Here is a 55,787-nt window from a genome sequence, read left to right as displayed (position 1 = left end):
CCAGCATGCCCTCGTCGAAGGGAACCACCAGCGGCGCCAGCACCGACGGCCCGGCGGCCAGCCGCGCCACCGGCAGGCTGTCGGCGGTCAGCACCCCATCAGGACCTAGGGCGAAGGCGTCGTCCGGCTCCGCCTCGAAGGCGCGCAGCCGCTTGGCCAGTTCGTCGCGCAGCGCCCGGCGGGCGGCGGTCAGCAGCGACTTCGCCTCGTCGGACCGGTCGGGCGCGTCGGGCACGAAGCGGAAGCCCTCCAACCGGCCGACGACATGCCCCTCCACCACCACCTCGCCGTCGGCGCGCACGCCGCCCAGCAGCGACCGTCCGTCCTTCAGCGTCCGCGCCAGCGTGGCGGAGCGGCGGTCGATGAAGCGCTGGGTCAGCCGTTCATGCAGGGCGTCGGACAGCCGGTCCTCGATGGCGCGGGTGCGCTCCTGCCAGTGCAGCGGGTCCTTCAGCCAGGTCGGCCGGTTGGAGATGTAGGTCCAGGTGCGGATATGGGCGATGCGGGCGACCAGCGCGTCGATGTCGCCTTCCGTCCGGTCGAGCCGGGCGATCTGTTTCGCCACCCAATCGTCGTCCAGCCGGCGCAGCGGTCCGCGCAGGCTGCGGAAGACCTGGGCCAGCAGCTTGGTGTGGGCATCCGACAGCACCTTGCGGAAGTCGGGGACCTGACAGACCTCCCACAGCAGCTTCACGGCGTCCCGGCCGCGCGCGAGGTCCATGATGTCGGGATCGCGCACCAGCGCCTGCAGGGCCAGATGGTCGTCGGCCTCGCGCACGCGGGACAGTTCCGGGATCGGCGCCCGTTCCTCCAGCGATTTCAGCAGGAAGCCCGGCGTGTCGAAGCGCAGCGCGCTGTTGCGCCAGGACAGCGCCTTGACCGTTTCGAACTCGTGGTTCTCGACGCGGGTGACGAGGTCGGCGTCCAGTTCCCCCACCTCGTCGGTGGTGCCGAAGGTGCCGTCGCGCATGTGGCGGCCGGCGCGGCCGGCGATCTGCGCCACCTCGGCGGGGCGCAGGCGACGCGGGGCGAAGCCGTCGAACTTGACGATGCGGGCGAAGGCGACATGGTCGACGTCCATGTTCAGCCCCATGCCGATGGCGTCGGTCGCCACCAGATAGTCCACCTCCCCCGCCTGATAGAGCCCGACCTGCGCGTTGCGGGTGCGCGGGCTGAGCGCCCCCAGCACCACGGCGGTGCCGCCGCGCTGGCGCCGGATCATCTCGGCGATGGCATAGACGTCGGTGGCGGAGAAGGCGACGACGGCCGAGCGCGGCGGCAGCCGCGTCAGCTTCTTGTAGCCGGCATAGGTCAGCTGCGAGAAGCGCGGCCGGCTGACGAACTCCGCCTTCGGCACCAGCCTGCGGATCATCGGCTGCATCGAGTCGGAGCCCAGGAACATCGTCTCGACCATGCCGCGGGCGTTCAGCAGCCGGTCGGTGAAGATGTGGCCGCGCTCGGGATCGGCGCAGAGCTGGATTTCGTCCACCGCCAGGAAATCGACGGCGCGGTCCAGCGGCATCGATTCGACGGTGCAGACCCAATAGGACGGGTTGGGGGGCAGGATCTTCTCCTCCCCCGTGACCAGCGCGACCGCGTTCTTTCCCTTGATCGAGACGATGCGGTCGTAATTCTCCCGCGCCAGCAGGCGCAGGGGAAAGCCGATCATTCCGGACCGGTGACCGAGCATGCGCTCGATCGCCAGATAGGTCTTGCCGGTGTTGGTCGGCCCCAGCACGGCGACCACACGGCCCCCCCGCCCGAGACCGCCGCCCGCCGAAGCGTGAGAGGCCGAAGCCATAGAGGAGATCATGGGGTTAAGCTTTGGGGTGCGGACGCCCGCAATGCAAGCGGCGGCTTGGCCGGGTTGCCGTTTGGGGGCATCGGCACCGCACATCCGGGCAGGAGCTTGCGGATCGCGCGTGTATAACGGCCAGCCGGAGCAGCGGAACCTGCCGCTTCACAGGGCGACCAAGCCGGATTGCCGATCAACTCACGCGAACGTATGATGGCTATGGAGAAGATCGAACGGGCGTGACCAATTGGCGGAAAAAGACCGCAGGTTGTTTTCTGCGAAGCTGCTCTGCCAATTGCCGGTCGATCCGATCAATCGCGCGCTGGGGACCGAGCTGGAGGTGGGCTTTGCATGGCTCAGTTCCATTGCGCACCGGCATATCGCAACCGACCACAGCGGCGACTACGACATCTGCATCGCCAATCTGGAACTCGTGATAAGCAGGCCGATGTATGTGCGGCAAAGCGACCGGCACGCCCGGACCTTCGAACTGATCCGCCGGATCGAGGTGGATGGAAGGCCGCTGATGCTGGTGGCGGTTTCCTTGGAGCGGAACGAGCAAGGAAACTACAATGTGCGATCTTCCTACCTGATCAAGGAAAAGGACCTTGAGAAGAAGAGACGATCCGGCAGCCTGAAGCTGATCATCTGGAGCTGACCAAAGAAAAGCCCCCTGCTGGAGGGGGCTGTGCCTTAGCCGGACGCTATCCCGGATCTCTTGACCTCCCCACCGGCCCCGCATAAGCGAGCCCGACGTGAAGGCTAATAACCTGTTTCCAGGCGTGTGAGGCAGCTTGTTCTCACCTCTAAGGCCTTCGGGAATTCTGGTCGTTCACAGGCTGAAAGTCAACGGGCCGCCGGAGTCGGTCCAAACGACGAGGGCCGCCGAACGGGAATTCGGCGGCCCTCAGTCTCACGGCGGCTGCGTTGGGGGGCTTGGGGTTGCCGCCGGGAGCCTGTCTGTTACGTCAGCCCTTGGGCTGCTCCTGCGGTGCCGGCGCCGGACCCTTGCCCGGGCCGTTTCCCGGACCCATCCCACCAGGCCCCATCCCACCGGGCCCCATGCCGTGATGGCGCGGGCCGTCATGGTCGCCCCAGCCGCCATGGTGGCCGCCCATGTGCTTGCCCATATGGCCGCCCATGCCGCCAGGCCCCTGGTTCAGCATGCGGTCGGCCTGCTTCTGCTGGTCGGGCGTCAGCTGGGCGTAGAGGTCGGTCAGGGCCGGGCGAACGGTCTGGACCTGCTGCAGGTGGGCCTGCATCATCTGCTCGGCGCGCTCAAGGCGCTGCGGCAGGGCCGCCGGGCGCGGGGCGTCCTTGAACTTCACGCACAGGTCCTGCGTCGGCTTCAGGCTGGCGCGGGCGGCGTCGGCGAACTTGGTCCAGGCGGCGCGCTGCTGCTCGGTGATGTTCAGCTTCTTCTCCGCATAGGCCAGCTTGCCGGCGAGACGGGCCTCCTGGTCCTCGCACATGCGGGCGAAGTGACGGTCGGGACCGCCGGCCGGGCCGGGACCGCCGGGCTGCGGACCACCTTGGGCGAAGACCGGAACGGCCACGCCGAGACCGGCGACCAGCAGGGCGGACGTCAGAAGGGCGCGTTTCATGGTGACGACTCCTCAGTGTTTGGCCCGTGGATCACGATGCGGATCACGGTGCTGTCTAAACCCCGGATGAAGGGGGCTTATTCCGTTGGGACGTTGGCGGCTGCGTCGCCGCCGTTGTCCCGATGACCAGACAATGGGCGCCGAACGTTGCGGTCGAATGTCCGCAAACCGGTCATTTGGTAACAGAGTGTAACCGCCGGCCCTCCCGTAACCGGGCGTTACACATTTCCCCTTCACGCCCGCGGCACCTCGCCCGATCATGGGGCCATGGACCGCACGCCCCACCTCCTCGTCGTCGACGACGACCGCGAAATCCGCTCCCTCGTCGCCCAGTTCCTGACCAAGCACGGCTTCCGGGTCACCGGCGTGCGGGACGGGGCGGAGATGATGCGCACGCTCGACGGCGCACGCGTCGACCTGATCGTGCTGGACCTGATGCTGCCGGGGGAGGACGGGCTGTCGCTGTGCCGCCGGCTGCGCGCGGCGCCGCAGACGGCGCAGACCCCCGTCATCATGCTGACCGCCATGGGGGAGGAGACCGACCGCATCGTCGGGCTGGAGATGGGCGCCGACGATTACCTGGCGAAGCCCTTCAGCCCGCGCGAGCTGCTGGCCCGCATCAAGGCGGTGCTGCGCCGCGTCTCCGCCCCGCCGGTGGCGGGCGCCCCGGCGTCGGCCGGCACGGTGCTGCGCTTCGAGGGCTGGTCGCTCGACCTCACCAAGCGGGAGCTGCGCTCGCCCGACGGGGTGCTGGTCCAGCTGTCGGCCGGCGAATACGACCTGCTGGTCGCCTTCGCCGAGCATCCGCAGCGGGTGCTGACCCGCGACCAGCTGCTGGATCTGGCGCGCGGCCGCTCGGCCGTGCCCTTCGACCGCTCCATCGACGTGCAGGTCAGCCGGCTGCGCCGCAAGATCGAACCCGACCCGGCCGAACCGGCCCTGATCAAGACGGTGCGCGGCGGCGGCTATCTGTTCACCCCGTCGGTGACCAGCGGCGGCGTGGCGCCATGACGGCCCGGCCGGACGACATCGCCGGCAAGCCCGAGACGTCGCGGCGCCCGTCGGTCCGCCGCAGCGCCTTCCGCCGCCTGGGCCTCCGCTTTCCCGACAGCCTCGCCGCGCGCATCGCGCTGACGGTGGTGTTGGCGCTGCTGCTGACCCAGGCGATCAGCGCGCTGGTCTATCTGACCGACCGCAGCGAGGGGCCGCCGATCCACGGGCCCAACGTGCTGGTCCAGCGCATCACCGCCATCGTCCAGCTGGTGGAAAGCACGCCGCCGCCGGGCCGCGGGCGGGTGGTGCGCGCCATCGACGATCCGGTCCTGCGGGTGGAATGGCGCCCCGACCGCCCGCCGCCGCTGCCGGGGAGTCCTATTCCGGCGGCCGGTTCGACGGGCTGAAGCGCCGGCTGCGCGAGTCGCTGGACAGCCCCGACCGCAACATCCTGGTGGAGGTCCAGCGCCCGCCACGCGATGACGACCACCATCACCCGCCCTTCGCGGGGGCCGAGGAGAACCGGCGCTGGGGGCCGCATGTCCGGCTGTCGGTGCGGCTCGACGACGGGTCCTGGCTGAGCTTCACCGGCGGCGACCCGCTGGCCGGCCCCTTCGGCATCGTCCGCTTCCTGCTGTGGATGGGGGCGGTGGTGGCGGTCATCCTGCTGGTCTCGCTGCTGGCCGCCCGCCGGGTGACGGCGCCGCTCGCCGGCTTCGCCGCCGCCGCCGAACGGCTGAGCGTCGACGGCGAGGCCCAGCCCCTGCCCGAGGAAGGCCCGCGCGAGCTGCGCGCCGCCACCCGCGCCTTCAACCGCATGCAGGCGCGGCTGGCCCGCTTCGTCGCCGACCGCACCCAGATGCTGGCGGCGATCAGCCACGACCTGCGCACGCCGATCACCCGCCTGCGCCTGCGCGCCGAGCTGGTCGACGATCCGGAGATGCAGCGGCGGATGCTGGCCGACCTGGACGAGATGGAGGCGATGATCTCCGCCACGCTGGCCTTCGCCCGCGACGACGCCCAGCGCGAGCCGCGCGTCCGCTTCGACCTTGCCGACCTGCTGCAGAGCCTGTGCGACGACCGCGTCGATGCCGGCCACCGCGCCGCCTATGACGGCCCCGCCCATGTGGTGGCGGAAGGCCGGCCGGTGGCCCTGCGCCGGGCCTTCGCCAACCTGATGGACAACGCGATCAAGTATGGCGGCGGCTTCACCGTCGGTCTGGAGACCGGCGCGGACGGATCGGGCGCCGGCCGACAGGCGCGCATCCACATCGACGACGACGGTCCCGGCATCCCGGAGGCGGAGTTCGAGAAGGTCTTCGCCCCCTTCTACCGGCTGGAGCGCTCCCGCTCACGCGATACCGGCGGCGTCGGGCTGGGCCTGTCCACCGCCCGCAGCATCATCCGCGGCCATGGCGGCGACGTGACCCTGTCCAACCGGGAGCGAAGCGGGGACGGGAGCGGAGGAGGATTGCGGGCAACCGTGACCCTGCCGCTGTGAAGCCGGCCGCCTCACATCACATAGAAGCGCGCGTTTACCGTCACCCCGTCCGCCCCGTGCAGGACGGTGCGGTTGCGGCCGCTGCGCTTGGCGAAATAGAGCGCCTCGTCGGCCTGGATCATCAGGTCGCCGACCGAGCCGGTGTCCTGCACCAGGCTCATGCCGATGCTGACGGTGAAGGCGAAGCTGCTGCCGGTGCCGGTCTCCACCCGGATCTCGGCGGTGGAGCGGCGGATCGCCTCCACCTGCGCCAGCGCCGCCTCCAGGTCGCCGGCAGGCAGGCACAGGCAGAACTCCTCCCCGCCCAGCCGGCCGAGGAAGCCGCCGTCCGGCACCTGGGCGGCGCAATGGTCGGCGAACCGCTTCAGCGCGAGGTCGCCGTTGCTGTGGCCGTGGGTGTCGTTGATCGCCTTGAAATGGTCGATGTCGAACATGGCAACCGCCATCGCGGAGCCGGTCTCCTTCGCGGCGCGGTAGGCCTGCTCCAGCCGTTCCATGAAATGGCGGCGGTTCGCCACCCCGGTCAGGTAGTCGGTGTTCAGCATCTCCACCATCACCCGGTGCATGCGGGTGATGCGTTCGCCGGCCCGCACGCGGGCGCGCAGCATCGGCAGGTCGATGGGCTTGGCCAGGAACTCGTCGGCGCCGGACTCGAAGGCCTCGACCCGCCGGGCAGTCTCGCTGTCGCCGGTCATCAGGATGGTGAAGGTGCGGTGCTGGTCGTCCGCCGCCCGGATATGCCAGCACAGCTCCAGCCCCGTCATCACCGGCATTTCCAGGTCGGTGACGACGATGTGGATGTCGTGGCTGCGGTAGAGCGCCAGCGCCTGCCCGCCATCCTTGGCAAGGAGAACCCGGTAACCGCTGCTTTCCAGCTCTTCCCGGATCAGTTCACGAAAGAAATTGGAATCGTCGGCGACAAGAATAGTCGTTTCCACCGCAACACCCATGCCGTCCGCGAAGAGTCCGTGTGCACGGACCGTAGCAGATTCCACGCCGCGATGGGATAGCGGCATGGTAAAACAGCGAGACTGCAGATTCGAACGATCGTCAGCTTTCGAGCATGCGCCGCAGCAGTTCCACATCCTCGGCGAAGGACGGGTCGGTGGCGCGCAGTTCGTCCACCTTCTTGACCGCATGCATGACCGTGGTGTGGTCGCGGCCGCCAAACTTGCGGCCGATCTCCGGCAGGGAGCGGGCGGTCAGCTGCTTGGCCAGATACATGGCGATCTGGCGCGGGCGGGCCACCGCGCGGGCACGGCGGGCGGAATGCATGTCGGCGACGCGGATGTTGTAGTGCTCCGCCACCCGCTTCTGGATCTCGTCGATGGTGACGCGGCGGTCGTTGGCGCGCAGCAGGTCGTGCAGCACCTCCTGCGTCGTCTCCAGCGAGATGGAACGGCCGACCAGCTCGGCATGGGCGACGATGCGGTTCAGCGCCCCTTCCAGCTCGCGCACGTTGGACGTGATCTTGTGGGCCAGGAATTCCAGCACCTTCAGCGGGATGCTGGCCTGGAGCGCGTCGGCCTTGGCCTGGAGGATGCCCAGCCGCAGTTCGTAGGTGGTCGGGTGGATGTCGGCGACCAACCCCCAGCCCAGGCGGGAGCGCAGACGCTCCTCCATGCCTTCCAGGTCGGACGGGCTCTTGTCGGCGGAGATGATGACCTGCCGGTTCTGGTCGACCAGCGCGTTGAAGGTGTGGAAGAACTCCTCCTGCGTGGAATCCTTGCCGCTGATGAACTGAACGTCGTCGATCATCAGCACGTCGACCGAGCGGAACTGCTGCTTGAAGGCCATCGTGTCCTTGAAGCGCAGTGCCCGGATGAACTGGTACATGAACTTCTCGGCCGACAGGTACAGCACCTTGCGGTTCGGGTCGTTCTTGCGGATCTGCCAAGCCAGCGCGTGCATCAGGTGGGTCTTGCCCAGCCCCACCCCGCCATAGAGGAACAGCGGGTTGAAGGTCACGGTGGTGGCGTCGGCGACGCGGCGGGCGGCGGCATGGGCCAGCTCGTTCGGCTTGCCGACGACGAAATTCTCGAAGGTGAAGCGTGGGTCGAGCGCTGCCGACAGGTCCGACCGGTCCTCCAGGATCGCCGGGACGGCGTTCGGCGACTCGTCCGACGCCCCGCCGTAGGAGGCGGAGGTGTAGACGGTCGAGGGCATCGGATCGGCGGAGAAGCCGGCATCGGACGGGCGCGGGGGCGGAGGGGCCGGACGGGGCGCCGGGCGCGACTCGGCGGTACGGGACTCGGCAACGCGCGGCGCCGGAGCGGCGCGGTCGTCGTCGATGTCGTCATTGTCGGCGACCAGCGCCGCCGGCGGGTTGGTGGAGGCGACGATGACGTCGATCGACTGGACTTCCGGATTCTCGCCGGACCAGAGGGCGCGGATACGGTCGGCGTAATGGGTCAGCACCCAGTCGCGCATGAAGCGCGTGGGCACGACGATGCACACCTCGCCGCCGACAAGGCTGGCGACGGACAGCGGCTGAAGCCAGCTCCGGTAGGCGATCTCGCCCACCTCTTCCTTCAGGCGTCCGCGAATGCGCGCCCACTGCTGATCCAACGACACGCCGACCGACATGCTCCCTTACTCCCGCTCCTTCCCCCGGCCAGCCCCCACCGCCGAGGCGGCGCGGGTTCGACCCCGCGACCGGAACCGCCGCGCACCGGGGCCGGCAAACCGAATGGTATGCCGACGGACCGGTGCCCTGGCCGCCCGTGTGGTCCCGCCCGGAAGTATCCGGACAAGTTCGACCCCGAACGGAACATTATACCCAAAACGCACACGCATGAGTCGACGGGATTGTAAATCCCGCCCCAAGCGTGACAGCTTGTAAGTAAAAGAAGATCGTGCGATCGACCGGGACTCAACAAGCCCTGATCCGGCGTAAGACCTTCAGTATTTCACTGCTGTGTTCGGCCGGACACAGAGTGTTGCATCACCCCATTTTGCCCCGCCGAATGGAGCAAAAGTCTAACCATACCAACAAAATCTGGCAATGGGACAGATGGCGAACGGCCCAAAAAGATAAAAACTGCCGCTCTGACCACAAGGCCGATCCCGAATCTCATAAGCACGCCTAACAACAATCTAAGACAATTGTCGAGTACCCATACATTTACTTTAAACGCAAAAAGCCGCGCCCCGAATCACGGGCGCGGCTTTTTGAAACCAGCGGATGAAAGCTCTATCAGAGAGCCTTGATCGCAGCCGACAGACGCGACAGCTTGCGCGACACGGTGTTCTTGTGCAGCACGCCCTTGGACACGCCGCGCATCAGCTCCGGCTGAGCGGACTTGAACGCCTCGGCGGCGGCGGACTTGTCGCCGCTCTGGATCGCGCCCTCGACCTTCTTCACGAAGGAACGGATGCGGCTGATGCGGGCACGGTTGACTTCCGTGCGACGCTCGGTCTGACGAATGCGCTTTTCAGCGGACTTATGATTGGCCATGGAAACCCTACTCCGAACGACACGGCTGTCGTGATGCGAGCGCGCCTTATACGCGGCAGCGCACCCCGAGTCAAGGCGTGGACGCCCGTTGATTTTGACTAATCGTACTCAGACGACATCTTGATGGGATCTGGTCCGTCCCCCGCAAGATGCAGGGGACGACCCAGGTGGCAGAGTCAACGCAGGTGCAGCGACTCAGCGGTTCTTCCAGCCGGGCTGGCGCTTCTCGGCGAAGGCGGCCATGCCTTCCTTCTGGTCTTCGGTGGCGAAGGTCGAATGGAACAGGCGGCGCTCGAAGCGGATGCCCTCGGCCAGGGTCGATTCATAGGCGACGTTGACCGCCTCTTTCGCCATGGCGATGACCGGCTGCGACAGCGAGGCGATCTTGGTGGCGACCTTCACCGCCTCCTCCACCAGCTCGGCCGCCGGGACGACGCGGGAGACGAGGCCGCAGCGCTCGGCCTCGGCGGCGTCGATCATGCGGCCGGTCAGGACCATCTCCATCGCCTTGGACTTGCCGACGAAGCGGGTCAGGCGCTGGGTGCCGCCGGCGCCCGGGATGGTGCCGATGGTGACTTCCGGCTGGCCGAACTTGGCGGTGTCGGCGGCCAGGATGAAGTCGGCCATCATCGCCAACTCGCAGCCGCCGCCCAGCGCGAAGCCGGCGACCGCGGCGATGGTCGGCTTGCGGCACTTGGCCAGCCGCTCCCACTTCGCGGTGATGAAGTTGGAATTGTAGACATCCATATAGGAGAAGCCGGCCATCTCCTTGATGTCGGCGCCGGCGGCGAAGGCACGCTCCGACCCGGTGACGACGATGGCGCCGATGGCGGCGTCGGCCTCGAAATCGTCGAGCGCCTGACCCAGCTCGGTCACCAACTGGTCGCACAGCGCATTGAGCGCCTTCGGCCGGTTGAGCGTGATCAGGCCGACCGGGCCGCGGGTCTCGACGAGGATGGTTTCATACGACATGGCTGCAGCACTCTCCCGATGGGGCGAGCCCGGTTGCTTCCGGGACTCGTGGTTGTTGAGGGGGTTCAGCTTCAGGCTGCGCGAGTATGGCGGGTGTTCCCGCGATCAGCGCGGCGTCAAAGTGAAGCGGACGGCGGTCGCCGCCTTGGACTTGGCCTGTTGCGGGAATTCCAGCCGCAGCTCCTCGCCCTCGCGGACGAAGAGGCGGTCGCCGGCCCGGCGCCAGCCCAGCTGCGGCAGGGTCTGGTCGTAAAAGGCCAGCACCGCCTGGCGCGGCACCTCCCCCGACAGCACGGCCTGGACGATCCGCCCGCCCGGCTTGTCGAAGACCAGCGGTTCCGATTCGGCGGTCGCCAGACCGGGCATCACCGGAACGTCGGCGGTGCCGGGGACGAATGGTCCGGAATCGGCGATCAGCTGGGCGGCGAATGCCGGAGGAATGGGAATGAGGAAGCTCCCCAGGCCCGCGACCGCGGGGCCGGCAAGGAGGAAAGCGGCGGACGCCGCCCGGAGCATGGCCGGTAGAGCCGTCATGCCCCAGCTATATCACCGTTGGCGCGCCGCACAAAAGAAAGTCGAGCGGCCTGACTGTACAATCCGCTGAACGCCCCCGTCCGCGCAGGATCGCAGTCGCAATCGGGGCAGCCCTCCCCCTCCCGGTCGTAGACGGCGAACTGGTGCTGGAAATAGCCAAGCTCCCCCGACGCCTGCCGGTAGTCGCGCAGCGACGAGCCGCCGGCGGCGATGGCACGCTCCAGCACCTCGCGCACCGCGGCGGCGAGGCGGTCGACCTCCTCCGCCGTCAGGCTGGCGGCGGTCCGGGTCGGCAGGATGCCGGACTGGAACAGCGCCTCCGACACATAGATGTTGCCGAGGCCGGCGACGACGCTCTGGTCGAGCAGGGCCGCCTTGATCGGGGTGATCTTCCCGGCCAGCCGGCGGGCAAGCTCGGGACCGGAGAACTCGTTGCCCAGCGGCTCCGGTCCCAGGTTGCGCAGCATCGGGTGGTCGCCCAGCGCATCCGCCACCGTCAGGTCCATCAGTCCGAAGCGGCGGGCGTCGTTGAAGGTGACGACGGTGCCGGCGTCGGTCTCGAACACCACATGGTCGTGCTTGTCGAAGGCTTCGGGGCGTTCCGGCGCGATGATCATGCGGCCGGACATGCCGAGATGGGCGATCAGCACGCCGCCGTCGTCCAGATGCATCAGGATGTATTTGGCCCGCCGCCGCACCGACTCGACCCGTCGGCCGGTCAGCCGCTCGCAGAAGCGCGGCGGAAAGGGGGTGCGCAGGTTCGGCCGCCGCTGTTCCACACGGACCAGCCGCCGGCCTTCGAGATGCGGGGCAAGGCCCCGGCACACCGTCTCGACTTCGGGAAGTTCAGGCATCGGCAGAGTGTGGGGTGGGTGGGGGACGGGTGCAAGGGTGGTTGTCGCGAACGGGGAACGCGGGAGCGGCGGGCAAGATGAACACGGATGTCACGGATTGAAGCACGGATTTCACGGATGTGGCGCTCCGAAGCGGTCGCTGTCGGCACAGTCCGGAGCCCCGCCAAGCACAGAAAAATCCGTGTAATCCGTGTCTAAATCTGTGACATCCGTGTCAGTCTTGTCCCCCTGCTCAGCGACTCCCCGAAGCGCCGGTTACCGATACTCCTTGAAACGCTCCGTCGCCTGGATCAGGGCGGCACGGATGCCGGGTTCCATGGCGGAATGGCCGGCGTCGGGGACGATGCGGTAGTCGGCCTCAGGCCAGGCCCGGTGCAGTGCGTCGGCGGAGATCACCGGGCAGACGATGTCGTAGCGGCCCTGGACGATCACCCCCGGCAGATGGCGGATGCGGTGGACGTCGCGCAGCAGCTTGTCCTCCGGCGTGAAGCGGTTGGAGCGGAAGTAATGCGCCTCGATCCGCGCCAGACCGAGGGCGTGGCGGTCCTCGCCGCTGGCGGCGATCAGGTCGGGCGACGGCAGCAGGGACGAACAGCTGCCCTCATAGACGCTCCACACCCGCGCCGCGGCCATGCGCACCATCGGGTCGGGCGAGTCGAGCCGCTTCCAGTAGGCCTCCAGCAGGTCGCCGCGCTCGTCCTCCGGGATGTGGGCGGCGAAGGCGGCCCAGGCTTCGGGGAACAGCACGCGCATGGAATAGAGGAACCAGTCGATCTCGCTCTTCCGCATCAGGAAGATGCCGCGCAGGATCAGGCCCAGGCAGCGCTCCGGATGGGTCTGCGCATAGGCGAGCGCCAGCGTCGAACCCCAGGAGCCGCCGAACAGGTGCCAGCGCTCGATGCCCAGATGCCGGCGCAGGGTCTCGATGTCCTCGACCAGCCGTTCGGTGGTGTTCTCCCGCGTTTCGCCGAGCGGCGTGGAGCGGCCGGCGCCGCGCTGGTCCATCACGACGATGCGGTAATGGGCGGGATCGAAGAAGCGGCGGTGGGTGGGCGAGGCGCCTGCCCCCGGCCCGCCATGCAGGAACATCACCGGCACGCCGCGCGGGTTGCCCGCCTGTTCCCAATAGACCGTATGGATCCCGTCGACGGCGAGCGTGCCGGTCTGGAACGGGTCGATGGGCGGATAGAAGTCGCTGCGGGGCATGGCCATGCATCCAGTGGTGCGGGCCACAAGTGTAGAGGAGCCACCGGGGCTTGCGCCAGAGCGACGAATTCCTGAAACGACAAAGGCCGCCCGGAGGCGGCCTTGCATGTCGATGCTTTCTTGGAGGATGGCGCGCCCGAAGAGATTCGAACTCCTGACCCTCAGATTCGTAGTCTGATGCTCTATCCAGCTGAGCTACGGGCGCCTTGTCCACCAAACGTCTCGCCGTCGAAGTATCCCCCCGGCGTCGAGGCGCGCAACCTACTCAAATCCGTCATCGAAGGCAAGCGCTTTTCGCGAAGAAAAACACGAGGCTCGCTGTGCGGATTCCGACGGCATCCCAGACGACAAAGGCCACCGCGGAGGTGGCCTGTTCTGTCGAACGGGAAGGATGGCGCGCCCGAAGAGATTCGAACTCCTGACCCTCAGATTCGTAGTCTGATGCTCTATCCAGCTGAGCTACGGGCGCATTATCCACCGTCTGTCCCGGCGTCGGCGGCAGGCCGTCGGCGTCGAGGCGCGCAACATACTCAAACACCCCCTGCCCCGCAAGCGCTTTTTTCACGAAATTTGAGCGGCCCTGCCGCGGATGGGAAAGTCACCAAATCGGGAGACAAGGCTGCCACGGATTTCACGGATTCGGACACGGATTACACGGATTTTTTTGAGCTTGACGACGCCCCCCGATTTTCGCGAAGGCCGCAGCTTCCGAATGCCACATCCGTGAAATCCGTGCTTCAATCCGTGAAATCCGTGGAGATCTTGCCTGCCACTCCCGAACCTCCCGCCTTGGAAAGGAGAGTTCGGATGCATCACCCGCTCCATACGAATCGCCCCCGATTGCCGGACGGCGGCGGCTGGGTTATACAGTCCCCTTGCTGTTTTTGGAGAGTCAGTACCGTGGCCGAAGCCCCCTTCAACAAGCATTTCCCGGTGTCCTGGGAAGAGCTGCACCGCAATGCCAAGGCGCTGGCCTGGCGCCTGATCGACCGTGGCCCGTGGAAGGGCATCATCGCGATCACGCGCGGCGGCATGGTTCCTGCGGCGATCATCGCGCGCGAGCTTGAGATCCGCATGATCGACACCGTCTGCGTCTCCAGCTACGACCACCAGCAGCAGCGCAACGCGACGGTGCTGAAGGGTGTCGAGGGCGCCAATGCCGGCGACGGCGAGGGCTGGCTGATCATCGACGACCTGGTCGACACCGGCAAGACGGCGGAAGTCGTGCGCAAGATGCTGCCGAAGGCGCATTTCGCCACCGTCTACGCCAAGCCGGCCGGCCGGCCGCTGGTCGACACCTTCATCACCGAAGTCAGCCAGGACACCTGGATCCACTTCCCCTGGGACATCGAGCTGCAGTTCTCGCAGCCGATCGCCAAGCTGCGGCAGAGCTGACGGCCGTTCACCGGCGCGGCCGCCCGCCATATGCGGGGGCCGCGCCGGTGCGCCTGATCCGGTTCATTACATAAAAATTTACCGTTTGCGTCCTAAATGGCGCGCGGCGGAGCCTTTGCGCCCGCCGACGCCTTACAACATCGCGTGGCGGCCCGCGCATGACCGACGACATGACAGGCGATACACGCCCGGACGATCTGCACCAGGAAGAGCTGCGGCAGAAGATCGACGCGCTGGTCGCGCGGCTGCCGGCAAGCCTCGTCTACAGCCTGCTGAGCGAGATCGAGGGCATGGACAGCGAGCCGACCGACCGGGTCCAGCTGGTCCGCCAATATGTCATCGAGTATCTGAACCGCCAGCGCACCAACCGCGCCCGGCGCCTGTTCACCAACCTGTTCGAAGCCTTCCTGATCGACGACGACGTGCTGTACCACGCCGGCCTGTCGATCCCCGGCATGCTGCAGCGGGTCGACGTCGGCGCCCTGTGGGAGGCGCTGAGCCGTGACGCCTTCCCGCTGCTGGCGGTGGAGGCGCAGGAGACGCTGGACGAGATGGCGCGCGGCGACGTGATCGACCGCGTCCTGCGCTCCCCCGTCGCCATGGTGATGAAGGAGCGGATGCGCGTCGCCTCGGTGAAGCATCTGGACGCCGTGCTGGCGAACAAGAAGGCCACGGACGAGCTGCTGGCCGGCCTGTCGCGCAACCGGCCGCGCCGCACCCGCCTGATGTCGGGGTTCCTGGAAAAGACGCCGGCCATCGACATCGGCACGCTGCGGCTGATGCATCTGGTGCTGGCGAACGCCGAAGGGCCGGTGAAGCCGGTCGCCGACCGGCTGGAGGATTTCCCGGCCTCCTGCAGCGGCGAGGCGGAGGCGAACCGGCTGGCCGACCTGCTGCTGGACGCGACGGAGCAGCTGCGCGACCGCTGCGGCGACGATCTGGCGAACCTGCTGCCGCTTTCGGTCCTGACGGTGAAGCGCAACTATCCGGTCGCGGCGCTGCATATCCGGCAGAGCGGCGTCGATCCCGGCCGTGGCGACGCCATGACGGCGGCGCTGACCGGCCATTTCGTCGGCGTCACCCGCGCGCTGACCGCGGCGCTGACCGTCGTCCTCAAGCTGAACGACCGGGTTCCCGGCTCCGCCATCCGGCCCAGCGCCAAGGAGAAGGCGCGGCTGGAGGCGCTGGTGCAGCGGCTCGACCAGCTGGTCCATGCCGCCACCTCCGCCGGGCTGATGGAGGACCGGCGCAGCGAGCCGGCCTTCCGCAACGCCTGGACCCAGGCGGCCAAGATCATCGGGTCGCGCGTGGCCGCGGTGGCGATGGAACGCTCCGCCCAGGCCGCCGCCGCCCGGCGCCAGCCGGTGATCGACCATGCCGACGTCGTCTGGCTCGACCGGCTGCTGTGGCGCTGGCAGGCGATGTCGCGCGATTTCGGGTTCGAGACCTACGATCTGGTGAAGTGGCGCGAGAACCTGCTGGAGGAGCTGCGCGCCAATGTCGAGAAGGCGATGAAGTTCGAGGATGCCGACCCGCTGGACGAGCGGATGGAGCATCTGCTGCGCATCAACGCCATCGCCGGCGTGTTCGGCCAGCGCGTCAGCGCCTGGATCCCCACCTTCAGCCACAACATGACCCGCCTGCTGTCGCACCGGCTGGAGCGCGGCGGCGCGCTTGGCGCCGACGAGCAGGCGATCATCGACGACCTCGTCGCCACGGCGCGCACGGAAGTGGGCAAGTCGCGCTATTGGAAGAGCAACGAGCTGATGGACCTGATCGAACTGTCGGAGCGGACGCGGACGGTGGGGTGAAACGTCGCCGCTCCTTGCGGAGCCAGCTCCCCCACCCCCAACGAAAAAGCCCCGCCGCGGCGACCGCGGGCGGGGCTTTTCCTTACCTGAATCTATCGGACCGCTTACAGCGCCGAGTCGACCCACTGGAACAGCGCACCCTTGGGCAGGGCGCCGATCTTGGTGGCGGCGACGCTGCCGTCCTTGAACAGCATCAGCGTCGGGATGCCACGCACGCCGTACTTGCCCGGGGTGCCCGGGTTCTCGTCGATGTTCAGCTTGGCGACGGTGACCTTGCCCTCATAGTCGCGGGCCAGCTCGTCGAGCGCCGGGGCGATCATCTTGCAGGGGCCGCACCATTCCGCCCAGAAATCGACCAGGACCGGGCCGGTGGCCTTCAGGACGTCCTGCTCGAAGCTGTCGTCGGTAACCTTGATGGTGGTGCTCATGTGACCTCTAGCCTGGATTCGGAAGCGCCGCGGACCGGTTGTGGAAGGCCGGCGGCCATCGCCCCGTCAGTGGAATTGAGCAAAATGTAGGGCGGAGGCGCCCGGCCGGTCAAGTCACCCCATCTTTCGGGGGACCCGCCGGCCGCCTCTCACCCCGCCCTTGGGCCCAGTCCGGCCGCCGCCGCGTCCAACACCGAGGGCGGCAGCTCCATGGTGTAGGGGCCGTCGGTCCACAGCAGCACGCAGCGCACCCGCCGCCCCGGATAAACGGCGCGCAACGCCTCGCGGTAGGCCGCCATCTGGCGCCGGTAAACCATTGGCACGTCTTCCAGATCCCGCGGCGGCGGCCGGTTGGTCTTGTAGTCGGCGATCCACACCGTATCGCCCGTCAGCGCCAGCCGGTCGATGCGGCCGGCCAGCGCGCGGCTGCCGTCGCCGAGCGCCACCACGCCGACCAAGGGCACCTCCGCCCGCGAATCCGGGCCGAACAGATGCGCGAACTCCGCATGGCTCAGCACCGCCAGCGTCTCCCGCGCGATGGCGTCCTGCTGCTCCGGCGTCAGCTTGTGCGCCGGCCGGCCCAGGAAGCGGCGGCAGGCGGCCTCCCGCGCCCCCTCGGCCAGATTGGGCAGGGTCTGCAGCAGCCGGTGGACCAGCAGGCCGCGGCGGAAGCGCTGGCCGTCGTCGTTGCCGAGCGGAGAGCGCACCGCCGGCTCCTCGCCGTCCGGCCGCGAGGGGGTGAGGGGGCGCGACGGCTCCGGCTCGCCCGGCGGCGGCTCTCCCACCCAGGGCGGCGGTGGCTCGGCCGACGCGCTCTCCTCCGTCTCGACATGGCGCGGCACCGCGGCGGTCTGGGCGCCGACCAGCCGCCAGCCCTCGCCCGCCCATCCGTCGGGACACAGGCCGGTGAAGTCGAAGCCGTGCGGCACGCCGTTCTCGCGCATCGCCTCTTCCACCAGCCGGTACCAGCAATCGTCGGACGGCTCGCGCTTGCCCTGGTGGCCGCAGATGTAGAGCCGGTCCTCCGCCCGCGTCAGCGCCACATACAGCAGCCGGCGATATTCCTGGTCGCGCCGCCGGTTGGCCCGTGCCCGCGCCTCGGCGCACAGCGCGTCCTCCTGGGACCGCCGGGCGGCGAACAGCGGCACCGGGCAATCCTCGTCCGGCCACAGGATCGGCGGGCTCTGGGTCGGGCTGCCCAGCGTGTCGGGCAGGAAGACGATGGGGGCCTGCAACCCTTTGGAGCCGTGGACCGTCATGATCCGTACGGTGCCGCCGCCCTGTTCCAGTTCGCGCTTGATCTCCGCATCGCTGGCCGCCAGCCAGGCGAGGAAATTCTGCAGCGACGGCGGCTCCGTCTTCTCGAAAGCCAGGCAGACGGCCAGGAATTCCTCCAGCGGGTCCTGGGCGTCGGGGCCGAGCCGCTTCAGGATCGCGCGCCGCCCCGACCGCCCGTCGGCCGGGCATGGCCGGTTCAGCAGCCCGGCGAACAGCTCGTAGGGTGCCGAGAAGTCGGTGCGCGCCAGCAGGTCGCCCAGATAGCGCCGGGCCGGGCGGAACTCCGGCTCCGTCTCCGCCAGTGCCACCAGGGAGCGCCACAGCGTGCCGCGCCGGCCATGGGCGACGCGGAACAGGTCATCCTCGGTCAGCCCGATCAGCGGCCCCTTCAGCACAGTGGCGAGCGTCAGGTCGTCGTCGGGCAGCAGCAGGAAATCGGCCAGCGCCACCAGATCCATCACCGCCAGCTGTTCCGTCAGCACCATGCGGTCGACGCCGGCCACCGGCACGCCGCGGTCCTTCAGCGCGCGGACCAGTTCGGTGACAAAGGCGGTGCGGCGGCGGACCAGGACCATCACGTCGCCGGGCTGCACCGGCCGGCCCTTGGCCTCCAGCCTCTCGCCGCCGTCGATCCAGCGATGCACCGTCGCAGCAATGACCGCGGCGAGGCGGGCCGACGGCGAATCGGCGGATTCGCGTGCCACCGGCGGCGCCCAGGCCGGCGTCTCGACGGCTTCGGCCGGCTTCACCGGTGGCCACAGCTCGACCAGACCGGCCTGTCCGCGGCGGAAGGCGCGGTGGCGGATGACCGGGCTGGCATCGGACGCGACACCGTCGCGGGCGCGGTCGATGGCGAAGACGGCGTCCACCGTCTCCAGCACCGCCGATGTCGAGCGGAAGGAGATGTCGAGGTCCACCCCGGCCCAGAGCCGTTCGGCCGACTCCGCCTTTTCCTGGAAATGGCGGCGCATGCGGGCGAATTCGGCGGGATCGGCGCGCTGGAAGCTGAAGATCGACTGCTTCTCGTCGCCCACCGCGAAGACGGTGCGGATCTTGCCGTCCGGGGCGGCGGCCTCCAGCTCGGCGAAGAACTCGCCGGCCAGCGAGGCGACGATGGCCCACTGGTCGGGGTTGGTGTCCTGCGCCTCGTCGATCAGGATATGGTCCAGGCCGCCGTCCAGCTTGTACAGCACCCAGGGCACACGCGGCGTGCCGTCCTTGCCGCTCAGCAGCCGGTTAGCCGCCAGGATCAGATCGTCGTAATCCAGCAGAGCGCGCGCCGCCTTGCGCTCGCGGTAAGCGTCCAGCATCGCCTGCGCCAGCGTCAGCAGCGCGGTGGTGGAGGCGGCGACGCCGGCGGCCTTCACCCGCTCCGCAATCTCCACCAGCCGCTCCGCCTCCTTCTGCAGGGACAGCAGCGCCTGCGGATAGGCGGTGGCTGGCTTCTTGGTCATCAGCGTCTTGCGCGGGCTGCCCTCCGCGGTCAGGAACAGGCGCTTGTAAGCCTCGAAGGCGCGCACCCGGCGGTCGGCGGCATCCAGCCAATGCTGGATGGCGATGCCGCGCTCCTGGTCGCTGGCGCTGCCGCCCGACAACGCCCGGCAGGCCTCGCGCAGGGAAGGCGGGTCGCAATGGTCGTCGTGGCAGGCGTGGGTGAGGATCGACTCCTCGGTCACGCCCGGCGGCACCTTGAGGGTGTCGTGGATGGCGTCGATCAGCCCGTCCAGCCCGTGGAAACGCTCGAACAGCTTCTCCACCTGCCCGCGCTGGCTGGCCAGCTCCGCCAGCAGGTCCGCGAAGTCTTCGGCGTTCAGGTCGCCGGTCAGCCGGCCCATGGCGCGGCCGAGCGGGCTGTCCGGCTCGGTCCGGCCAGCATGCAGCACGGCGTCGCGCGCCTCGGTCAGCAGCCCGTCGGCGGTGCGGTCGTCCATCACGTCGAAATGCGGCGCGAGTTCCGCCTCCAGCGGGAAGCGGCGCAGCAGCGACTGGCAGAAGGCGTGGATGGTCTGGATCTTCATGCCGCCGGGGCAATCCACCACCTGGGCGAACAGCCGCCGGGCATTCAGCCGCGCCTCCATCGACGGCCGCTCGCCGCACAGATCGGCCAGCCGGTCTTCCAGCGCGTCGTCGGGCAGGGTGGCCCACAGGCCGAGCGTCCGGTTGATGCGGATCGCCATCTCCGCCGCGGCGGCCTTGGTGAAGGTCAGGCACAGGATGCGCGCCGGCGGCGTGCCGGACAGCATCAGCCGCAGCACCCGGTCGGTCAGCACCTTGGTCTTGCCCGAGCCGGCGGACGCGCCGACCCAAACCGACGCGGTCGGATCGGACGCCCGCCGCTGCGCCACATTGGGATCGAGCGGCAAGCTGCGGGGAGACAGGTCGGTCATGGTCATGAACAGGGCTTCCGGTGCCGGGGCAGGGCCGGATGCTCGTCCAGATGCCGGGGGCGGGGCAAGAGCGAAAGATCAGGTGGCCGGGTCGGGTGCCGAAAGGGCAGGGTTGCCGCCTTTCATCACGGTGCCGCGAGCAAACATCTCGTCAGTGACTTCTGGGATTTCGTCGTATTCAGCAGGCTGGATGACATGCTTATCGATTTTTTCCAAATCACTTCCCAGAATAGGCTTACTCTCGGTCATTGGGCTTCCTCATCAGAGTAACGCGATACCTGCCAAGATCGAATCACCTGTCGGAAATGTCGATGATCCAGTTGGCGAACAAGGGGCCAGCGTTTCCCACTCCCTCTCCCGCCCCGGGAGAGGGAAGGGGCCCATGGCATCGCCATGGGAAGGGTGAGGGGTAGTGCAAGGAACCAAGCGCTTCTAGACCCTTGGATCACCCCTCACCCTCCCCGCGCCTGCGGCGCGGGTCCCCTCGCTCTCCCGGGGCGAGAGAGGGCGATTTCATGGCGGTTCCTATTAACATCACTCTCCCTCTCCGCCGCCCGACGACCATTCCTGGACGCGGGCCAGATGGGCATAGTCGGTGTAGCGCGGCGCCATCGCCGGGCGTGGGCGGGAGCGGTAGGGGGTGTTCGGGTCGTCGAACTGCGCGATCAGCGCCTCCAGCCCGGCCCGTGCCTCCTCGCCCAACGCCGCCGGGTCGCCCTTTACCGGCTTCTCCTCGCCGGCCGGGTCGCCGCCGGACAGGCGCCAGAAGGTCAGCTCGGCCACCGCGCCCTTGTCCACCCCGCTGAACCCGCCGGCTGCGGCGATGGCGGCCTCCAGCGGCAGCTGCGGGGCGAAGCCAAGCTCGATCTCGCGCGGGCTCGGGGGGTGCCGGTCTTGTAGTCGATCACCACCAGCCCGTCGGGGCCGCGGTCGATGCGGTCGGCCTTGGCGGTCAGGGCGAAGGGGCCGCCGGGGCCGGACAGCTCCAGCCGGCCCGGCACCTCGGTCGCCAGCGGGCGGATGCGGGAGCGGCGCTCGCGCTCCAGATCGACGAACCAGCCGGCCACCCGCTCGAACCGCGGCCACCAGAAGGCCCAGACGTCGGGATGGCTGCGCAGCAGCGGGCCGAAGCGCTCCCGCCCCAGCGCGATCAGCCGGTCGAGCGCATAATGGGGCAGCGGTCCGGGATACTCGCGAACGAAGGCGTCGAGCGTGTCGTGGATGATCTGGCCGCGGTCGGACGCTCCCGGATCGGCGGCGATGGGGTCGAGCGCGCGCAGCCGCAGGGCGTGGCGGGCATAGATGGCGTAGGGATCGCGCATCCAGGTCTCGATCTCCGTCACCGACAGCTTGCGTGGTCGGGCGGTCAGCGGCGGGCGGGGTTCGGGGGCGCTCACCGGCTGCACCCGGTCGGGCTCGTCCAGCCCGCGCGCCCAGCCGAGCCAGCAGGCCCCGCGCTCCTCGATCAGGCCGTCCAGATCCAGTGCCTTCAGCACGGTTTCCAGCCGCAGGAGCCAGCGCGACGGCACGGTCGGCGTGCCTTCCACCCGGGCGGCGCGGGTCAGCACCACCTCCGGCGCGCCGCAGGCGTGGGCAAAGTCGTGGGCCGACATGCCCACCAGCCGTTCCGGGCTGGGCAGGCCGAAATCCCGCCGCATCGGCCGCGACATCCAGGGATCGGCGGATGCCGCCGGCGGCCATGTTCCCTCGTTCAGCCCGCCCAGGATGGTCAGGTCGAGATGCTGGAGACGCGCCTCCATCGGACCCAGGATGAACAGGCGTGGGTGCAGGCCATAGCGGGGACGCACCGCCCGCGCGCTCATCAGCGCGTCGAGCAGCGCCGGGTAATCCTTGGCCGGAATCGCCGGGAAGCCTTCCGCCGCGTCCAGCAGGTCATGGACGAAGCGCGCCGCCTCTTCGCCGTCGTCCTGGCGCCACAGCCGCTCCGCCCCGGTCAGCGCGTCGTCGGCGGCCAGCGATTCGCAGAAGGCGACATGGGCGCGCACGAGGTCGGCCAGCGGAGTCTCGTTGTTCAGCGCCTCCAGGAAGGGTGCTGCGCGCTGGCCGATGTCGACCAGCCAATCGCGCAGGAACGCCTGCTGCTCCTCATGGTCGAAGCGGTCGGTCTGCTCCAGCGCCGCCAGCACGCCGTCGAACCCTTCCGCCGGGCGGGGGCCGCGCAGCACGACGCGCTCCAAGGCACGGGCGGCGGCGCGGAAATCCGCCGAGTCGCGGCCGCCCGCCGCCATCGGGTGCTTGGCGAGCGCCAGCAGGGCCAGCGGATGGACGCGGCTCGCCGCCAGTTCCGCCGTCAGCCGCAGATAGGTGCCGACCGCGGTGTGGGCGAGCGGCTGGCCGCCGGAGTCGTTGACCAGGATGCCCCAGCGCGCCAGCGCCATGGCGACCCGGCGGCCCAGGTTGCGGTCGGGGGTGATGAGGGCCGCGGTCCTGGTCGGCGTTTCCAGCGCATGGCGCATCAGCAGCGCGATGACCTGCGCCTCCTCCTCCGACGTGGCGGCGTCGATGCGGGTCAGCCCGTCCAGCGCCGAGGCATCCAGCCCCGACAGCTCGCGCCAGCCCTCGGTGGTCGCCGCCGGGCGCATCGCCTCGGCGATCAGGCGGGCGCGGGCGCCGCGCGGCTCCGGCGCGTCGGTCCAGGGCTGCACTTCGGCGCGCTCGACGCCCAGAAGGCGGATCAGCTGCGACAGCCCGTGCTGCGGGTGGGATTCGTCCCCGGCGATCGCGTCCCAGATGGCATCGTCGGCACCGGTGTCGAGTCCCGGCAGCACCACCGCCCCCTGCGGCAGCCGGGCGATGACCGCCAGCAGTTCCGTCGTCGCGGCGATGGAGCCGGTGGAGCCGGCGGCGATCACCATGCCCGGCGGCGGGGCCGCCTGCCACAGAGCGGCCTGCGTCTCCAGCGCCAGATTGCGGCGCTTGGCCGGGTCGGTCTCGCCGGTCGACTCGAGGATGGCGGGCCAGACCTCGGTGATGATGCGCAGGAACCTCAGCGTGACCTGCCAATGCTCGGCATAATCCTCCGGCACCAGCGACTCGAGCTTCTCGAAGCCGGCACGCTCGGTCCACACCGCGTCGATCAGCCGGCCGAGGTCGGCGCCCAGCCGCACTGCCTGCGCCGTGGTCGCCGACAGCCCCTCGGCGCCCAGGATCAGCCGCGCCAGCGTCATCTGTCGGTTGAGCGGCGAGATCGCCTCCGGCAGGTCGAGCGGGACGTCGGGCAGCTCCTCCTCGGTCAGGCTGAGGTCGCCGGCGTCGAGTTCGCCCAGCGGCGCCATCCGCGGCAGCAGCGTCGGCTGCCCGCCGGAGCGCCGCAGGAAGGCCGCCTGCAGGGACCGGCAGGCGCGCCGCGTCGGCAGCAGCACGGTGACCCCGGCCAGCGCCATCGGGTCGCCGCCGACGCGCTCCATGATCCCCGCCGCCAGCATGTCGACGAAGGGCGCGCCCGCGGGGATGCTGTAGACCTTGGGGTGGGGAGAGCTATCGGGAAGCATGGAAGGTCCGTGTGTCGCTTGCCCGCACCTTAAACCCTCGTGTGTCTGCGTTGGTGTATAATACCTGGGTCCATTGATGATGACCGCCGGCATCCGTGCCGACCGGCGCGGCGGCTGTCCTCCTCACATCACCCCCCTCACATCACCCCCGAAGACCGGTGCCGCGGGTCGAGCCAGTCCCTCAGCCCGTCGCCCAGCATCGTCAGCCCCATCACGCTGAGCGCGATCGCCACCCCCGGAAAAACCGCCTGCAGGGGTGCGGTGAACAGGTAGGTCTGCGCATCGCCCAGCATCTTGCCCCAGCTGGGGCTGGGCGGCTGGATGCCGAGGCCGAGATAGCTCAGCGCCGCCTCGTTGACGATGGCGACGGCGAACAGGACGGTGGCCTGGACCACGACGATGCCGGCGATGTTGGGCAGCACATGCACCAGCGTCACCGACAAGGGCCCCCGCCCCAGCGCCAGCGCCGCACCGACGAAGGGCCGCCGCCACACCGCCAGCGCCGCGCCGCGGGTGACGCGGGCAAGCACGGCGGCGTTGAACAAAGCCAGCGCCACCACGACGTTGATCGCCCCCGCCCCCAGCGCCGCCGTCAGCAGGATCGCCGTCAGCACGGCGGGAAAGGCGAAGACCAGATCGCCCAGCCGCGCCACCACCTCGTCCCCCCAGCGCCCCAGCGCCGCGGCCAGCAGCCCGAGCGGCACGCCGCCCAGCAGCCCGAGCCCGACCGCCGCCGCCCCCACCGCCAGCGAGTTGCGGGCGCCGACCATGATCATCGACAGCACGTCGCGCCCGAAATGGTCGGTGCCGAGCCAATGGGCGGCATTCGGCGGCTTCAGCCGGGCGATCACCCGCACCTGCTCCGCCGGATAGGGCGTCCACAGCAGCGACAGCAGGGCCACGGCGACCAGCAGCAGCGTCAGGGCGGCGCCGAGATGGAGGGAGAGGGGAAGGCGCCTCATGCGGAGTGCCATCGGCGATGCCCCCACCTAACCTCCCCCGCTGGGCGGGGAGGGACTGCCGCCACTCTCCCACCCAAGCGCTTGTCCCCTCCCCCGCCCAGCGGGGAGGGTCAGGGTGGGGGTAGAACCTCCCCCCCAACACCCCGCCTCACGACGACACCCCCTTCGGCCGCGGGTCGGCCAGCGCGCAGGCGAGGTCGACGAGCGCGCTCACCACCACCACGAACAGCGCCAGCAGCACGACCACGCCCTGCACGACGATCAGGTCGCGCTGGCCGATGGCCTGATAGAGCAGCCGGCCCAGCCCCGGCAGGGTGAAGACATTCTCCACCACCACGGCACCGGCCACGAGGAAGGAGATCTGCAGCCCCAGCACCGTCGCCACCGGGATCAGGGCATTCGGCAGGGCATGGCGCAGCAGGACCGCGGTGCGGCCCACCCCCTTGGCACGGGCGGTGCGGACATGGTCCTCCCCCAGCGTGTCGAGCACGGCGGTGCGGGTGACGCGGGCGAGGATGGCGGCCTCCGGCACCGCCAGCGCCAGGGCGGGCAGCACCAGCGCGTGCAGGGCCGGGCCGATGCCGGCGTCCCAACCGGGAAAACCGCCGGCCGGGAACCAGCGCAGGGTCAGCGAGAACAGCAGGATCAGCAGGATGGCAATCCAGAAGCTGGGCATCGACACGCCCAGCTGCGAGAAGCCCAGCACCGCCCAGTCCCCGCCCCTGCCCCGCCGCGCCGCGGCATAGAGGCCGAGCGGCAGGGCCAGCACCGTGCTGATGGCCAGCGACAGCAGGGCCAGCGGCAGGGTCACCGTCAGCCGCTCCGCCACCAGCTCCGCCACCGGGCGGGCGTAGGTCAGGCTGACGCCGAGGTCGCCGCGGGCGAGCCCGCCGGCCCAATCCAGGTAGCGGGTAAGGATCGGCCGGTCGAGCCCCATCTGGCTGCGCAAGGCGGCCAACGTGTCCGGCTGGGCATTCACGCCCAGCATCAACAGCGCCGGGTCGCCGGGAACCAGCTGCAGCACGGTAAAGACCACGATGGTGGCCAGCCAGACGGTGACGATCAGGCTGACCAGCCGTCGCAGCAGGAAAGCGGACACGCGGGGGCTATCCTTACTTGGCTGACGCTATTTCCAGGCCGCACCGGTGACGTCGTTGGCCTGGACCGGGCGGTTCACCCACATGCCGGTCAGCCCCGCCTTCTGCACCGTCACCGACGGCAGCATGAAGAGGAAGCCGTTGACCGCATCCTCCGCCAGAATCTTCTGCTGCTCGTCATAGAGCGCGTTGCGCCGGGCCGGGTCCTGGCTGCGGTTCAGCTCCTCGTTCAGGGCGTTGAAGCGCTCGCTCTTGTAATTGAAGTAGTAGTCGGGCCGGGCATAGATGTCGATGTCCAGCGGCTCGGTATGGGCGATCATGGTCAGGTCGTAATCCTTGCCCTTGAACGTCTTTTCCAGCCAGGCCGCCCATTCCACCGGCTCGATCTTCGCGCGGATGCCGACCTCGGCCAGCATGGCGGCGACTAGTTCCCCGCCGCGCCGCGCATAGGGCGGCGGCGGCAGGCGCAGCGTGGTGTCGAAGCCGTTCGGGTAGCCGGCCTCGGCCAGCAGGGCCTTCGCCTTGGCCGGGTCGTAGGGATACATCCCGGTCAGATCGACATAGCCTTCGCGGTGCGGCGGAAAATGGCTGCCGATGGCGGCGCCGTTGCCGTACAGCACGCCGTCGATCAGCGTCTTGCGGTCGATGGCATGCGCCATGGCGCGGCGGACGCGGACATCGTCGAAGGGCTTGCGGGCATTGTTGGTGGACAGGACGGTCTCGCCCTCCGTCGAGCCGACCGTCACCGCGAATTTCGGGTCGTTGCGGAACTCCGTCAGCGCCTCGTAGGTGCTGAACAGGGTGAAGGCGTCGATGTCGCCGGCCTTCAGCGCCGCCACCTGGGCGGCCGGGTCGCTGACGAAGCGGAAGGTCACACGGTCGAGCTTGGGCTTCACCCCGTCATAGTCGGGGTTGCGGACCAGCACCACCCGGTCGCCGGCGACCCAGCGGTCGAACTTGAAGGGACCGGTGCCGACGGGCTTCTGCTTGTTGGTCGGCGCCGATTCCGGGGCGACGATGGCGGCGTCGCCGCTGGCCATGTGGAAGAGGAACAGGCCGTCGGGGCGCGACAGGGTGACGACCACCGTCTGCGGGTCCGGCGTCTCCACCTGGGCGATGGGGGCGAAATAGGCCTTCTGCGCGTTCACCGACTCCGCGGCGCGGGCGCGGTCCAGGGTGAACTTGACGTCGGCGGAATCGGCGGCGGTGCCGTCGTGGAACTTCGCATTCGGGCGCAGGCTGAAGCGGTAGGTCAGCCCGTCTTCGGAGACGGTCCAGCGCTCCGCAAGGCCGGGCACCAGCTTGCCCTCGCCATCGACGCGCAGCAGCGGTTCGAACAGGTTGGCGTAGGTGACTTCCTTGATGGCGCCCGCCGCCCCGGCGGTGGGGTCGAGGTGCGGCGGCTCCAGCGCCATGCCGACGACGAGGTCGGTGCGCGGCTGGGCCAGTGCGGCCTGGGAGGCGGCGGCCAGCGCCAGTCCGGCGATGGCGGCCAGGGTGGCGCGCTGTGTGACGCGCTGCTTGGCGGTCGACATGGTTGGCAAACTCCCCCGTCTCGTCGTTGGCGACGTTTTCGTTGCCGCGATGATGCGGTGCGGCGCGGGAGAGCGCAAGCGAAGCGGCTTCGGCGGCGGTCTGGATGCCCTCTTCCCGGAAGCTGTGGAGACGGGAGGCGGGATCCGCACGGATGCCACGGATTTAGACACGGATTACACGGATTTTTCTTGAGCTTGGTGGTGCTCCGAACTTCCGGAGAAAGCGATGCTCAGGCAACGCCACATCCGTGCAATCCGTGTTCAAATCCGTGACATCCGTGTCGATCCTGTTCCCCGTCCCCAATACCTGAGCGGGGTCGGGATCAGGCCGCGCCGGGCACACCCTTGGAGGTCGAATACTCGAAATGCAGCGCCTCGCCCGGATAGACCAGCGGGCGAATGGAGTGGGCGGCCTGGGCCGCTTCGGCGAAGCCGCAGAGGATCAGCTTCAGCTTGCCCGGATATGTCGCGATGTCGCCGATGGCGAAGACGCCCGGCACGTTGGTGGCGCAGCCGGGCTGGGCCACAGAGATGTGGCTGCGCTCGAGGTCCAGGCCCCAGTCGGCGATGGGGCCGAGATTCATCGACAGGCCGAAGAAGGCCAGCAGCGCGTCGGCCGGCAGCGCCTTTTCCTCGCCGTCCAGCGTGGCGACGCGCACGGCAGTCAGCCGGCCGTCCTCGCCGTCCAGGCCGGAGAGCTGATAGGGCACCACCATCTCGATCCGCCCCTCGCGCACCAGGGCTTCCATGCGGGCGACGCTTTCCGGGGCGGCACGGAATTTCGGGCGGCGGTGGACGACATAGACGCGCTCTGCCACGTCGGCCAGAGAGATGGCCCAGTCGACCGCGCTGTCGCCGCCGCCGGCGATCACCACCTTCTTGCCGGCGAAGTCCTGGCGGCGGCGCACCATGTAGAAGACCGACTTGCCCTCATAGGCCTCCAGCCCATCGAGCGGCGGGCGGTTGGGGCCGAAGGCGCCGCTGCCGGCGGCGATGATGACCGCCTGGGCGTCGATCTTCGTGCCGATGCTGGTCTCCACCAGCCAGCGCCCGCTGTCCTGGCGGGTCAGCTTCTCCACCTGCTGGCCCAGGTGATAGGTGGGCGAGAAGGGGGCGGCCTGCTCCGCCAGCCGGTCGATCAGGTCGGCCGCCTCGATGGAGGGATGGGCCGGGATGTCGTAGATCGGCTTTTCCGGGTAGAGCGCCGTGCACTGGCCGCCGACCATGTCCAGCGCATCCACCACATGGCAGCGCATCTTCAGCATGCCGCATTCGAACACGGCGAACAGGCCGACGGGGCCGGCGCCGACGATGACGACATCGGTGGTGAGGACGTCGTTGCTGGATGCGGTCTGCGACATGGAAGCCAATTCCTTGAGACGGGGTGCCGGATGGAGAATTCCGGGTGAAGGAGGAAGGTGGACGAACGGTCCTTCCATTGTCCGCATTTCCCGGCCGGGTCAACCCCCAGCAAGGAGATGGCGGTGCTGTGTCGCGCTTGGGGCCGGATAAGGGGCCGGACAAGGGGAAAGCATGCAGCGGATCGGCGCGGCCGCCTTTGTTTTACAATTTCGCATAAATTCGCTTAAATTTGTCGATTGCACGCGGGGGATGCAAGGCCGACAGTAGGGGCATGCGGCGGATGGCCGGGCTGCGCAGCCCGGAGGCCGGTCCGGACGCCAGTCGGGTGGAGGCCCGGAATGAAGGAACTTCGCTGTCTGGTCTTCACCGACCAGGAGGTTGTGCGCGCCGTGCTCGACCGCCGGCGCCGGGTGAAGGATTCGCTGCCGGTCGGGACCGTGTCCAAGGTCGTCTACCACCGCAACGAGGGGCCGGAACAGGAGGGCATCGAAACCCGCCTGTCCATCACCGACGACAACGGCGCGGTGACCGAACTGGTTCTGGCCGATACTGAGGTAACCGCGGCGCTGGTCGGCTATTGCATGGGCCGGCGCATTCCCCTGCCGGTGGCATCCGACAAGATGCTGCACCTGATCAACGGCGCGCTGACGCTGATGATCACCATGAACTTCAACAAGGCGCCGCGGCTGGTGATGGCCGGTGCTGCGGAAGGAGCCGCACCCGGAGCGGGTGCGGCGGACCGGCTGTCGCCGAAGCGGCGGGTCGGCCGCTGACCTATCCTTCTTTGCGGCCCCTTCTTTCCGGCTTGCGGGCGGGCGGCGGCTTCGCACAGTATCCGCGCCATGTCGGACATTCCCCTCCATACCGTCGTTCTCCCTCTGCCGGATGAGGCGGCCACCGCGGCGCTGGGCCGCCGGCTGGGCGGCATCCTGCGGCCGGGCGACCTCGTGGCGCTGCGCGGCGATCTCGGCGCCGGCAAGTCGGCGCTGTCGCGGGCGCTGATCCGCAGCGTCACCCATGAGGACGCCGAGGTGCCGTCCCCCACCTTCACCCTGGTGCAGACCTACGACACCGCCATCGGCCCGGTCTGGCATTTCGACCTCTACCGCCTGTCGGGTCCCGACGAGGTGTATGAGCTGGGCTGGGACGAGGCGCGGGCAGAGGCCGTTGCGCTGGTGGAATGGCCGGACCGGCTGGGTCCGCTGCTGCTGCCCGACCGGGTCGAGGTGACGATGGAACATGACGGGCCGGATGCCCGCCGCGCCACGCTGACCGGCCACGGCGCGCTGGCGGCGCGGGTGGCCGCCGCCGACTGGACGCTGTGATGGTCCCCTCGATGTCCGCCGTTTCCTCTGGGCGGGAGGCGGAGATCGCCGCCTTCCTCGCCGCCAACGGACTGGCCGATGCGGTGCGGGAACCGCTGGCCGGCGATGCCTCCGCCCGGCGGTACGAGCGCATCCGCAAGCCCGACGGCGGCACGCTGATCCTGGTGGACACGCCCGCCCCGGCCGACGACCTGCTGCCCTTCATCGCCATCGGCACCGAGTTGGCGGCCATCGGCCTGTCGGTTCCCGCCGTGATCGCATCGGATGTGGAACGAGGCTTGGCAATCCAGGAAGATTTCGGAAGCGAAACATTCTCCCGCCTGCTTGCCGACGGCACCGATCCGCGGCATCTGTACGAGATGGCGACCGACGCGCTGATCGTCCTCCATCGCGGCTGGCCGGAGGGGGCGGAGCGGCGCCTCGCCCTGCCCGTCTACGACCCGGCGCTGTTCGTGGCGCAGACCCGGCTGTTCATCGACGCCTATGTGCCGGTGGCGCTGGGCCGTCCTTTGAGCGAACAGGATCGTTCCGACTTCGATATGGCTTGGCGGACGGTGCTGGAGCCGGCCTGCGCCGGGGCGCCGTCGCTTCTGCTGCGCGACTATCATGTCGACAACCTAATGCGGCTGCCGCGGCCGGGCGTGAATGCCGCCGGACTGATCGATTTCCAGAGCGCCGGCTGGGGGCCGCGGGCCTACGACCTCGTGTCTCTGCTGGAGGACGCGCGGCGCGACGTGGCGCCCGATCTGGCGGACGCGATGGTCGCGCGCTACCTCGCCGCCTTCCCCGAGACCGATGCCGCCGCCTTCCGCCGCGCCATGGCGGTGCTGGGGGCGGCGCGCCACACGCGGATCGTCGCCATCTTCGTCCGTCTGGCGCTGAGCCAGGGGCGGCGGTCCTATCTAGTCCATCTGCCGCGGGTCTGGCGCCTGCTGGAGGCGCAGCTGGCGAAGCCGGAGCTTGGGCCGGTCGCCGCCTGGTTCGACCGCCATCTGCCGCCCGGCGCCCGCGCCGCCTTCGTCGTTCCGGAGACGATCTGAGATGACCGTGACCATTCCCCAAACTGCGATGGTTCTGTCCGCCGGCCAGGGCCTGCGCATGCGCCCGCTGACCAACCACATGCCGAAGCCGCTGATCCCGGTGCTGGGCAAGCCGATGCTGGACCATGCGCTGGACCGGCTGGCCGAGGCCGGCGTCGGCCGGGCTGTGGTCAACAGCCACTATCTGGGCGCGATGATCGGCGATCACCTGAAGGACCGGACGGCGCCGGCCATCACCCTGTCGCCGGAGGACACGCTGCTGGAGACCGGCGGCGGGGTGAAGAAGGCCCTGCCCCTTCTGGGCACGGCGCCGGTCTATACGGTGAACGCCGACATCTTCTGGCTGGACGGGCCGGTTCCCGCGCTGCGCCGCCTCGCCGCCCACTGGAACCCGGCGGAGATGGACGCGCTGCTCCTGCTGATGGCGACGACCAAGTCGGTCGGCTATGACGGGCTTGGCGACTACCACATGGACCCGCTGGGCCGCCTGACCCGCCGGGGCGAGCGCGAACTGGCGCCCTTCGTCTATGCCGGGCTGCAGATCGTCAAGCCGGAGCTGTTCGCGGCGGATACGCCCGACGGCGCCTTTTCCACCAACCTGATCTGGGACCGCGCGCAGGCGGCGGGGCGGCTGTTCGGCCTCGCCCATGACGGGCTGTGGTTCCACATCGGCACCCCCGCCGGATTGAAGGAGGCGGAGGACCTGCTGGCCATCGGCGGCGTGCGGGCGGTGGCTCATTGAGGGTGGGGCAGCCGTAGCCGCCCCATCGCCCTCACGGCGCCTTCTTCTCCTTCGCCTTGTCCTTACCCGCGGCCCCGGCGACCTCGGCCGTGCGGGCGAGGTTGTCGGCGGCGGCGCGGCCCCATTCGCTGTCGGGGGCGACGCGGCGGGCCAGCGCCCAGTCGTCGCGTGCCGCCGGCAGGTTGCCGCCCATCGCCTTGACGTTGCCGCGCAGCAGGATCGCCTCCGGATCGCCGGGCTTCAGTTCCAGCGCATGGTCGATGTCGGACAGCGCCTGCCGGTAGTTGGACAGCGCCTTGTGGGCGGTGGCGCGGTATAGATAGGCGTCCGCCCGGCGCGGGTCGCGGGACAGCGCCGCGTCCAGGTCGGCGATGGCGTCCCAGAAGCGTTCGCCCTCGGCACGGGCGAAGGCGCGGTCGATCAGCAGATCCACGTCGCCCGGCGTCTTGTCGAGCGCGGCGCCGTAGAGCCGCTCCGCCCGGCCCTGGTCGCCGGCCCGCAGCCATGCCCAGCCGGCGCGGCCGAGAAGCGAGGCGGCGGCCTTGGGGTCGTCCTTGCCCAGCGTCGGCACCAGCGCCTCCATCTGGGTTCCGGCCGTCTTGAAGTCGCCGGCATGGAACAGCGCCAGCGCCTGGCAGAGCTTGGCATAATCGCCGCCGCCCTGCTCCTGCCAGCGTTTGGCGTCGGCCCTGGCGCCGTCGGGATTCGCCTCCGCCTTGGCAGCGCAGGCCTGAAGCTCGCGGTTGCGGTCGAGGGCGGAGGTGGGGGCGGAGGTGGGGGCTGAGGCGGGAGCGGCGGCATGCGCCGCCGGCAGGGCTGCGAACAGTCCGAGGGCCAGCGCGCCGGTAAGGTAAGGATTGCGTCGGGTCATGGTGCCTTTACACTCCGCCATCGCCGGGCAGGGCGCAAGCCCGCAGGCCGATCCGAAAAGCCGAACCCGGCATTACGCATTCCCCTCCTGCCCCAACGGGAACCGCCCGCGATGACCGATCCCCGCCTGTTCGTCTTCGGCCCCGGCTACAGCGCCCGCGTCTTCGCCGACGCGCTGCGCGCCGACGGATGGCGCGTCGCCGCCACCTGCCGCAGCGAGGAGAAGAAGGCGGAGCTGGAGGCCCAGGGGATCGAAGCCTTCCTGTTCGACCGCGGCCGGCCGCTGGCCGACGCCAAGGCGGCGCTGGCCGGCACCACCCATCTGCTGGTCAGCATCCCGCCGGACGCCAAGGGGGATCCGGTGCTGGACCAGCATGCCCGCGACCTGGCCGACCTGCGCACGCTGGACTGGGCCGGCTATCTGTCCACCACCGGCGTCTACGGCGACACCGGCGGCGGGTGGGTGAGCGAGGCGGCGTGGCTGAAGCCGACCGGCGAGCGCCAGAAGAGGCGGGTGGAGGCGGAGCGCGGCTGGCTGAACCTGTACCGCCAGTACGGCGTGCCGATGCATCTGTTCCGGCTGGCCGGCATCTACGGCCCCGGCCGCAGCGCCATCGATTCGGTGCGCGACGGCACCGCCCGGCGGGTCGACAAGCCGGGTCAGGTGTTCTGCCGCATCCATGTCGAGGACATCGCCCGGACGCTGCGCGCCTCCATGGCGCGGCCGACGCTGGGCGCCGTCTACAATGTCGCCGACGACCTGCCCAGCCCGTCGCACGAGGTGGTGGAGTATGCCTGCCGCCTGCTGGGGGTGGAGCCGCCGCCGCTGATCCCCTTCGACCAGGCGGAGATGTCGCCGATGGCCGCCAGCTTCTACGCCGATTGCCGCCGGGTGAAGAACGACCGCATCAAGCGCCAGCTCGGCGTCACGCTGTCCTATCCCGACTATCGCGCCGGGCTGGAGGCGCAGCTGGCCGCCGGGCTGTAACCGGAAACCGATGAAAAAGTAAAACTAAGATTACAAAGCAAATGATCGGCATATGCCGGTAATCATAATATTTAGCCAAAGACACGCATGGAAAAGGCAAAACTTATTTAATAATCTCGCGGGATCATAAGAGTCCGGGCGACGACTATCCCGCGAGGTGTTGTGCGCATGAACGGCACGCCGACGGTCACGACCTCCCTCCCCTCCGCCACCCCTCCGGCGGGGCCGGACGGCATGGACTCCACCGTCTTCCGCCGCCAGATGGACGAGGTCGTCTCCCGCATCCCGATGCACGCCATCCGATCAGTTCTGGACGCGGTGGAGGGGGCGGCCAGCCCCAACGGCGAACGGGCGCGGCATCTGCGCGACGCTCTGGTCGAGCATTTCAACCGGCTGCGGCCGATGAAGGCGCGCCGCCTGTTCACCAGCCTTTTCGAACCCTTCCTGGTCGACGATCCCATCCTGTACCGCGCGCCGGAGTCGGTGCCGGCGCTGATCCAGCGGGTGGACATGGGCGGCATCTGGGCGGCGCTGGCCCGCTACGCCTTCCCCGGCCTCGCGGCGGAGGTGCAGAGCCGGCTGGACGCCATGGCGCGCGAGTCGATGCTGGACGCCGTGCTGGCCAGCCCCGACGCGATGGTGATGCGCGAGCTGATGCGCAAGGAAGCCCTGGACTTCCTCTATGCCATGGCCGGCGACCGCAAGCTGACCGACCGCTTCCTGGCGCTGGCGAATGACGAGGCGCGGCACGACGCCGGGCTGCGCACCCAGTATCTAGGCCGCAAGGCGCCGATCGACGGCGACCTGCTGGGCTTCGTCCGCGCCCTGCTGGAGCACAACGAGGTTCTGGTGCCGCTGACCGAGCGGATGCGCCGCGACATCGAGGAGATGCAGGGCGCCGACGACCCGCGGTCGGCCGAGGTGGATTGCCAGTCGGCGCTGATGGTCGGCTTCGTCCGCCGGGTGCGCGATCTCGGCCTGCCCTTCCGCGACCAGTCGCAGGTTCTGGCCTGGTTCGCCCCGCTCTACGGGCTGAACGTCAAGCGGCGCTACGACGTGTTCCTGCGCCATGTGCGCGAGCATGGCGGCCCGGCGGTGCGCGAGTCGCACCCGCTGCTGCGCGCCCTGCTCTGCCACTTCAACGCCGCCTGCACCACCATCCGCGAGGTGGTGGACGGCATGTTCGGCGACATGGAGATTCAGGACGGCGGCGTCCTGTCGGCCCCCGCCGCGACCCGCGTCCTGCTGGGCGAGGCGGTGGAGCGGTTCGACCGGGCGCTGACGGCGCTGTCCGGCACCGGCTTCCTCGCCAGCCGCTCCACCGGCCCGGCCCTGCGGGCGGAACTGGCGGCGGTCAGCCGCGACCTGACCGGCACGGTGATGCCGGCGCTGGCCGCCCGGCTGCAGGCGGCGATGAACGCCCGCCACGCCCCGGTGCCGGACCATGAGGACATCGTCTGGCTGCTGGAACTGGTCTGGCGCTGGGGCCGCTATCTCGGCAATGCCGGCTACGCCAACCCGGAGCTGAAGTCGCTACGCCTCTATGCGGTGGAGACCGGCCGCCTCGCCTTCCTCCAGGCGATGAAGGCCGAACCGCAGGAGAAGCCGGGCCACCGCATGGCCCACATGCTGCGCATCCGCCGGCTGATGGCGGCGATGGGCGAGACGGTGGACGGCTGGATCAGCCCGGTCAGCCAGGGCCTGCACCGGGTCGTCCACAGCTATCTGGAAGCGGTGGAGGAGATCGCCGACGAGGAATGGGCGGTGATCGACGCCTTCGTCGCCAGCGTCCGCAGCGAGCTGAGCCGGTCGCGGAACTGGCAGAGCGCCGATTTCGTCGACATCCTGCGGCTGCATGAGGGGAGGCGGCGGGGGAATCGCTTTGAGGGAAAGCTAGACCCCCACCTAACCTCCCCCGCTGGGCGGGGGAGGGACTGCCGCCGATTTACTGAGCAAGCACTTCTCCCGCACAAGCACTTGCCCCCTCCCCGCCCGGCGGGGGAGGGTTGGGGTGGGGGCATCGGGCGAGAACTCCACACCCTCGGCCGATGGCCTTAGCCGCAACAATTTGGTTCGACGCACCCTTTGATGTGGTATGATGCGCGCCCGCTCGGGGCGGGACGGCCGGACAACGGCCCGCAACCCCGGTGGACCCGTTTTCCAGTCACTCCTCCCGCCGAGACGACGCCAGCATGAACATCACCATCGAACGCGCCGCCCTTCTCCGTTCCCTGGGTCACGTGCAGAGTGTGGTCGAGCGGCGGAACACCATTCCGATCCTCTCCAACGTCCTGCTGCGCGCGGGCGACGGCGAACTCTCGCTGGCCGCCACCGACATGGACCTGGAGATCGTGGAGACCGTCCCGGCGACGGTCGGGCGCCCCGGCGGCACCACCGCCCCCGCCCACACCCTGTTCGACATCGTCCGCAAGTTGCCCGACGGCAGCCAGGTGGAGCTGGACATCGGCGGCGACGGCACGATCCTGACGCTGCGCGCCGGCCGGTCGCAGTTCAAGCTGTCCTGCCTGCCGGTCGAGGATTTCCCGCAGCTGTCCAGCGGCGAGCTGAAGCACAATTTCTCGGTCGCCGCCGCCGACCTGCGCGGGCTGATCGACCGCACCCGCTTCGCGATCTCCACCGAGGAGACGCGCTATTACCTGAACGGCATCTACCTGCACGCCGCCAAGAGCAAGATGGGCAGCCTGGAGACGCCGGTGCTGCGCGCGGTCGCCACCGACGGCCACCGGCTGGCCCGCGTCGAGATGCCGCTGCCGGACGGGGCGGACGCCATCCCCGGCGTCATCATCCCGCGCAAGACGGTCACCGAAATCCGCAAGCTGGTCGACGAGGCCGCCGACCGCATCGAGCTGTCGCTGTCCGACAACAAGATCCGCTTCGGCTTCGACAGCGTCGTCGTCACCTCCAAGCTGATCGACGGCACCTTCCCCGACTATGAGCGGGTGATCCCGGTCGGCAACGACAAGGTGATGGAGGTGGACGCCAAGCTGTTCGCCGCCGCCGTCGACCGCGTCGCCACCATCTCCACCGAGAAGAGCCGGGCGGTGAAGCTGTCGCTGGTCCGCGGCGCCCTGACCCTGTCGGCCACCAGCCCCGAGTCCGGCAGCGCGACCGAGGAGCTGGAGGTCAATTACGCCGAGTCCCCGCTGGAAATCGGCTTCAACTCTCGCTATTTGCTGGACATCACGCAGCAGATCGAGGGCGAGGGCGCCCAGTTCACGCTGGCCGACGCCGCGTCGCCGACCATCATCCGCGACGTCGCCGACTCCACCGCGCTTTACGTCCTGATGCCGATGCGTGTGTGATGGGGCTGCGGGGATCCTCCCCGCCCCAGGCGGAACGGACCAGTTGCAGCACACGGCAGTTTCGATGAGCGGCGGCACCCCGGTGTCCGCCTCAACCCCGGCTTTGGCCCCGGCGCTTGCCGTGCGGCGGATGACGCTGACGCGCTTCCGCGGCTATGAGTCGGCACGCCTGGAGCCCGACCGCCGGCCCGTCGCCCTGATCGGCCCGAACGGGGCCGGCAAGACCAATCTTCTGGAGGCCGTCAGCTTCCTCGCCCCCGGCCGCGGCATCCGCGGCGCCCGGCTGGCCGAGGTGGAACGGCTAGGCTCGGCTCCCGGCGCCGGCTGGGCGGTGGCGGCGACGCTCGACACCCCGATGGGTCCGGTGGAGATCGGCACCGGCCGCGAGCCGCATGACGGCAATAGAACTTCCGACCGCGACCGCCGGCTGGTCCGCATCGACGGCCACCCGGCCAAGGGCCAGACGGCGCTGGCCGACCATGTCGCCATGGTCTGGCTGACCCCGCAGATGGACCGCCTGTTCATCGAAGGGTCGAGCGGACGGCGCCGCTTCCTCGACCGGCTGGTCTTCGGCTTCGATCCCGCCCATGCCGGGCGGCTGTCGCGCTACGAGCATGCGCTGCGCGAACGCGCCCGGCTGCTGCGCGACGGCCGCTTCGACGAAGGCTGGCTCGGCGCGCTGGAGGACCAGATGGCGACCGCCGGCATCGCCGTCGCCGCCGCAAGGCGCGAGGTGGTGCAGCGGCTGCGCGCCGCCTGCGCCCGCTCGGTCGGCCCCTTCCCCGGCGCCGACCTCGCTGTCGCCGGAACGGTGGAACGCTGGCTGGACGAGGGGCCGGCTTTGGCGGCGGAGGATGCGCTGCGCGAGTCTTTGCGCACCGGACGCCGGGCCGATGCCGATGCCGGCGGCGCCACGGTGGGGCCGCACAAGAGCGACCTCGCCGTCCGCCATGCGCCCAAGGACATGCCGGCGGCCCTCTGCTCCACCGGCGAGCAGAAGGCCCTGCTGATCGCCATCGTGCTGGCCAACGCCCGGCTGCTGGCGGCCGAACGCGGGGCGGCGCCGATCCTTCTGCTGGACGAGGTGGCGGCCCATCTCGACCCGGAACGCCGCGCCGCGCTGTTCGGCGAAATCCTGGCCTTGGGCGCCCAAGCCTGGATGACCGGCACCGACGAAGGGGTTTTCGACCCTCTCGGCGAGGATGCCCGCCGCTTCCGCATCGAAGACGCCCACATCCGCCCCGGATAGGGGTGGAAATTCGGGCAGAGACCCAAAAAAAGCCGTGTTCACGCACGCTAAACCGCCGAATCCGCAACCGAATCTGTTATAGTCGACGCATGGCACAGGAAGCACTGAAGAACGACCTCCCGCAGTCGGAGCCCCAGCAGGCGGACTATGGGGCGGAGTCGATCACCGTTCTGCGCGGGCTCGATGCCGTGCGCAAACGCCCCGGCATGTACATCGGCGACACCGACGACGGGTCCGGCCTGCACCACATGGTGTACGAGGTGGTCGACAACGCCATCGACGAGGCGCTGGCCGGCTATTGCGACAAGGTCGAGGTCCTGCTGAACGCCGACGGATCGGTCACGGTGCGCGACAACGGCCGCGGCATCCCGACCGACATCCATCCGGAGGAAGGCGTCTCGGCGGCCGAGGTCGTGATGACCCAGCTGCATGCGGGCGGCAAGTTCAACCAGAACAGCTACAAGGTCTCCGGCGGTCTGCACGGCGTCGGCGTCTCGGTGGTGAACGCGCTGTCCGAAACGCTGGATCTCCGCATCTGGCGCGGCGGCCGCACCTGGACCATGCGCTTCCGCCACGGCGTCGCCGAGGCGCCGCTGGCCGACGTCGGCGAGGCGCCGATGGTGCCGGAGAAGGGCAAGCAGCTGTCGGGCACCGAAGTCACCTTCATGCCCTCGGCCGAGACCTTCACCAACATTGAGTTCGATTTCGCCACGCTGGAACACCGGCTGCGCGAGCTGGCCTTCCTCAACTCCGGCGTCCGCCTGGTTCTGACCGACGCGCGCGGGGTGGAGCCGAAGGTGCATGACCTGCATTACGAAGGCGGCCTGGAAGCCTTCGTGAGCTGGCTCGACCGCTCCAAGGCGCCGCTGCACAAGCCGGCGATCACGCTGAAGAGCGAGCGCCCGACCGAGCATGGCGGCGTGGTGACGGTGGAATGCGCGCTGCAGTGGAACGACAGCTACCACGAGACGACGCTCTGCTTCACCAACAACATCCCGCAGAAGGACGGCGGCACGCACCTCGCCGGCTTCCGCGCCGCGCTGACCCGCGCCATCAACAACTACGCGACCGAATCCGGCATCGCCAAGAAGGAGAAGGTCAACCTGTCGGGCGACGATGCCCGTGAGGGCCTGACCTGCGTCCTGTCGGTGAAGGTTCCGGATCCGAAATTCTCCAGCCAGACCAAGGACAAGCTGGTCTCGTCGGAGGTCCGCCCCGTCGTCGAGGCGGTGGTGGGCGAGGCGCTGGCCCAGTATTTCGAGGAGCATCCGGCCGACGCCAAGCGCGTCGTCCAGAAGGTGGTGGAAGCCGCCGCCGCCCGCGAGGCTGCCCGCAAGGCGCGCGAGCTGACCCGCCGCAAAGGCGCGCTGGACATGGCGTCCCTGCCCGGCAAGCTGGCCGACTGCCAGGAACGCGACCCGGCGGCGTCGGAGCTGTTCATCGTCGAGGGCGACTCGGCCGGCGGCTCGGCCAAGCAGGGCCGTTCGCGCCAGTTCCAGGCCATCCTGCCGCTGCGCGGCAAGATCCTGAACGTGGAGCGGGCGCGCTTCGACAAGATGCTGGGGTCTGCGGAGATCGGCACGCTGATCGCGGCACTCGGCACCGGCATCGGCCGCGACGAGTTCAACGCCGACAAGACGCGCTACCACAAGATCATCATCATGACCGACGCGGACGTGGACGGCAGCCACATCCGCACCCTGCTGCTGACCTTCTTCTTCCGCCAGATGCCGGAGCTGATCGAGCGCGGCTATCTCTACATCGCCCAGCCGCCGCTCTACCGCATCAAGCGCGGCAACGCCAAGGAACGGTATCTGAAGGACGACCGGGCGCTGGAGGAGTATCTGGTGGAGGCGGCGCTGGGCGACCTGTCGGTCCAGCTGTCGGACGGTACCCTGCTGATCGGCGATCAGCTGTCCGGTCTGGTCGATCAGGCCCGCACCGCGCGTCCGGCGATCGACACGCTGTCGCGCAAGGTCGGCAATGCCATGGTGGTGGAGCAGGCGGCGGTCGCCGGCGCCCTCTCCTCCTCGCTGGCCGACGACCGTGCGGCGGCGGAGGCCGCGGCGCAGGCGGTGGCCCAGCGGATGAACACGATGGACGCCGACGGCGGCTGGCGTGGCGAGGCCCTGCCCCAGGGCGGCTATGCGGTGATCCGCGCCCGGCGCGGCGTCACCCACCGCCACCTGTTCGACGTCGACCTGCTGAAGAGCGGCGAGGCCCGCCGCCTCGACGCGCTGGCCGCCGACCTGAAGCGGGTGTTCGGCACCGCCGGCAAGGCGTTCGAGAAGCAGAAGGAAACCCGCGCCCTGACCGGCCCCGTCGCCCTGTTCGATGCGGTGATGGAACTGGGCCGCCGCGGCGTCACCATCCAGCGCTACAAGGGGCTGGGCGAGATGAACCCGGACCAGCTGTGGGAAACCACGCTGGACCCGACCAAACGCTCGCTGCTGCAGGTCCGCGTCAGCCACGCCGATCAGGCGGAGGAAGTCTTTTCCACCCTGATGGGCGACATCGTCGAGCCGCGGCGCGAGTTCATCCAGGACAACGCCCTGAAGGTGTCGAACCTGGACGTTTGATCCGGGCGTGTTGGTCAGTTAAGCAGAAGATGAAAACAGAGGGCGGAGCCGCAAAGGCTCCACCCTTTCTCTTTGCACCCACGGATTCGCCCCCTTAAAGTGCGATCGCCGCAAGCGTGGCGAGTTTCTTCTTGGCGCTCATCGCGCGTCTCCTTGTTCTGGGTGGCATGAAGCGGTGATCCTCATGCCACCCATAGGGTCTCAGTGACCCGCGTGGCCTACTTCAAATCGGGCCTGAACCGGCTTCTGGCCGGGCATGGTCAGGGCGGTGACAACCTTCACGCTGTCGTGGGACTCGCCCAGGTTTGCCTTTCCCTTGAGCGCATTGGCGCCTGCCGGCTCCAGCGCGACCTTCTGGGTCTGCTTGTTGGCCAGGATGGTGGCCTCGGCCTTGGCGCCGGTCACGTCGACCGGCTTGTCCGCGCCGTCGGTCACGTACAGGACGACATCGTTGCCCTGGAGCACGAGCTCGGCATGGTACGGACCGGCATCGACGCGGGGACCGCCATGGGTACCGGTCTTGGCACCGTCGGCAAATGCCATGGCCGGGGCGACGAACAGGGCGGCGGCGACGAGGAGGGTCGAGACCTTCACGATAGGCTTTCCTTCTGGGTTGGACAGGGTGAACGGGTGGATCAGTAGGCTTCGGCCGGACGCAGCGAGCTGGCTTGCGCATCGACCAGATGCCTGAGCGGCTTTTCGCCAAGCCTGAGGAAAAGGACGGGGGTAAGGACCGTATCGAGCAGGGTGGCGCTGACCAGACCGCCGAAGATGGTGACGGCGACCGGGTGAAGGATCTCCTTGCCCGGCGCGTCGGCACCGATCATCAGCGGTACCAGGGCAACGCCAGCCGATAGGGCCGTCATCAGCACGGGGGTCAGCCGCTCCTGGCTGCCGCGGATCACCATGGCCTTGCCGAAGCTCTCGCCTTCGTGCAGGACGAGGTTGATGTAATGGCTGACCTTCAGGATGCCGTTGCGCGTGCTGATGCCGGTCAGGGTGATGAAGCCGATCATCGAGGCGACCGACAGCGGCTGTCCGGCGATCCACAGGGCGGCGACGCTGCCGATCAGGGCCAGCGGGACGTTGCCCATGATGATCAGCGTCAGCACCGCGGAGCGGTAGCGGCTGTAGAGCACCAGGAAGATCATCGCCAGCGACACCATCGACAGCGCCGCGATGGTCTTGGACGCCTCCTCCTGCGCCTGGAAGGTACCCTCCAGGCTGGTGAAGTAGCCGGGTGGCAGCGACGAGCGGCCGACCACGTCGCGAATGCCCGCGACGATCTGCGCCATGTCCGTCCTGCCGTCGCTGTTGCCGAGGATGACGATGCGGCGCTTGCCGTTCTCCCGCAGGATCTGGTTCGGGCCGTCGGTTTCCTCGACGCTGGCGAACAGGCTGAGCGGCACCCGCCCCGCCGGGGTCTCGACCAGCAGGTTGGCCAAGCCGCTGGTGGTGCGGTCCTCGTCGGACAGCCGCAGCACCACGTCGAAGCGCCGGGTGCCGTCGACGATCTCCGACACCACCCGCCCGTTGGACAGGCTCTCCAGCGCGTCCGTCGCCATCGCCGGGGTGACGCCGTAGAGGGAAGCCCGCTCGTAGTCGATCACGACCTGCACCTGCGGGATGCGGACCTGCTTCTCGATCTGCAGGTCGACCAGCCCGGGAATCGACGTCAGCGTCTGTTGCAGTTGCCCGGCGAGGCTGCGGAGGGTGTCCAGATCCTCGCCGTAGATTTTCAGGGCGATCTGGGCGCGGACGCCGGACAGCATATGGTCGAGCCGGTGCGAGATCGGCTGGCCGATGTTCACCGACACCGGCAGCGCCGCCAGCCTTGCCCGCACGTCGGCCAGCACCGCGGAGCGGCTGCGCGCCGACGGCACCAGATCGACGTCGATCTCGCTGGAGTGGACACCCTCGGCGTGCTCGTCGAGCTCGGCACGGCCGGTGCGGCGGCCGACCGACTTCACCTCCGGCACCTGCATGATCAGCCTTTCGGCCGCGAGACCGACGCGGTTGGACTCGGCCAGCGAGATGCCGGGGTTCAACACCATGGAGATCGTCAGCGTGCCCTCGTTGAAGGGCGGCAGGAAGGCGCGCGGCAGGCTCGGCACCGTGGCCGCGGCGATCACCACGGCGGCGCCCACCACGGTGAAAAGGGTAGCGGGATTGCCGAAGGCCCAGTTCAGCAGGCGGGCATTGCCGGCTTTCAGCCGCCGCACCAGCCAGCTGTCATGCTCATCGAGCCGCTTCAGCCTGGGCAGCAGGTAGTAGGACAGCACCGGGGTGACGGTGATGGCGGTGAGCAGGCTGGCGAGGATGGAGACGATGTACGCCACGCCCAGCGGCGCGAACAGCCGCCCCTCGATGCCGGACAGGGCGAACAGCGGCACGAACACCAGGATGATGATGATCGTGGCATAGACGATGCCGGAGCGCACCTCCTGCGAGGCCGCCGCCACCACCTCCAGAACCGGGCGCGGGTTGCCGGCCCGCCGGTTCTCGCCGAGGCGACGGTAGATGTTCTCCACATCGACGACGGCATCGTCGACCAGCTCGCCGATGGCGATGGCGAGGCCGCCCAGCGTCATGGTGTTGATCGACATGCCGAATGCCTTGAACACCAGCACGGTGATCAGGATGGAGATCGGAATGGCGGTCAGCGAGATCAGCGTCGTGCGGACGTTGAGCAGGAACAGGAACAGGATGACGGCGACCACCACCACCGCCTCCTGCAGCACCGTCATGACATTGTGGATCGAGGTGTCGATGAAGTTGGCCTGCTTGAACAGGATCTCGTTCGCCTTCACCCCCTTCGGCAGGAACTGCGCCAGATCGGCCAGGGCCTTCTCGACGTCGGCCGTCAGCGTCGTCGTGTCGCTGCCGGGCTGCTTCTGCACGGACAGGATGACGGCCGGCTTGCCGTCCACCCCGGCGTCGCCACGCTTCACACGGGCGGCGAAGTCGACGTCGGCCACTTGGCGCAGATGGATGGGCTGGCCGGCCTTGTAGGCGACCACCAGGTTGCGCAGGTCCTCCAGCCGGGTCGTCCGGCCGATGTTGCGGATCAGGTACTCCTCGCTGTGCTGGTCGATGAACCCGCCGCCGGTATTCGCCGAGAACTGTTGAAGCGCCTTCACCAGCTCGTCGGTTGTGATCTCCAGGTCGTGCAGACGCGCCGGGTCGGGGGCGATGCGGTACTGACGGATCTCACCGCCGATCGGGATGACCTGACTGACGCCGGGGATGGCGAGCAAACGGGGACGGACCACCCAATCGGCGAGTTCGCGGACATCCATCGGCCCGACGCCGGTTCCCGGCTCGGCAGACATGGCGAGCAGCATGATCTCGCCCATGATGGAAGAAATCGGCCCCATCTGCGGCCGGACGTTCGGCGGCAGCTGGCCCTGGACGATGGCCAGACGCTCGGCCACCTGCTGGCGGTTGCGGTAGATGTCGGTGCCCCAGTCGAACTCGACGAAGACGATGGACAGGCCGACACCGGAGACCGAGCGCACGCGGGTGATGCCCGGCATGCCGTTCATCGACGTCTCCAGCGGGAAGGTGACCAGCTGCTCGACCTCCTCGGGCGCCAGACCCTCGGCCTCGGTCATCAGCGTGACCGTGGGCTTGTTGAGATCGGGGAAGACGTCGACCGGCAGACCCTTGAGGACGAAGGAGCCGTAGACGACCAGCAGCACGGCGGCGGCCAGCACGAACAGGCGGTTGCGCAGGCTGGTGTTGACGAGGATGTTGAACATGGCCGCCTCACCGGACCTGATTCAGCAGGCCGGCGCCATCGGTGACGATGCGCGCCTCCGGTTCGATGCCGGCCAGGACCAGCACCGTGCCGCCATCGACTGGCTGGGTGCGCACGGGCCGGGCGACGAAACGCTGCGGCGACTCGTGCTGCCAGACGATCGGCTGACCGCCGGCGCCGCGCACCACGCTGTGGCGCGGCAGCACGATGCCCGACGCGGTGCCCTGCACCTGGGCGACGAGCCGGACCGGCTGGCCGACGCCAAGTCCCGCCGGCGGATTGGCAATCCGGAAGAGCAGCGGGATCGCCTGCTGGCGCAGTGCCAGACTGGAGCCGAGGAGTTCCAGGGACAGGGTCATGCCGTCGGCGGTCGTCGCCGTGGCCGCCTTGATGGCGTTCGCCACCCGGGGATCGAAGGCGACCGCCTCGACCATCAGCCGCGACGGGTCGACGATCTCGAACAGGACCTGGTCCCGGCCCTCGATGACCTGCCCGGCCTTGATGTTGTTGGCGGTGACAACTCCGGCGATGGGCGCGCGCAAGGCTTCCTTGGTGGTCAGGGTTGGCGACAGCGCCGCGCGGCGCTTGCGCAGGCCGTTAAGGTTCGCTTCCGCCTCTTCGATGTCCCGTTGCGGCACGCTGCCTTCCAGCTTCCGCAGGCGCTGGACGCGGGACTCGGCGATGACGAGTTCCTGCTCGACCGTGGCGATCTGCTGCTGGATGCCGCTGCGGTCGACCACGTTCACGGCCGGCGTGATGGTTGCCAGGATTTGCCCGGCCTCGACCCGCTGGCCGACATAGGGCAGCCCCTTCTCGCCCGGTTCGATGCGGCCGCTCTGGGTCGCCTGGACGTGGCCGCCGCCGTTCGGGTCGGCGATCACTTGGCCGATCAGCTGGACCGTCTGCGCCGCCTGCTGCGTCTTGGCGACCGTGGTGCGCACCGACAGCAGGCGCTGCGACGTCTTGGGCACGTACAGGCTGCCGTCCGGCAACCTGCGCGGGCTCTCCGATGCGCCGGTCACCGCCATCGGCGTGGCTGCTGCTCCTGGGTCTTGTCCTTCGCCTCGTCGCCATGGCTGTGATCCTCGCCACCATGGGCGAAAGCGGCGCCGCCGGCCAGCAGCAGGCCGAAGCCGATCAGCGCCGCTCCGGCGACCGTGCGCGCCCGGCCGCGCTGGGTCAGCGCCACCGCGGTCAGCACGCCGAGCAGGAAGACCATGACGGCTCCCAACATCAGGCCCGGGTCATGCCGCACTTGGCCGAGGATGGCGGATACGCCGCCCGCGCCACTGGACTCGGCAGGCTGGGCGGTTGCCGGAATGTCCAGCGTGCCGATCAGCAGGTCGGCGGCATCGGCCGCCGTCACCGACACGGTCAACTCGTGCGGTCCCGGCATCGACACCCACGCGGCGTCGAGGCGGTAGACACCCTCCTCCCCGGAAACGGGGGAGGCGGTCACGGCTTCCCCGTCGGCGGTGACCTCGACGGTCGCACCGGTCACCGGCTCATTGGTGGCGAAGCGGTCCAGGTAGACCAGCAGCCCTTTGCCCTGGACGACCGCCACCAGTTCGAAGTCCGACGAGGACGTCTCCATCGTCGGTGTGGCGGTGGCGACGACCGGCTTGGGAGCGTCGCCGTGTTCATGGCCTTCATGAGCCAGCGTCGGAAAGGCGACCGGCGCGGCAAGGCCCGCGGCGATCGAGGCCGCGGCGAGAAGGCGTCGGTGGATCATGAAAAAACTCCGAGAGACTGGTTCAAACCGGCGCGCGCGGCGCCGACCGGCCGGGAACCCGAACTCACGCACCAAACGCCCCTCCTACCTCCCTGGGCGTGGGTATCGGGCTGCACCATGATTCCGCTGCCCATGCCCTCGCCGATCATCGGGGCGTTTCCAGGCACACCGGGCCAAGCACCCTGGGACGGCTGCGTGGGCGTCGGGGCGACAGCGGGCTGGTCCTGGATGGTGGTGGCACCGCTCGGGTGGTGGGCCTGGTGGTCCGGGCCCTGGTCCGGAGTGGCGGCGGTCTGGGCCTGCGCAGCCGACATCATGGCGACGAGCGCAAAGGCCGGGAGCAGTGTGCGGGTGAGAGACGACATGGCGTCCTCCGTCTGATCATCTGGTTCGAGCCGTCCCGGCCGGACTCCATGCAGGAGCGCCGGGGATACAAAGGCCGGGCGCACGACATCCGGCGACGTCCTTCGCTGAGCCGAAGCTCAAGCTGGGCGCGGACGGACTCGTGGCGTCAGAGGATCAGAGAGGCGGACGGAGTGCGGGGTCGCTGCCGATGCCGTCGGGCGTGGCCAGGGCAAGCAGAGGGTCTGCCCGGTCGAGGGTCGGAATGAAGGCCGCAATGGCATCGGCGGGGAGGCCGCCATGCATGGTCGCGCATTGGGCGACGCTGCAGCAGGCATCGTCGCCGAGCACACCAAGGTCCTTGCAGGGGTCCTGCTTGTGCTCATGGTCTTCCACGCTGGCGACAGCATCGTCGTGCGCGTCGACCGGGGCGTGCTCATGAAACGCCGGCGAATGCTGGTGAGGCAGCAGACTGGCGTGGCTCGGCACGGCATAGACGAGCAGCGTGGCCAGCATCAGCAGGCTCACCACCGCCCTCCTCACCGTCGACCACGTCCCACGCCACATGGCGATTGCCTTCCTTGTCGGGGATCGGACGGCACCTTGCGTGCCCACCGCCCCCTCTGCCAAAGGTAATACCATTCCCTGGTCCCTGCAACAGCACGGTCGTCTCGACGATCGACCCTGTCAGGGTCCCGGAAGAGTGCGGCGGACTGTCGCTCCGCTTCCATCACCAATCCAGGCCAGCAATGCAAGCATCAACCCTCCAGCGGTGGGAGGGTCAATAGGAAAAGCGCGCGACGTCAATGGCGGTCGATCGCCGATGCCGGTTGACGGACATCAATGCCCGCACTCATGCTGGGGACTATGATTGTGCTCCCCTCGATGGACCGGGAGCGTTCGAAGCGACGGCTGGCATGAAGCGACTGGGCCACATCTTTGCCATTCTGGCGTTCACCTTTGCGCTCCTGATGGGGGCGGCGGGCGGAGCCATGGCAACTGCGGAAGCGCATGTGGACATGCCGGCTGGCTCAATCGGCCATCACGGCTCCCATCACGCCCCGCCGCCCTCCGCACCATCCCGGAACGATCACCACAAGGCCGCTCTCGCCGTCGCGGCCACCTGCTGCCCGGCGGCCGAGGCTCCGGCACGACACAGCCTCAGCATCCCGGCGACCATGGTCGAAGCGTCCTGGCACCCGCAAGCCGGTTTCGTGCCGAACGCCCGGGACATCACCCCGGACACACCCCCTCCGAAGACCAGCCTCTGATCGGCCGCGCGCTCTGACGCCTGTGTCGGACGCCCGGCCACGCGCCGCCTGACCGGCGGCGTGCGCGAGCGATTCCGACCACGCGATCAGAGGACTCTCACAAATGTCCGAGAGGCATTTCACCACCCGTCGCGGCTTCATCGCCGCGTTGGGCTTCAGCGCCGTTTCCCTGTACGGCGCCTGGGCAGCCTATGGCGCTGCCCCGCTCCCCTTCGGCGGCCGCAAGGACGCCGCCCCGGAAGCCGACGCACACGGCAGCCACGATGGGCATGGCAAGGCGGAGATTCCCGCCGAAACAGGGGGCCACGGCGGCCACGCCGCGGGCATGGCGCCCGAGGAGTTCCGCTTCGAACATGACTTCTTCGTCCGGAAGTACGCGCAGAAGGACGGCAGCGTGAATCCACACGCCGATGCGGATGCCCATGGCGGCGACGCACATGGCGGCCATGGCCATGCCAATGCCGGCCACGACCACGGTGCGGAGTTGACGTCCGTCGCGCCGGTCGACGTCTACCTGATGGCGCAGAAATTCGCCTACAGCCCGGACGTCCTCCAGCTCAAGGCAGCGGTGCCGTACCGGTTCCGCATGATGGCGGATGACATCACGCATGGCGCGTCGATCCAGCTCGGGTCAGCCAGCCGCATCATCCGCCTGCGGCCGAACGTCGTGACCGAGCAGACGATCACCTTCACCAAGCCGGGCGAGTACCTCGTGTACTGCACCGTCTATTGCGGCCAGGCGCATGACGCCATGCACGGCCGCATCATCGTCGGCTGAGCCCGGGGAGACTCCACCATGGACAGCATTTCGACCTCCGTCGCTCCGGTCCGCTCGCGCCTCACGGCTCGGGTCGCCGCCCTGCCGGGTTCCGACAAATCCCTCCTCACGCTGCTGTTCGGCGCCGCTCTGCTGGCGCTCGTGCTCGGCCTGATCGGAGGCTTCGTGACCGCGCTCGCCCGCGCCGGCGCGCTCGCCTTCTTCCCGGATGACGCATACCGCCTCCTGACCCTGCACGGCGTGTCCGTGTTCTTCTACTGGCTCTACCTGATCCAGGCAGCGCTGCTGCTGGTGCTGGCGGCGGCCGAGAACGGCCGGGGCCTCGCTCTGCGCCCCCTTGCCTGGACCGGTGCCGCCCTGATGCTGGCGGGCTTCGCCGTCAGCGAGTGGATCTCCGCCACCGGCACGCCGCTGCTCTACGACGGCAGCCCCGAGCTTGCCGCCGACGACCCGCGCTCCGTCGGCGTCTTCGCGCTCGGCTATCTGCTGCTGTCTGCCGGCCTCACAGCGTCCGCCGTCAGCGGCATCGCCACCGTGCTCCAGCCCCGGCTGCGCGGTGAGGCGGACGCGTTCACGTCCATCGGCTTTGCGCTGTTCGCCTGGGCCGGCTTCCTGGTGGTCAGCGCCATCGCAGCCACCAACGCCTTCCTGCCCGGCCTGCTCTGGTCGCTCGGTGCCGGCCCCTTCCCGGCCGACCACGGCACCGAATGGCACATCCTGTTCCACAACCTGCATTACTTGCCGCTGATGGCGACCGTGCTGGTGTGGTACGTGCTGAGCGAACACCTGACCGGGGTGACGTCCATCCACGGCGCGCGGCTGTCGAAGATCGTCTTCGCCGCCTACCTGATCTTCGTGCCGCCGACCAGCCTCTACCACATGTTCCTGGAGCCGAACCTGTCGGAGAGCGTCCGGGTCGTCGGTTCGCTGTTGTCGCTGTTCGTCTCGGTCCCGACGCTGGCCGCCTTCGCGATCATCGTCTCCTCGCTGGAAGCCAGCGCCCGGGCGCGCGGCGCCACCGGCTTCTTCGGCTGGATGAAGGGACTGCCCTGGCGCAACCCGGCGATGGCGAACATGGGCTGGGCGGTGGTGAACATGATGATCGGCATCACCTTCGCCTTCATCCTGATCCAGGAGAAGCTGGCGCCGATGTTGTCGGACACCTTCTTCGTGCCCGGGTATTTCCATTTCTTCGCGGTCGGCGTGCTGACCCAGACCTTCCTGGCGGCACTGATGGTCATCCTGCCGGCCCTGGGGGAGGCACCCTGTGGCATCCGGAGCTGCTGCGGCGCATGCCGGCCGTCGTGACCATCGGCCTGCTGATCTTCGGCGCGGCGGGCATCGCCGCCGGGGTCATGGGCGTGCCGCGCCGGGTCTTCGACGTCAGCTATGGCGGCATGGCCCCGGCCGCATGGCCGGTACTGATGGCCCTGGTCGGCGTCGGCGCCACCATCTTCGCCATCGCCCTCTCGGTCAGTGTCTACGGCGTCGTCCGCACGCTGCTGTCGCTGCGCCCGTCCTTCCAACAGGCGCCGGTGGTCGACTGGCGGACCGGGTCGCGCGGCGTCGGCGCGGCTCCGGCGTGGACCGGGCCGCTGTCGGTCGCGGCACTGGTCGCCGCCATGTACGTCTTCACCATCATTGCGTTCCAGTTGATCCAGTCGCTGCCGATCATCGCCATCGGCGGCGGGCACGGCCACTGAGCGTGGGGGAAACGCCATGAAAATGAACGAAGAGCTTTGGCTCGTTGTCGTCATCGCCGCCGTGTGGGCGGTGCTGGCCGCCGTCTACGCCCTGGTACCCAGTCTCGGGATGCCCGGCTACGTCCGGGTCTGGGGCGGCGGCGCGGTGCTGTTCCTGATACTCGCCGGAGTGCTGGTGGCCGTCAGCCGGAAGGTGCCCAGGGGCTGAACCGCTGCACAACAGTGCCACAAGGGGGGCCACGGGGGCATGAGCATCGCTCCGCCCCCATGGCACCCTCTGTCACTTCTTGATGCCGAGGATGGTTTCGGCCTGGGCGAGCGTCGCCTCCGACTCGGCATGCTTGCCCTGCTTATGGAATGCCTCGCCATCCGCGCGGAGCTTCTTCACCTGCGTCATCTGATCGGCGCTCAGCTTCGGATTGGCCGCCAGGGCCTGGTCGATGGCGGCCATGTGTTTGGGACAGCTGTTGGCGAGCGCCGGACCGGTCAGGGCGACGGCGAAGACGGCTGCCAAAGCGACGTTCCTGAGCATGGTGTTCCTCCCGTTTTGCGGTCCGCGGGAACGCGGGCCGCCTGATCGACGCCTGAACGGCGCCCCGTATTCCATCACGGGCGGCCCCGGTTGGCGACTGGGCAACGGTACGGCGGTGCTCGGTCCGTCACCGATCCTTTCGGGCAGCGTCCTCAATCGTTCCTGAACCGGCGGAGAGCGTCACCACCCCATTCTCCCGGACGAGCCGACCCGTACACTCCAAGACGGCCAAGGCCCGGTAAATGACCTCGTGCGTCAGTCCGATCTCGGCGGCGATCTCCGTCCAAGGCCGGTCGAGCCGCAGCATCGGCGGATCGCCCGACATCTGGAGCCGATGCCACGTCACGACCCGTTCCGACGCAGACCGAATGTTCCGCAGTTCCAGGCGGCTACGCAGGTCGCGGACATGAGCGGCAAGCCCACGCGCCAGGGCAAGCGCGGCCTGGGGATTGTCCTCCAGGGCGACGAGCAGGTCCGGCTTCGGGATCACCGTAACCTCGGAGGAGGGCGGGCGACGCGGCTGAAGGCCGGTCGGGTCAACTGGGCACGGACCTCGTCCTCGCGGCCGTTCGAAGTCGGAGTGATGCGATCCGCCGTTTAACAAATCGCTTTGCTAGGGCCACCTCAAAGCAGTCGGGAAAAGACCGACGCGAGCTGATGATATCGGCGGCAAGGGCACGATCTTCACAGACCATCTAAAAGTGAGATGGGATAGCGTTGCTCAGCGATCAAGGATGGATGTTCGTGGAATTGGCATCCGTTGACGATCATCCATCAATCTTTGCGCAAAAACATCCACACTTTCTCATTTTTGGCTTACTCATTTTTGGCTTAACGCCGTATCAGATTTTTCTTTATCAGCGCGTACAACCCGTTGTTTTTAATAATACTCCCCTCTCATATTTTGCGATATGGGCCAGAAGTAGAACGTTGAAAGCGAGGCGGTGCCACAAGGATCCGCCTCCTTTTTTTGCTTGGTTCAGCCGCGCCGGCGCAGGTCGTTGTGGATGGCGGTGGCGGCCATCGCCGCCTCTCCCATGGCGACCGCGATCTGGTTGAGGGTGGAGACCACGTCGCCGGCGGCGTAGAAGCCGGACACGGAACTGCGCTGGTGCCGGTCGACGATCAGGCGTCCGTCTGCATCCATCTCCGCCCCGACCTGTTCGGCCAGACCGGACCGCGCGACGATGCCCAAAGCCGAATAGAGCGTGTCGAAATCGAGGATCCGGCCGTTGCGCAGGGTCAGGCGGGTGCTCTGGTCCGCCCCGGCCTCGACGGCGGTCACCGGCTCGCCGATCACGGCGATGCCGGCGGCGTCCAGCTCCGTGCGCTCCTCCACCGTCAGGGTCATCGGTTCGCCCAGCGTCAGCAGGGTGACGGCGGAGCTGTAGGTGCGGATGAAGCGTGCCTCTCCGACCGCCTGCGCACCATGGCCGAGGACGGCGATCCGCTTGTCGATGACCTCGTAGCCGTCGCAGATCGGGCAGACGCGGATCAGGCCGCGCTGCATCGCCTCATAGAGGTGCGGAACCTGCGGCTGGCCATCGATGACGCCGGTCGCCAGCAGGACCGTCGCGGCGTCCACCCCCCGCCCGTCGCCCAGCGTGGCGCGGAAGCCGCCGGCCGTCCGCTCCAGCGCCGCGACCGACCCGGTCTCGATGCGGCCGCCATAAGTCTCGGCCTGGGCACGGATCGGGCCAGCAGGTCGGTGCCGCGGATGCCGCCGGTGAAGCCGGCGAGGTTGTGGGAGGTCGGAATCCAGGCGCAACGGCTCTTCGCCTCGTCCACCACCAGCGCCGACCGGCGGTAGCGGGCGAGATAAATGGCAGCGGTCAGCCCGGCGGGACCACCGCCGACGATCAGACAATCGAGCATGGGCGGCATCGCGTTCCCTATCCCGGACCGGGCATCCGGAGCGTGCCCTTCGGATCCTAGACAGGCGGAGCGTCCGGATGTCACGCCCATCCGCGACAAAACATGGGCGGGACGGAGACGCTGCCGCTTCCCTCACCGGCCGCCGGTGAAGCGCGGATTGCACTCCCGCAGCAGCGGATGCTCCTCGGGGCCGAGCACCGGCGGCAGGCCGGCAATCCGCCCGCCGGTTTCGCCGGGGATGCACAGCAGGTTGATCCCCAGGCCCCGGCCATGGATCCGCGTGCCGTCGTCGACGAATCCGGTCTCATAGAGCGGCTCGCTCTGGCGGAAGAAATTGTCCGGGTTGTGGAAGGGCGTGACGTACCAATAGCAGGCGTAGCCCAGTTCCTGGAGCAGCCGGATCAGCTCCGGCGATTTCTCGACCCGGTCGTTCTCGACATAGAGCGCCGGACGCAAGCGGCGGATCAGGCCGCGGGCGCCGAGAAGCACGCCGGTCTCCATCCCCTCCACGTCGATCTTGATCAGGCGCAGCCGGCCGGGAATGCGCACATCGTCCAGCCGCCGCTGCGGGACCGCCGTCTCACCGGGAATGGCGTCGAGCGCGATGCCGCCGAAATTGCCCTCCGCCTCCATCGCCACGTCGTCGAGCGCCAGCATGCCGTCGGTTTCGCCCAGCGCCGCCTGCACGCACTCCACCTGGGTCAGGGAGTTCAAGGCCATGTTGGCGCAGAGCAGCTGGTGGTTCAGCCGGACCGGCTCGAAGGCCAGCACCCGGCCCGACGGTCCGGCGGCGCGCGCCAGGGCCAGGGTGTGGGCGCCGATGTTGGCGCCGGCATCGATCACCACGTCGCCCGGCCGGACCAGTTGCCGGAACAGCCGGACCTCGCTTTCGAAATACTCGCCGTAGTAGGCCAGCGAGCGGCCGACGACCGTGTCGTGCCGGTTGAACAGCATGAAGCCGTGGCGCGCGCGCACCAGCCGGTTGGTGCCGGACTCTCCCAGCAGGTCGGCGCAGGATGGATCGGTCATCGCGGTTCCCCGGTCGTGGCAGGCAGGGCGGCGAGGAAGTCGAGTATGCTTGCCGCCGCTTGGTCCGGCTCTATGGCGGCGATGCAATGCGCACCGGTGTCGCGGCAGGAATCGGTGCAGGGCGGCACCGCAGCCGCCGGCTGCAGCACCAGCGCGCGGCGGGTCCAGGGACGGAAGCGCTCCGGCGCATGGATGAAGGTTGGGTCGCCGCCGACCGGATGGCAGGAGAAAACCGCCACCGGCGTGCCCACCGCCGCCGCCAGATGGGCCGGCCCGGAATCCATCGCCAGCAGCAGCGCCGCCCGCTCGATCACCGCCGCCGCCTCCGGCAGGGTCGTCCGGCCGGTGAGATCATGGACGCGGCGGGCATGACGGCCGGCAATCGCCCCTTCGATCACCGCAGCCGCCGCGGCGTCCTCCGCGCTCCCCAGCAGCAGGACATCAGCGTCCAACCGGTCGCACAGCCGGCCTATCACGGCGGCAAGCCGGTCCGGCGGGTAGTTGCGGCGCGGCGATGCGGTACCGGGCGCCACCGCGACCAGCCGCCGCCCGTCCGCCACGCCCGCGGTCAGCCGCAGGGCCGCCGCGCGGTCGTCCACGGTCAGGGACAGCGCGACGGCATCCCTACCAGCCTGCTCTCCGGCGGCTCCGTCCGTCCGTCCGCCGAGATGGGTCAGCAGGGCCAGATTGCGCTCCACCTCGTGCAGGCCCGGCGAGCCCGCCAGCACATGGGTATAGGCGCGGTCGAAGCCGGCGTTGGCCTCCGCCTTCCAGGGCGTCACACGTTCCGAATAGCCGAGCGACAGCCGCGCCCGGCCGGCGGCGACCAGCGTCGCCGCGCCGTGGCGGTCGACGTCATAGCGCGGCACCACCGCCAGATCGAAACCGGCCCGGAAATCCGCCATGAAGCGCGCAAGCGCCTCCGGCGTCGCCCCACGGAAATCGAGTCCGCGCCCGTCCGGCTTGACCAGCGGCAGAACGACCCCATCCACCCAGGGGCAGCGCAGCGCCAGCTCCGCCAGCGGCGGCCGGACCGCCAGCGTGATGCTCGCCTGCGGCGCGCTCGCCCGCAATCCTCGCAGGAAGGGCGTGGCGAGGACGAGGTCACCCGCCTCGTCGAGCTTCACCACCAGAATGCGCCGCGCCGCCGACAGGTCGAAGACGGGAGGGGCGGTGGAAGGACCGGCGGTCACGACACGGCTTCCAGCGTGATTGCCGCCGCCGGAAGGCCGGCGCAGCGCCGCCGCCACGCCTCGCGATAGCCGGCCTCCAGCGCCCGCGTGTAACCCCGCTCGTCCATCAGCGGCGACCGCAACATGCGCGCGCGCAGCCCGGCCCGCTTGGCCGCCAGGAACTCCGGATCGCCGGCCAGACGCACAGCCAACGCCACATAGGAGTCCGCGTCCCCGGCCACCAGATCCGGCAGGCCGACGGCGCTCAGCAGCGAGATGCCCCAACGGGAGATCGCCGCCGTCCCGGCGATGGTCAGCACCGGCACGCCCATCCACAGGCTGTCGCAGGTCGTCGTGCCGCCGTTGGCGAAGACCGGGTCCAGGCCGCAATCGATCAGGCGATAGCTCTCATACGGGTCCGGCGTCGTCCCGCTCAGGATCAGGCGGTCCCCGGCGATCCCCAGCGCGGCGAACTGCCCGAGCAGCCGTCGCCCGAGCCCCGAGTCCGTCAGGCCGCGCCACTTCATCATCAGCCGCGCCCGGGGCACCGCGTGCAGCACCCGCGCCCACAGCGCGATGGTGGAGGCATTGAGCTTGGTCGGGTTGTTGAAGGAACCGAAGGTGAAGCTCCCGTCCTCCAGGCCGGGCGCCCGGTCCGGCGGCCCGAAGGCCGACTCCGCCGGACGGTAGCACAGCACGCAGCCGGGCAGCCGGATCAATGCCTCGCTGTGAAGCCTGTCGGCGGACGGCGGCGCGAAGAGCGGATCGGCGAACTGGTAATCCATCGCCGTCAG

General features: G+C 69.0%; 51 protein-coding genes, 2 tRNA genes and 1 pseudogene (2 of these 54 running past the window's edge). 21 read left to right on the top strand and 33 right to left on the bottom strand.

Features of this window, described 5'->3' with window-relative positions; translation table 11 throughout:
* Positions 1-1,801, bottom strand: the 5' portion of a protein-coding gene (locus tag AB8P05_RS10035; RefSeq protein ID WP_472757824.1) for a helicase-related protein. The gene continues 740 nt to the left of window position 1, outside the view; the window shows 1,801 of its 2,541 coding nt (coding positions 1-1,801); its start codon is at positions 1,799-1,801; the stop codon falls past the left edge of the window.
* Between the two features lie 241 nt (positions 1,802-2,042).
* On the opposite strand from AB8P05_RS10035, the gene AB8P05_RS10030 reads away from it, so the two are divergent.
* Positions 2,043-2,453 (top strand): PBECR3 domain-containing polyvalent protein, encoded by a 411-nt coding sequence (locus tag AB8P05_RS10030; RefSeq protein WP_472757823.1) that lies wholly within the window; start codon positions 2,043-2,045, stop codon positions 2,451-2,453.
* A gap of 310 nt (positions 2,454-2,763) precedes the next feature.
* Here AB8P05_RS10030 and AB8P05_RS10025 read toward each other — a convergent pair whose 3' ends face one another.
* Positions 2,764-3,399 carry a Spy/CpxP family protein refolding chaperone gene (locus AB8P05_RS10025; RefSeq protein ID WP_472757822.1) on the bottom strand — a complete coding sequence of 212 codons (636 nt, stop codon included), beginning with the start codon at positions 3,397-3,399 and terminating at the stop codon, positions 2,764-2,766.
* Between the two features lie 267 nt (positions 3,400-3,666).
* Between AB8P05_RS10025 and AB8P05_RS10020 the strand changes: the two genes are divergently transcribed.
* From AB8P05_RS10020 to AB8P05_RS10010, 3 genes are read left to right on the top strand one after another with little or no spacing between them, the layout of a single operon-like run.
* The gene (locus AB8P05_RS10020; RefSeq protein WP_472757821.1) at positions 3,667-4,410 is read left to right on the top strand and encodes a response regulator; all 744 of its coding nucleotides are present in this window, start codon (positions 3,667-3,669) and stop codon (positions 4,408-4,410) included.
* The gene (locus AB8P05_RS10015) at positions 4,407-4,799 is read left to right on the top strand and encodes a hypothetical protein (RefSeq protein ID WP_472757820.1); all 393 of its coding nucleotides are present in this window, start codon (positions 4,407-4,409) and stop codon (positions 4,797-4,799) included. Before AB8P05_RS10020 ends, AB8P05_RS10015 begins: the two co-directional genes overlap by 4 nt.
* Positions 4,733-5,893 (top strand): ATP-binding protein, encoded by a 1,161-nt coding sequence (locus tag AB8P05_RS10010; RefSeq protein ID WP_472757819.1) that lies wholly within the window; start codon positions 4,733-4,735, stop codon positions 5,891-5,893. Before AB8P05_RS10015 ends, AB8P05_RS10010 begins: the two co-directional genes overlap by 67 nt.
* An 11-nt stretch (positions 5,894-5,904) precedes the next feature.
* On the opposite strand, the gene AB8P05_RS10005 is transcribed toward AB8P05_RS10010, so the two are convergent.
* The 9 genes and pseudogenes from AB8P05_RS10005 to AB8P05_RS09965 form a co-directional block, all read right to left on the bottom strand.
* Positions 5,905-6,831: a GGDEF domain-containing protein gene (locus AB8P05_RS10005; protein WP_472757818.1), complete on the bottom strand. Its 927-nt coding sequence runs from the start codon at positions 6,829-6,831 to the stop codon at positions 5,905-5,907.
* Positions 6,832-6,943: 112 nt separating this feature from the next.
* Entirely contained in the window at positions 6,944-8,479 is a 1,536-nt protein-coding gene (gene dnaA, locus AB8P05_RS10000) for a chromosomal replication initiator protein DnaA (protein ID WP_472757817.1), read from the bottom strand.
* Between the two features lie 610 nt (positions 8,480-9,089).
* Entirely contained in the window at positions 9,090-9,350 is a 261-nt protein-coding gene (gene rpsT, locus AB8P05_RS09995; RefSeq protein ID WP_085087297.1) for a 30S ribosomal protein S20, read from the bottom strand.
* 195 nt (positions 9,351-9,545) lie between these two features.
* Positions 9,546-10,322, bottom strand: coding sequence for an enoyl-CoA hydratase (locus AB8P05_RS09990; protein WP_472757816.1), 777 nt, complete (start codon positions 10,320-10,322; stop codon positions 9,546-9,548).
* A 105-nt stretch (positions 10,323-10,427) separates the two neighbouring features.
* Entirely contained in the window at positions 10,428-10,856 is a 429-nt protein-coding gene (locus AB8P05_RS09985) for a hypothetical protein (protein ID WP_455173027.1), read from the bottom strand.
* Between the two features lie 12 nt (positions 10,857-10,868).
* Positions 10,869-11,710 (bottom strand): annotated as a pseudogene (gene mutM / locus AB8P05_RS09980) (bifunctional DNA-formamidopyrimidine glycosylase/DNA-(apurinic or apyrimidinic site) lyase).
* 255 nt (positions 11,711-11,965) lie between these two features.
* Complete coding sequence (gene pip / locus AB8P05_RS09975; RefSeq protein ID WP_472757815.1) at positions 11,966-12,916, bottom strand: prolyl aminopeptidase; 951 nt, start codon at positions 12,914-12,916, stop codon at positions 11,966-11,968.
* Between the two features lie 128 nt (positions 12,917-13,044).
* Positions 13,045-13,121: transfer RNA gene (locus AB8P05_RS09970), tRNA-Arg, on the bottom strand.
* A gap of 187 nt (positions 13,122-13,308) precedes the next feature.
* Positions 13,309-13,385: transfer RNA gene (locus tag AB8P05_RS09965), tRNA-Arg, on the bottom strand.
* 431 nt (positions 13,386-13,816) lie between these two features.
* Here AB8P05_RS09965 and gpt point away from each other — a divergent pair.
* The gene (gpt, locus tag AB8P05_RS09960) at positions 13,817-14,311 is read left to right on the top strand and encodes a xanthine phosphoribosyltransferase (RefSeq protein WP_014249303.1); all 495 of its coding nucleotides are present in this window, start codon (positions 13,817-13,819) and stop codon (positions 14,309-14,311) included.
* A gap of 158 nt (positions 14,312-14,469) precedes the next feature.
* Entirely contained in the window at positions 14,470-16,122 is a 1,653-nt protein-coding gene (locus AB8P05_RS09955) for a hypothetical protein (RefSeq protein ID WP_472757814.1), read from the top strand.
* 104 nt (positions 16,123-16,226) lie between these two features.
* Here AB8P05_RS09955 and trxA read toward each other — a convergent pair whose 3' ends face one another.
* From trxA to AB8P05_RS09915, 8 genes are all read right to left on the bottom strand, one after another.
* The gene (gene trxA / locus AB8P05_RS09950; protein WP_149227805.1) at positions 16,227-16,550 is read right to left on the bottom strand and encodes a thioredoxin TrxA; all 324 of its coding nucleotides are present in this window, start codon (positions 16,548-16,550) and stop codon (positions 16,227-16,229) included.
* 149 nt (positions 16,551-16,699) lie between these two features.
* On the bottom strand, positions 16,700-20,221 hold the full coding sequence (addA, locus tag AB8P05_RS09945; protein ID WP_472757813.1) for a double-strand break repair helicase AddA: 3,522 nt from the start codon (positions 20,219-20,221) through the stop codon (positions 16,700-16,702).
* A 72-nt stretch (positions 20,222-20,293) separates the two neighbouring features.
* A complete protein-coding gene (locus AB8P05_RS09940; RefSeq protein WP_472757812.1) occupies positions 20,294-20,464 on the bottom strand; it encodes a hypothetical protein in 171 nt (56 codons plus the stop codon).
* A gap of 285 nt (positions 20,465-20,749) precedes the next feature.
* Positions 20,750-20,998: a hypothetical protein gene (locus AB8P05_RS09935; protein WP_472757811.1), complete on the bottom strand. Its 249-nt coding sequence runs from the start codon at positions 20,996-20,998 to the stop codon at positions 20,750-20,752.
* Complete coding sequence (gene addB / locus AB8P05_RS09930; protein WP_472757810.1) at positions 20,986-23,727, bottom strand: double-strand break repair protein AddB; 2,742 nt, start codon at positions 23,725-23,727, stop codon at positions 20,986-20,988. The genes AB8P05_RS09935 and addB overlap by 13 nt, the downstream gene beginning before the upstream one ends.
* Positions 23,728-23,864: 137 nt before the next feature.
* Positions 23,865-24,689 (bottom strand): ABC transporter permease, encoded by an 825-nt coding sequence (locus AB8P05_RS09925; protein WP_472757809.1) that lies wholly within the window; start codon positions 24,687-24,689, stop codon positions 23,865-23,867.
* Positions 24,690-24,837: 148 nt separating this feature from the next.
* Positions 24,838-25,788, bottom strand: a complete 951-nt coding sequence (locus AB8P05_RS09920; RefSeq protein ID WP_472757808.1) for an ABC transporter permease — start codon at positions 25,786-25,788, stop codon at positions 24,838-24,840.
* Between the two features lie 27 nt (positions 25,789-25,815).
* Positions 25,816-27,321, bottom strand: a complete 1,506-nt coding sequence (locus AB8P05_RS09915) for an ABC transporter substrate-binding protein (protein ID WP_472757807.1) — start codon at positions 27,319-27,321, stop codon at positions 25,816-25,818.
* On the opposite strand from AB8P05_RS09915, the gene AB8P05_RS09910 reads away from it, so the two are divergent.
* Positions 27,308-27,514, top strand: a complete 207-nt coding sequence (locus tag AB8P05_RS09910; RefSeq protein ID WP_472757806.1) for a hypothetical protein — start codon at positions 27,308-27,310, stop codon at positions 27,512-27,514. The genes AB8P05_RS09915 and AB8P05_RS09910 overlap by 14 nt on opposite strands.
* A gap of 130 nt (positions 27,515-27,644) precedes the next feature.
* Here AB8P05_RS09910 and AB8P05_RS09905 read toward each other — a convergent pair whose 3' ends face one another.
* Positions 27,645-28,682 (bottom strand): NAD(P)/FAD-dependent oxidoreductase, encoded by a 1,038-nt coding sequence (locus AB8P05_RS09905; RefSeq protein ID WP_455173018.1) that lies wholly within the window; start codon positions 28,680-28,682, stop codon positions 27,645-27,647.
* Positions 28,683-29,021: 339 nt separating this feature from the next.
* On the opposite strand from AB8P05_RS09905, the gene AB8P05_RS09900 reads away from it, so the two are divergent.
* From AB8P05_RS09900 to AB8P05_RS09885, 4 genes are all read left to right on the top strand, one after another.
* The gene (locus AB8P05_RS09900; RefSeq protein ID WP_472757805.1) at positions 29,022-29,456 is read left to right on the top strand and encodes a hypothetical protein; all 435 of its coding nucleotides are present in this window, start codon (positions 29,022-29,024) and stop codon (positions 29,454-29,456) included.
* A gap of 69 nt (positions 29,457-29,525) precedes the next feature.
* Entirely contained in the window at positions 29,526-30,008 is a 483-nt protein-coding gene (tsaE, locus tag AB8P05_RS09895) for a tRNA (adenosine(37)-N6)-threonylcarbamoyltransferase complex ATPase subunit type 1 TsaE (protein WP_472757804.1), read from the top strand.
* A gap of 11 nt (positions 30,009-30,019) precedes the next feature.
* Positions 30,020-31,048 carry an aminoglycoside phosphotransferase family protein gene (locus AB8P05_RS09890; RefSeq protein WP_472757803.1) on the top strand — a complete coding sequence of 343 codons (1,029 nt, stop codon included), beginning with the start codon at positions 30,020-30,022 and terminating at the stop codon, positions 31,046-31,048.
* 1 nt (position 31,049) lies between these two features.
* On the top strand, positions 31,050-31,790 hold the full coding sequence (locus AB8P05_RS09885; protein ID WP_472757802.1) for a nucleotidyltransferase family protein: 741 nt from the start codon (positions 31,050-31,052) through the stop codon (positions 31,788-31,790).
* Between the two features lie 31 nt (positions 31,791-31,821).
* Here the strand turns inward: AB8P05_RS09885 and AB8P05_RS09880 are convergent, their stop codons facing one another.
* Positions 31,822-32,661, bottom strand: coding sequence for a hypothetical protein (locus AB8P05_RS09880; protein ID WP_472757801.1), 840 nt, complete (start codon positions 32,659-32,661; stop codon positions 31,822-31,824).
* A 111-nt stretch (positions 32,662-32,772) separates the two neighbouring features.
* On the opposite strand from AB8P05_RS09880, the gene AB8P05_RS09875 reads away from it, so the two are divergent.
* The 5 genes from AB8P05_RS09875 (at position 32,773) to gyrB (ending at position 40,799) form a co-directional block, all read left to right on the top strand.
* A complete protein-coding gene (locus AB8P05_RS09875) occupies positions 32,773-33,648 on the top strand; it encodes an SDR family oxidoreductase (protein ID WP_472757800.1) in 876 nt (291 codons plus the stop codon).
* A 168-nt stretch (positions 33,649-33,816) separates the two neighbouring features.
* Positions 33,817-35,706: a hypothetical protein gene (locus AB8P05_RS09870; protein WP_472757799.1), complete on the top strand. Its 1,890-nt coding sequence runs from the start codon at positions 33,817-33,819 to the stop codon at positions 35,704-35,706.
* Between the two features lie 134 nt (positions 35,707-35,840).
* Positions 35,841-36,971 (top strand): DNA polymerase III subunit beta, encoded by a 1,131-nt coding sequence (gene dnaN, locus AB8P05_RS09865; RefSeq protein WP_310118842.1) that lies wholly within the window; start codon positions 35,841-35,843, stop codon positions 36,969-36,971.
* A gap of 64 nt (positions 36,972-37,035) precedes the next feature.
* Positions 37,036-38,220 (top strand): DNA replication/repair protein RecF, encoded by a 1,185-nt coding sequence (recF, locus tag AB8P05_RS09860; protein ID WP_472757798.1) that lies wholly within the window; start codon positions 37,036-37,038, stop codon positions 38,218-38,220.
* Positions 38,221-38,309: 89 nt separating this feature from the next.
* Positions 38,310-40,799, top strand: a complete 2,490-nt coding sequence (gyrB, locus tag AB8P05_RS09855) for a DNA topoisomerase (ATP-hydrolyzing) subunit B (protein WP_472757797.1) — start codon at positions 38,310-38,312, stop codon at positions 40,797-40,799.
* Positions 40,800-41,000: 201 nt separating this feature from the next.
* On the opposite strand, the gene AB8P05_RS09850 is transcribed toward gyrB, so the two are convergent.
* The 5 genes from AB8P05_RS09850 to AB8P05_RS09830 form a co-directional block, all read right to left on the bottom strand.
* Complete coding sequence (locus AB8P05_RS09850) at positions 41,001-41,393, bottom strand: hypothetical protein (RefSeq protein ID WP_472757796.1); 393 nt, start codon at positions 41,391-41,393, stop codon at positions 41,001-41,003.
* A 41-nt stretch (positions 41,394-41,434) separates the two neighbouring features.
* Entirely contained in the window at positions 41,435-44,560 is a 3,126-nt protein-coding gene (locus AB8P05_RS09845) for an efflux RND transporter permease subunit (RefSeq protein ID WP_472757795.1), read from the bottom strand.
* A gap of 7 nt (positions 44,561-44,567) precedes the next feature.
* Complete coding sequence (locus AB8P05_RS09840) at positions 44,568-45,587, bottom strand: efflux RND transporter periplasmic adaptor subunit (RefSeq protein ID WP_472757794.1); 1,020 nt, start codon at positions 45,585-45,587, stop codon at positions 44,568-44,570.
* Positions 45,578-46,291 (bottom strand): carboxypeptidase-like regulatory domain-containing protein, encoded by a 714-nt coding sequence (locus AB8P05_RS09835; protein WP_472757793.1) that lies wholly within the window; start codon positions 46,289-46,291, stop codon positions 45,578-45,580. The genes AB8P05_RS09840 and AB8P05_RS09835 overlap by 10 nt, the downstream gene beginning before the upstream one ends.
* A gap of 519 nt (positions 46,292-46,810) precedes the next feature.
* Positions 46,811-47,161, bottom strand: a complete 351-nt coding sequence (locus AB8P05_RS09830; RefSeq protein WP_472757792.1) for a hypothetical protein — start codon at positions 47,159-47,161, stop codon at positions 46,811-46,813.
* A gap of 389 nt (positions 47,162-47,550) precedes the next feature.
* Here AB8P05_RS09830 and AB8P05_RS09825 point away from each other — a divergent pair, with 389 nt between their 5' ends.
* The 5 genes from AB8P05_RS09825 (at position 47,551) to AB8P05_RS09805 (ending at position 50,593) form a co-directional block, all read left to right on the top strand.
* Positions 47,551-47,904, top strand: coding sequence for a hypothetical protein (locus AB8P05_RS09825; protein ID WP_472757791.1), 354 nt, complete (start codon positions 47,551-47,553; stop codon positions 47,902-47,904).
* Positions 47,905-48,007: 103 nt separating this feature from the next.
* On the top strand, positions 48,008-48,682 hold the full coding sequence (locus AB8P05_RS09820) for a cupredoxin domain-containing protein (protein ID WP_472757790.1): 675 nt from the start codon (positions 48,008-48,010) through the stop codon (positions 48,680-48,682).
* Between the two features lie 18 nt (positions 48,683-48,700).
* On the top strand, positions 48,701-49,990 hold the full coding sequence (locus AB8P05_RS09815) for a cbb3-type cytochrome c oxidase subunit I (RefSeq protein WP_472757789.1): 1,290 nt from the start codon (positions 48,701-48,703) through the stop codon (positions 49,988-49,990).
* The gene (locus AB8P05_RS09810) at positions 49,975-50,385 is read left to right on the top strand and encodes a hypothetical protein (protein WP_472757788.1); all 411 of its coding nucleotides are present in this window, start codon (positions 49,975-49,977) and stop codon (positions 50,383-50,385) included. The genes AB8P05_RS09815 and AB8P05_RS09810 overlap by 16 nt, the downstream gene beginning before the upstream one ends.
* A 16-nt stretch (positions 50,386-50,401) precedes the next feature.
* Positions 50,402-50,593 (top strand): hypothetical protein, encoded by a 192-nt coding sequence (locus AB8P05_RS09805; RefSeq protein ID WP_472757787.1) that lies wholly within the window; start codon positions 50,402-50,404, stop codon positions 50,591-50,593.
* Between the two features lie 72 nt (positions 50,594-50,665).
* Here AB8P05_RS09805 and AB8P05_RS09800 read toward each other — a convergent pair whose 3' ends face one another.
* The 7 genes from AB8P05_RS09800 to AB8P05_RS09770 form a co-directional block, all read right to left on the bottom strand.
* Positions 50,666-50,917, bottom strand: coding sequence for a hypothetical protein (locus AB8P05_RS09800; protein ID WP_149200723.1), 252 nt, complete (start codon positions 50,915-50,917; stop codon positions 50,666-50,668).
* 127 nt (positions 50,918-51,044) lie between these two features.
* A complete protein-coding gene (locus tag AB8P05_RS09795) occupies positions 51,045-51,407 on the bottom strand; it encodes a cyclic nucleotide-binding domain-containing protein (protein WP_472757786.1) in 363 nt (120 codons plus the stop codon).
* 489 nt (positions 51,408-51,896) lie between these two features.
* A complete protein-coding gene (locus AB8P05_RS09790; RefSeq protein ID WP_472759333.1) occupies positions 51,897-52,520 on the bottom strand; it encodes an NAD(P)/FAD-dependent oxidoreductase in 624 nt (207 codons plus the stop codon).
* Positions 52,412-52,792 (bottom strand): FAD-dependent oxidoreductase, encoded by a 381-nt coding sequence (locus tag AB8P05_RS09785; protein WP_472757785.1) that lies wholly within the window; start codon positions 52,790-52,792, stop codon positions 52,412-52,414. The genes AB8P05_RS09790 and AB8P05_RS09785 overlap by 109 nt, the downstream gene beginning before the upstream one ends.
* Positions 52,793-52,924: 132 nt before the next feature.
* Positions 52,925-53,821 (bottom strand): FkbM family methyltransferase, encoded by an 897-nt coding sequence (locus tag AB8P05_RS09780; protein WP_472757784.1) that lies wholly within the window; start codon positions 53,819-53,821, stop codon positions 52,925-52,927.
* Positions 53,818-55,014, bottom strand: coding sequence for a glycosyltransferase family 9 protein (locus AB8P05_RS09775; protein WP_472757783.1), 1,197 nt, complete (start codon positions 55,012-55,014; stop codon positions 53,818-53,820). The genes AB8P05_RS09780 and AB8P05_RS09775 overlap by 4 nt, the downstream gene beginning before the upstream one ends.
* Positions 55,011-55,787, bottom strand: the final stretch of a protein-coding gene (locus AB8P05_RS09770; protein ID WP_472757782.1) for a tetratricopeptide repeat protein. 1,908 nt of this gene lie beyond the right edge of the window; only the last 777 of its 2,685 coding nucleotides appear in the window; the start codon falls outside the window, past its right edge; its stop codon occupies positions 55,011-55,013. Before AB8P05_RS09770 ends, AB8P05_RS09775 begins: the two co-directional genes overlap by 4 nt.

This window comes from Azospirillum sp. VT-I1 (assembly GCF_055698305.1).
This window is presented reverse-complemented; position numbering and strand designations above follow the sequence as displayed.

What these genes read in the sequence shown, in the direction of transcription:
- addA (WP_472757813.1), bottom strand. Translation starts at nt 20,221, where the DNA reads ATGACCATGACCGACCTGTCTCCCCGCAGCTTGCCGCTCGATCCCAAT.
- AB8P05_RS09990 (WP_472757816.1), bottom strand. Translation starts at nt 10,322, where the DNA reads ATGTCGTATGAAACCATCCTCGTCGAGACCCGCGGCCCGGTCGGCCTG.
- AB8P05_RS09880 (WP_472757801.1), bottom strand. Translation starts at nt 32,661, where the DNA reads ATGACCCGACGCAATCCTTACCTTACCGGCGCGCTGGCCCTCGGACTG.
- AB8P05_RS09845 (WP_472757795.1), bottom strand. Translation starts at nt 44,560, where the DNA reads ATGTTCAACATCCTCGTCAACACCAGCCTGCGCAACCGCCTGTTCGTG.
- AB8P05_RS09885 (WP_472757802.1), top strand. Translation starts at nt 31,050, where the DNA reads ATGACCGTGACCATTCCCCAAACTGCGATGGTTCTGTCCGCCGGCCAG.
- AB8P05_RS09890 (WP_472757803.1), top strand. Translation starts at nt 30,020, where the DNA reads ATGTCCGCCGTTTCCTCTGGGCGGGAGGCGGAGATCGCCGCCTTCCTC.
- pip (WP_472757815.1), bottom strand. Translation starts at nt 12,916, where the DNA reads ATGCCCCGCAGCGACTTCTATCCGCCCATCGACCCGTTCCAGACCGGC.
- AB8P05_RS09800 (WP_149200723.1), bottom strand. Translation starts at nt 50,917, where the DNA reads ATGCTCAGGAACGTCGCTTTGGCAGCCGTCTTCGCCGTCGCCCTGACC.
- AB8P05_RS10020 (WP_472757821.1), top strand. Translation starts at nt 3,667, where the DNA reads ATGGACCGCACGCCCCACCTCCTCGTCGTCGACGACGACCGCGAAATC.
- AB8P05_RS09840 (WP_472757794.1), bottom strand. Translation starts at nt 45,587, where the DNA reads ATGGCGGTGACCGGCGCATCGGAGAGCCCGCGCAGGTTGCCGGACGGC.
- AB8P05_RS09870 (WP_472757799.1), top strand. Translation starts at nt 33,817, where the DNA reads ATGAACGGCACGCCGACGGTCACGACCTCCCTCCCCTCCGCCACCCCT.
- AB8P05_RS10025 (WP_472757822.1), bottom strand. Translation starts at nt 3,399, where the DNA reads ATGAAACGCGCCCTTCTGACGTCCGCCCTGCTGGTCGCCGGTCTCGGC.
- AB8P05_RS09825 (WP_472757791.1), top strand. Translation starts at nt 47,551, where the DNA reads ATGAAGCGACTGGGCCACATCTTTGCCATTCTGGCGTTCACCTTTGCG.
- AB8P05_RS09915 (WP_472757807.1), bottom strand. Translation starts at nt 27,321, where the DNA reads ATGTCGACCGCCAAGCAGCGCGTCACACAGCGCGCCACCCTGGCCGCC.
- tsaE (WP_472757804.1), top strand. Translation starts at nt 29,526, where the DNA reads ATGTCGGACATTCCCCTCCATACCGTCGTTCTCCCTCTGCCGGATGAG.
- AB8P05_RS09785 (WP_472757785.1), bottom strand. Translation starts at nt 52,792, where the DNA reads ATGCTCGATTGTCTGATCGTCGGCGGTGGTCCCGCCGGGCTGACCGCT.
- AB8P05_RS09925 (WP_472757809.1), bottom strand. Translation starts at nt 24,689, where the DNA reads ATGAGGCGCCTTCCCCTCTCCCTCCATCTCGGCGCCGCCCTGACGCTG.
- AB8P05_RS09905 (WP_455173018.1), bottom strand. Translation starts at nt 28,682, where the DNA reads ATGTCGCAGACCGCATCCAGCAACGACGTCCTCACCACCGATGTCGTC.
- AB8P05_RS10010 (WP_472757819.1), top strand. Translation starts at nt 4,733, where the DNA reads ATGGCGCCCCGACCGCCCGCCGCCGCTGCCGGGGAGTCCTATTCCGGC.
- AB8P05_RS09940 (WP_472757812.1), bottom strand. Translation starts at nt 20,464, where the DNA reads ATGACCGAGAGTAAGCCTATTCTGGGAAGTGATTTGGAAAAAATCGAT.
- rpsT (WP_085087297.1), bottom strand. Translation starts at nt 9,350, where the DNA reads ATGGCCAATCATAAGTCCGCTGAAAAGCGCATTCGTCAGACCGAGCGT.
- dnaN (WP_310118842.1), top strand. Translation starts at nt 35,841, where the DNA reads ATGAACATCACCATCGAACGCGCCGCCCTTCTCCGTTCCCTGGGTCAC.
- AB8P05_RS09805 (WP_472757787.1), top strand. Translation starts at nt 50,402, where the DNA reads ATGAAAATGAACGAAGAGCTTTGGCTCGTTGTCGTCATCGCCGCCGTG.
- AB8P05_RS09780 (WP_472757784.1), bottom strand. Translation starts at nt 53,821, where the DNA reads ATGACCGATCCATCCTGCGCCGACCTGCTGGGAGAGTCCGGCACCAAC.
- AB8P05_RS09815 (WP_472757789.1), top strand. Translation starts at nt 48,701, where the DNA reads ATGGACAGCATTTCGACCTCCGTCGCTCCGGTCCGCTCGCGCCTCACG.
- recF (WP_472757798.1), top strand. Translation starts at nt 37,036, where the DNA reads ATGAGCGGCGGCACCCCGGTGTCCGCCTCAACCCCGGCTTTGGCCCCG.
- addB (WP_472757810.1), bottom strand. Translation starts at nt 23,727, where the DNA reads ATGCTTCCCGATAGCTCTCCCCACCCCAAGGTCTACAGCATCCCCGCG.
- AB8P05_RS09900 (WP_472757805.1), top strand. Translation starts at nt 29,022, where the DNA reads ATGAAGGAACTTCGCTGTCTGGTCTTCACCGACCAGGAGGTTGTGCGC.
- AB8P05_RS09955 (WP_472757814.1), top strand. Translation starts at nt 14,470, where the DNA reads ATGACCGACGACATGACAGGCGATACACGCCCGGACGATCTGCACCAG.
- AB8P05_RS09835 (WP_472757793.1), bottom strand. Translation starts at nt 46,291, where the DNA reads ATGATCCACCGACGCCTTCTCGCCGCGGCCTCGATCGCCGCGGGCCTT.
- AB8P05_RS09875 (WP_472757800.1), top strand. Translation starts at nt 32,773, where the DNA reads ATGACCGATCCCCGCCTGTTCGTCTTCGGCCCCGGCTACAGCGCCCGC.
- AB8P05_RS09985 (WP_455173027.1), bottom strand. Translation starts at nt 10,856, where the DNA reads ATGACGGCTCTACCGGCCATGCTCCGGGCGGCGTCCGCCGCTTTCCTC.
- gyrB (WP_472757797.1), top strand. Translation starts at nt 38,310, where the DNA reads ATGGCACAGGAAGCACTGAAGAACGACCTCCCGCAGTCGGAGCCCCAG.
- AB8P05_RS10015 (WP_472757820.1), top strand. Translation starts at nt 4,407, where the DNA reads ATGACGGCCCGGCCGGACGACATCGCCGGCAAGCCCGAGACGTCGCGG.
- dnaA (WP_472757817.1), bottom strand. Translation starts at nt 8,479, where the DNA reads ATGTCGGTCGGCGTGTCGTTGGATCAGCAGTGGGCGCGCATTCGCGGA.
- trxA (WP_149227805.1), bottom strand. Translation starts at nt 16,550, where the DNA reads ATGAGCACCACCATCAAGGTTACCGACGACAGCTTCGAGCAGGACGTC.
- AB8P05_RS09820 (WP_472757790.1), top strand. Translation starts at nt 48,008, where the DNA reads ATGTCCGAGAGGCATTTCACCACCCGTCGCGGCTTCATCGCCGCGTTG.
- AB8P05_RS09810 (WP_472757788.1), top strand. Translation starts at nt 49,975, where the DNA reads ATGCCGGCCGTCGTGACCATCGGCCTGCTGATCTTCGGCGCGGCGGGC.